General features: G+C 52.3%; 43 protein-coding genes and 1 other RNA gene. 28 read left to right on the top strand and 16 right to left on the bottom strand.

The genetic code is table 11. From position 1 onward, the window contains the following. Nucleotides 1-364: 364 nt before the first annotated feature. The 7 genes from gmd (at nt 365) to JW499_RS13470 (ending at nt 9,470) form a co-directional block, all read left to right on the top strand. A complete protein-coding gene (gene gmd / locus JW499_RS13440; protein ID WP_205211091.1) occupies nt 365-1,495 on the top strand; it encodes a GDP-mannose 4,6-dehydratase in 1,131 nt (376 codons plus the stop codon). A 783-nt stretch (nt 1,496-2,278) separates the two neighbouring features. Beyond that, nucleotides 2,279-3,238, top strand: coding sequence for a GDP-L-fucose synthase (gene fcl / locus JW499_RS13445; protein WP_205211092.1), 960 nt, complete (start codon nt 2,279-2,281; stop codon nt 3,236-3,238). Nucleotides 3,239-3,492: 254 nt separating this feature from the next. Beyond that, nucleotides 3,493-3,864, top strand: a complete 372-nt coding sequence (locus JW499_RS13450) for a GxxExxY protein (protein ID WP_205211093.1) — start codon at nt 3,493-3,495, stop codon at nt 3,862-3,864. Nucleotides 3,865-4,817: 953 nt separating this feature from the next. Continuing rightward, nucleotides 4,818-5,297, top strand: coding sequence for a GDP-mannose mannosyl hydrolase (locus JW499_RS13455; protein WP_205211094.1), 480 nt, complete (start codon nt 4,818-4,820; stop codon nt 5,295-5,297). Beyond that, the gene (locus JW499_RS13460) at nt 5,294-6,724 is read left to right on the top strand and encodes a mannose-1-phosphate guanylyltransferase/mannose-6-phosphate isomerase (RefSeq protein ID WP_205211095.1); all 1,431 of its coding nucleotides are present in this window, start codon (nt 5,294-5,296) and stop codon (nt 6,722-6,724) included. Before JW499_RS13455 ends, JW499_RS13460 begins: the two co-directional genes overlap by 4 nt. Before the next feature lie 1,499 nt (nt 6,725-8,223). Then, a complete protein-coding gene (locus JW499_RS13465) occupies nt 8,224-8,670 on the top strand; it encodes an REP-associated tyrosine transposase (protein ID WP_091361907.1) in 447 nt (148 codons plus the stop codon). Between the two features lie 353 nt (nt 8,671-9,023). Beyond that, on the top strand, nt 9,024-9,470 hold the full coding sequence (locus JW499_RS13470; RefSeq protein WP_091361907.1) for an REP-associated tyrosine transposase: 447 nt from the start codon (nt 9,024-9,026) through the stop codon (nt 9,468-9,470). 336 nt (nt 9,471-9,806) lie between these two features. Here the strand turns inward: JW499_RS13470 and cysN are convergent, their stop codons facing one another. Next, nucleotides 9,807-11,708, bottom strand: a complete 1,902-nt coding sequence (gene cysN, locus JW499_RS13475; protein WP_205211096.1) for a sulfate adenylyltransferase subunit CysN — start codon at nt 11,706-11,708, stop codon at nt 9,807-9,809. Further along, nucleotides 11,708-12,709 carry a sulfate adenylyltransferase subunit CysD gene (gene cysD, locus JW499_RS23050; RefSeq protein WP_408627314.1) on the bottom strand — a complete coding sequence of 334 codons (1,002 nt, stop codon included), beginning with the start codon at nt 12,707-12,709 and terminating at the stop codon, nt 11,708-11,710. Before cysD ends, cysN begins: the two co-directional genes overlap by 1 nt. A gap of 888 nt (nt 12,710-13,597) precedes the next feature. Between cysD and JW499_RS13485 the strand changes: the two genes are divergently transcribed. From JW499_RS13485 to JW499_RS13500, 4 genes are all read left to right on the top strand, one after another. Beyond that, nucleotides 13,598-15,364 carry an SLC13 family permease gene (locus tag JW499_RS13485; protein WP_205211165.1) on the top strand — a complete coding sequence of 589 codons (1,767 nt, stop codon included), beginning with the start codon at nt 13,598-13,600 and terminating at the stop codon, nt 15,362-15,364. A 107-nt stretch (nt 15,365-15,471) separates the two neighbouring features. Beyond that, nucleotides 15,472-16,251 (top strand): 3'(2'),5'-bisphosphate nucleotidase CysQ, encoded by a 780-nt coding sequence (gene cysQ / locus JW499_RS13490; protein WP_205211097.1) that lies wholly within the window; start codon nt 15,472-15,474, stop codon nt 16,249-16,251. A gap of 284 nt (nt 16,252-16,535) precedes the next feature. Continuing rightward, nucleotides 16,536-17,546: a UDP-glucose 4-epimerase GalE gene (galE, locus tag JW499_RS13495; RefSeq protein WP_205211098.1), complete on the top strand. Its 1,011-nt coding sequence runs from the start codon at nt 16,536-16,538 to the stop codon at nt 17,544-17,546. Between the two features lie 570 nt (nt 17,547-18,116). Then, nucleotides 18,117-18,563 (top strand): REP-associated tyrosine transposase, encoded by a 447-nt coding sequence (locus JW499_RS13500; protein ID WP_205211099.1) that lies wholly within the window; start codon nt 18,117-18,119, stop codon nt 18,561-18,563. A 464-nt stretch (nt 18,564-19,027) separates the two neighbouring features. Here JW499_RS13500 and JW499_RS13505 read toward each other — a convergent pair whose 3' ends face one another. The 10 genes from JW499_RS13505 to JW499_RS13550 form a co-directional block, all read right to left on the bottom strand. After that, entirely contained in the window at nt 19,028-20,398 is a 1,371-nt protein-coding gene (locus tag JW499_RS13505; protein ID WP_205211100.1) for a phosphohexomutase domain-containing protein, read from the bottom strand. Beyond that, nucleotides 20,395-20,772, bottom strand: a complete 378-nt coding sequence (locus JW499_RS13510; RefSeq protein ID WP_205211101.1) for a hypothetical protein — start codon at nt 20,770-20,772, stop codon at nt 20,395-20,397. The genes JW499_RS13505 and JW499_RS13510 overlap by 4 nt, the downstream gene beginning before the upstream one ends. Next, complete coding sequence (locus tag JW499_RS13515) at nt 20,772-22,037, bottom strand: nucleotide sugar dehydrogenase (protein WP_205211102.1); 1,266 nt, start codon at nt 22,035-22,037, stop codon at nt 20,772-20,774. The genes JW499_RS13510 and JW499_RS13515 overlap by 1 nt, the downstream gene beginning before the upstream one ends. Then, on the bottom strand, nt 22,034-23,668 hold the full coding sequence (pgi, locus tag JW499_RS13520) for a glucose-6-phosphate isomerase (protein WP_205211103.1): 1,635 nt from the start codon (nt 23,666-23,668) through the stop codon (nt 22,034-22,036). The genes JW499_RS13515 and pgi overlap by 4 nt, the downstream gene beginning before the upstream one ends. A gap of 4 nt (nt 23,669-23,672) precedes the next feature. Next, nucleotides 23,673-24,557: a UTP--glucose-1-phosphate uridylyltransferase GalU gene (gene galU, locus JW499_RS13525; protein ID WP_205211104.1), complete on the bottom strand. Its 885-nt coding sequence runs from the start codon at nt 24,555-24,557 to the stop codon at nt 23,673-23,675. Nucleotides 24,558-24,627: 70 nt separating this feature from the next. Beyond that, complete coding sequence (locus JW499_RS13530) at nt 24,628-25,257, bottom strand: hypothetical protein (protein ID WP_205211105.1); 630 nt, start codon at nt 25,255-25,257, stop codon at nt 24,628-24,630. Between the two features lie 43 nt (nt 25,258-25,300). Beyond that, the gene (locus JW499_RS13535) at nt 25,301-26,029 is read right to left on the bottom strand and encodes a tyrosine-protein phosphatase (RefSeq protein ID WP_205211106.1); all 729 of its coding nucleotides are present in this window, start codon (nt 26,027-26,029) and stop codon (nt 25,301-25,303) included. Next, on the bottom strand, nt 26,029-28,242 hold the full coding sequence (locus JW499_RS13540; protein WP_205211107.1) for a GumC family protein: 2,214 nt from the start codon (nt 28,240-28,242) through the stop codon (nt 26,029-26,031). Before JW499_RS13540 ends, JW499_RS13535 begins: the two co-directional genes overlap by 1 nt. A 77-nt stretch (nt 28,243-28,319) precedes the next feature. Beyond that, nucleotides 28,320-28,865: a polysaccharide biosynthesis/export family protein gene (locus JW499_RS13545; protein ID WP_232846403.1), complete on the bottom strand. Its 546-nt coding sequence runs from the start codon at nt 28,863-28,865 to the stop codon at nt 28,320-28,322. A gap of 23 nt (nt 28,866-28,888) precedes the next feature. Further along, nucleotides 28,889-30,088: an outer membrane beta-barrel protein gene (locus tag JW499_RS13550; protein ID WP_205211108.1), complete on the bottom strand. Its 1,200-nt coding sequence runs from the start codon at nt 30,086-30,088 to the stop codon at nt 28,889-28,891. A 341-nt stretch (nt 30,089-30,429) separates the two neighbouring features. Between JW499_RS13550 and moaB the strand changes: the two genes are divergently transcribed. The 15 genes from moaB (at nt 30,430) to JW499_RS13625 (ending at nt 41,933) form a co-directional block, all read left to right on the top strand. Continuing rightward, on the top strand, nt 30,430-30,984 hold the full coding sequence (gene moaB / locus JW499_RS13555; RefSeq protein ID WP_205211109.1) for a molybdenum cofactor biosynthesis protein B: 555 nt from the start codon (nt 30,430-30,432) through the stop codon (nt 30,982-30,984). Next, the gene (locus JW499_RS13560; RefSeq protein WP_205211110.1) at nt 30,981-32,222 is read left to right on the top strand and encodes a molybdopterin molybdotransferase MoeA; all 1,242 of its coding nucleotides are present in this window, start codon (nt 30,981-30,983) and stop codon (nt 32,220-32,222) included. The genes moaB and JW499_RS13560 overlap by 4 nt, the downstream gene beginning before the upstream one ends. Nucleotides 32,223-32,276: 54 nt before the next feature. Further along, on the top strand, nt 32,277-32,522 hold the full coding sequence (locus JW499_RS13565) for a MoaD/ThiS family protein (protein ID WP_205211111.1): 246 nt from the start codon (nt 32,277-32,279) through the stop codon (nt 32,520-32,522). Then, the gene (gene mobA / locus JW499_RS13570) at nt 32,522-33,109 is read left to right on the top strand and encodes a molybdenum cofactor guanylyltransferase MobA (RefSeq protein ID WP_205211112.1); all 588 of its coding nucleotides are present in this window, start codon (nt 32,522-32,524) and stop codon (nt 33,107-33,109) included. The genes JW499_RS13565 and mobA overlap by 1 nt, the downstream gene beginning before the upstream one ends. A 65-nt stretch (nt 33,110-33,174) precedes the next feature. Next, nucleotides 33,175-33,756, top strand: coding sequence for a TMEM165/GDT1 family protein (locus tag JW499_RS13575; protein WP_205211113.1), 582 nt, complete (start codon nt 33,175-33,177; stop codon nt 33,754-33,756). 27 nt (nt 33,757-33,783) lie between these two features. Then, the gene (locus tag JW499_RS13580; protein WP_205211114.1) at nt 33,784-34,161 is read left to right on the top strand and encodes a CidA/LrgA family protein; all 378 of its coding nucleotides are present in this window, start codon (nt 33,784-33,786) and stop codon (nt 34,159-34,161) included. Further along, entirely contained in the window at nt 34,161-34,871 is a 711-nt protein-coding gene (locus tag JW499_RS13585) for an LrgB family protein (protein ID WP_205211115.1), read from the top strand. The genes JW499_RS13580 and JW499_RS13585 overlap by 1 nt, the downstream gene beginning before the upstream one ends. A 551-nt stretch (nt 34,872-35,422) precedes the next feature. Then, on the top strand, nt 35,423-36,532 hold the full coding sequence (gene zapE, locus JW499_RS13590; RefSeq protein WP_205211116.1) for a cell division protein ZapE: 1,110 nt from the start codon (nt 35,423-35,425) through the stop codon (nt 36,530-36,532). 478 nt (nt 36,533-37,010) lie between these two features. Further along, nucleotides 37,011-37,439 carry a 50S ribosomal protein L13 gene (rplM, locus tag JW499_RS13595; protein ID WP_091362065.1) on the top strand — a complete coding sequence of 143 codons (429 nt, stop codon included), beginning with the start codon at nt 37,011-37,013 and terminating at the stop codon, nt 37,437-37,439. Between the two features lie 13 nt (nt 37,440-37,452). Beyond that, nucleotides 37,453-37,845 (top strand): 30S ribosomal protein S9, encoded by a 393-nt coding sequence (rpsI, locus tag JW499_RS13600; protein WP_205211117.1) that lies wholly within the window; start codon nt 37,453-37,455, stop codon nt 37,843-37,845. Nucleotides 37,846-38,136: 291 nt separating this feature from the next. Continuing rightward, nucleotides 38,137-38,733, top strand: a complete 597-nt coding sequence (petA, locus tag JW499_RS13605; protein ID WP_205211118.1) for a ubiquinol-cytochrome c reductase iron-sulfur subunit — start codon at nt 38,137-38,139, stop codon at nt 38,731-38,733. Then, complete coding sequence (locus JW499_RS13610) at nt 38,733-39,980, top strand: cytochrome b (protein ID WP_205211119.1); 1,248 nt, start codon at nt 38,733-38,735, stop codon at nt 39,978-39,980. Before petA ends, JW499_RS13610 begins: the two co-directional genes overlap by 1 nt. Beyond that, nucleotides 39,980-40,741: a cytochrome c1 gene (locus JW499_RS13615; RefSeq protein WP_205211120.1), complete on the top strand. Its 762-nt coding sequence runs from the start codon at nt 39,980-39,982 to the stop codon at nt 40,739-40,741. Before JW499_RS13610 ends, JW499_RS13615 begins: the two co-directional genes overlap by 1 nt. Nucleotides 40,742-40,831: 90 nt before the next feature. Then, the gene (gene sspA / locus JW499_RS13620; protein ID WP_205211121.1) at nt 40,832-41,461 is read left to right on the top strand and encodes a stringent starvation protein SspA; all 630 of its coding nucleotides are present in this window, start codon (nt 40,832-40,834) and stop codon (nt 41,459-41,461) included. Nucleotides 41,462-41,525: 64 nt separating this feature from the next. Next, nucleotides 41,526-41,933 (top strand): ClpXP protease specificity-enhancing factor, encoded by a 408-nt coding sequence (locus JW499_RS13625; protein ID WP_205211122.1) that lies wholly within the window; start codon nt 41,526-41,528, stop codon nt 41,931-41,933. A gap of 536 nt (nt 41,934-42,469) precedes the next feature. Here JW499_RS13625 and JW499_RS13630 read toward each other — a convergent pair. The 4 genes from JW499_RS13630 to JW499_RS13645 are packed head-to-tail and all read right to left on the bottom strand — an operon-like array spanning nt 42,470 to nt 45,861. Further along, complete coding sequence (locus JW499_RS13630) at nt 42,470-43,036, bottom strand: BON domain-containing protein (RefSeq protein ID WP_205211123.1); 567 nt, start codon at nt 43,034-43,036, stop codon at nt 42,470-42,472. Between the two features lie 3 nt (nt 43,037-43,039). Further along, the gene (locus JW499_RS13635; RefSeq protein WP_091362077.1) at nt 43,040-43,630 is read right to left on the bottom strand and encodes an SIS domain-containing protein; all 591 of its coding nucleotides are present in this window, start codon (nt 43,628-43,630) and stop codon (nt 43,040-43,042) included. Between the two features lie 11 nt (nt 43,631-43,641). Next, complete coding sequence (locus JW499_RS13640) at nt 43,642-44,025, bottom strand: YraN family protein (RefSeq protein ID WP_205211124.1); 384 nt, start codon at nt 44,023-44,025, stop codon at nt 43,642-43,644. 12 nt (nt 44,026-44,037) lie between these two features. Then, nucleotides 44,038-45,861 carry a penicillin-binding protein activator gene (locus tag JW499_RS13645; protein WP_205211125.1) on the bottom strand — a complete coding sequence of 608 codons (1,824 nt, stop codon included), beginning with the start codon at nt 45,859-45,861 and terminating at the stop codon, nt 44,038-44,040. Between the two features lie 40 nt (nt 45,862-45,901). Here JW499_RS13645 and rsmI point away from each other — a divergent pair, with 40 nt between their 5' ends. Together rsmI and rnpB are read left to right on the top strand one after the other, a co-directional pair. Next, nucleotides 45,902-46,738, top strand: a complete 837-nt coding sequence (gene rsmI, locus JW499_RS13650; protein ID WP_205211126.1) for a 16S rRNA (cytidine(1402)-2'-O)-methyltransferase — start codon at nt 45,902-45,904, stop codon at nt 46,736-46,738. A 61-nt stretch (nt 46,739-46,799) separates the two neighbouring features. Next, an RNA gene (gene rnpB / locus JW499_RS13655) (RNase P RNA component class A) lies at nt 46,800-47,157 on the top strand. Nucleotides 47,158-47,357 lie beyond the last annotated feature (200 nt).

The raw sequence follows: 47,357 nt of genomic DNA on the forward strand, positions 1-47,357 counted from the left end.
CTTTCAGTTTTGATGCTTTTAGCCGCTTCGCGAGCGAAGGCTTCGAGTTGTTTCTTGTCCATGTTGCCTATCCTTAGCCATTACTGGCTCTATGATAGGCAGTTACACAATTCTATGTACAGGGTCTGTGGCGATGCTGAACTTAGCTTTATTTGCATACTTTAGGTTTGTCCATTTTGACTATTGTTAAGTCTTCATCACTATTTTTCCAGTGGTCATCTAGCCTCTAACATGATTTAACTATCTTGCTGATTCTGAGCTATTGGTTTCAATTCTACGAGTTATACGCGAAAATTGAACATATTCTTGGGAAGAACTTTATAGAACTCCCAAGTAGATACTAAAATTTAGTTCAAGGTCAGATATGTCAAATACCAAAAAAGTCGCATTGATCACCGGTGTCACCGGCCAGGATGGCTCTTACCTTGCCGAGTTCCTGCTGGAAAAAGGCTATGAAGTACACGGGATTAAACGCCGGGCGTCCTCATTTAATACCCAGCGTGTTGATCACCTGTATCAGGACCCGCATGAGGCGAATGTTAATTTTCATCTGCACTATGGTGATCTTACCGATACCTCAAACCTGACCCGTATTATTCAGCAGATTCAGCCGGATGAGGTGTATAACCTGGGCGCTCAATCCCATGTAGCGGTGTCGTTTGAATCACCGGAATATACTGCGGATGTGGATGCGATTGGTACTCTGCGTTTGTTAGAGGCGATCCGCTTTTTAGGGCTGGAGAAAAAGACCCGCTTCTATCAGGCATCCACCTCTGAACTGTTTGGTGAGGTGCAGGAGATTCCGCAGAAGGAGACCACGCCCTTCTATCCCCGCTCCCCTTATGCCTGCGCCAAGATGTATGCCTACTGGATCACTGTAAACTACCGTGAATCCTATGGGATGTACGCCTGTAACGGTATTCTGTTTAACCATGAATCCCCTCGCCGGGGTGAAACCTTTGTTACCCGTAAGATTACCCGTGCTGTTGCCAATATCGCGCAGGGCGTTGAGAAATGTCTCTACCTGGGCAACATGGATGCGCTGCGTGACTGGGGCCACGCTAAAGATTACGTGCGGATGCAGTGGATGATGCTGCAACAGGATCAGGCGGAAGACTTTGTTATTGCCACCGGTAAGCAGATCTCGGTGCGTGAGTTTGTGCGTATGTCTGCTGCTGAAGTGGGCATTACCCTTGAGTTTAAAGGGGAAGGCGTTGATGAGTATGCTGAAGTGGTTGCCGTTGAGGGTGGCAATGCACCGGCTGTCAGCGTCGGGGATGTGATTGTACGGGTTGATCCTAAATACTTCCGCCCTGCAGAGGTGGAAACCCTGCTGGGTGATCCTACGAAAGCGAAACAGAAACTGGGCTGGACACCGGAAATCACCGTTGAAGAGATGTGCGCCGAGATGGTTCAGAATGACCTGACCAACGCCAAGCAACACGCCCTGCTGAAAAAGCATGGTTATGATGTAAGCGTTGCTCTGGAGGGTTAAGGGCTTTTCGTAAGAGCGTTTCACCACAGAGGACACAGAGGTCCACAGAGAAGGGCTTTTGTGTAAGAGCGGTTTTACCACAGTACCCAAAGGGCATGCTAAGGACACAGAGGAACACAGAGAAGGGCTTTTGGTAAGAGCGGTTTTACCACAGTACCCAAAGGGCATGCTAAGGACACAGATGGCACTGAGAAGGGCTGTTGGTAAGAGCGTTTTACCACAGTACCCAAAGGGCATGCTAAGGGCACAGAGTTCCACAGAGAAAGGCTTTTGTGTAAGAGCGGTTTTACCACAGAGGACACAGAGGAACACAGAGAAGGGCTTTTGTTAGAGTTATCTTTTCCTCGGTGCTCTCTGTGTTCTCGGTGGTGAAAAATCCTTTAAGAATGGTTGGTTTACCACAGTACCCAAAGGGCATGCTAAGGGCATAGAGATTCACAGAGAAGGGCTTTTGTTAGAGATATCTTTTCCTCGGTGCTCTCTGTGTTCTCGGTGGTGATAAATCTTTTAAGAATGGTTGGTTTTACCACAGTACCCAAAGGGCATGCTAAGGACACAGAGACACACAGAGAAGGGCTTTTGTTAGAGATATCTTTTCCTCGGTGCTCTCTGTGTTCTCGGTGGTGATAAATCTTTTAAGAATGGTTGGTTTACCACAGTACCCAAAGGGCATGCTAAGGGCACAGAGATTCACAGGGAAGGGCTTTTGTTAGAGATATCTTTTCTGTTCTCTGTGGTGAACCTTTTCGGTCTATGCATTTATGGTTTTGTTAGGAGTTTTTAATGACTAAAGTTTTTGTAGCGGGCCATAACGGTATGGTGGGTTCTGCTATCTGCCGTCAGTTGGCGGCTGATGCTTCGGTTGAGGTGATAACCGCCGGCCGGCAGGAGTTGGATCTGTTGTCTCAGAGCGATGTTGCCCGTTTCTTTGATGAGCATAAATTTGATCAGGTGTATCTGGCTGCGGCTAAAGTTGGTGGTATCTGGGCGAACAATGAGTATCCGGCTGAGTTTATCTACCAGAATCTGACCATACAGAACAATGTTATCCACTCAGCGTATCAGTCAGGTGTTAAGAAGCTGTTGTTTCTTGGCTCGTCCTGTATCTATCCAAAACTGGCACAACAGCCGATGCAGGAGAGTGCTTTGCTGACCGGTGTACTTGAGCCCACCAATGAGCCCTATGCCATTGCCAAGATTGCCGGTATTAAGATGTGTGAATCCTATAATCGCCAGTATGGTGTGGATTACCGCAGTGTGATGCCCACTAACCTCTATGGTGAGAACGATAACTTCCACCCGGAAAACTCCCATGTTATCCCCGCACTGATGCGCCGTTTTCATGAAGCGAAGCTTGCCGGTGATGCGGAAGTGGTTGTCTGGGGCACCGGTAAACCGATGCGTGAGTTTTTGCATGTGGATGATATGGCCGCGGCGTCTGTATTCGTGATGAATGCGGATGTTGAGACTTATAAAGCCAACACCGAAACCATGCTGTCCCATCTGAATGTAGGCACTGGAGAGGATTGCACCATCGCTGAGATGGCACTGACCATGGCTGAGGTGGTTGGCTTTGATGGAGAGGTTGTGTTTGATGCAACCAAGCCGGACGGCACCCCCCGTAAACTGATGGATGTCAGTAAACTCAATGCTCTGGGATGGAAGCATTCAATCAGCCTGAAACAGGGCCTGACGATGACCTACGAGTGGTTCCTCGCTAATCAGGATAGCTTTAGGGCTTAAAGGCTAAGAGCGGTTCACCACAGAGGGCACAGAGGAACACAGAGAAGGGCTTTTGTGTAAAAGCAATTTACCACAGAGGGCATTCTAAGGGCACAGAAGTTCACAGAGAAGGGCTTTTGTTAGAGATATCTTTTCCTCGGTGCTCTCTGTGTTCTCGGTGGTGAAAAATCTTTTAAGAATGGTTGGTTTGCCTTTGTGTACTCGGTGGTGAGTAGTGTTTTTATTAATTTGAAGTTAGTTCGACAGGATGTCGTATGGATACGGATTATCTGACAGAGAAGGTTATTGGTTGTGCTATAGAGGTTCATCGACAGTTGGGACCAGGGTTACTTGAGTCGAGTTATGAACAATGTCTGATGTTTGAACTGGCCCAGGCCGGAATTAATGCTCAAGCCCAGATTGCGTTGCCGATTGCTTATAAAGGAATGATGATAGAGGCGGGTTATCGAGTTGATATTCTGATTCCTGGGCGACTAGTACTGGAGTTGAAGTCTGTTGATAAGCTGATGCCAATACATACGGCTCAGATGCTTACATATCTGAAATTGTCAGGAGTTCGAAAAGGCCTTTTGATTAACTTTAATGTTAATAAGTTGACGAACGGTTTGAAACGGATAGTTCTGTAAGCGCTTTTGTGTAAAAGCAATTTACCACAGAGGGCATGCTAAGGGCACAGAGGTCCACAGAGAAGGGCTTTTGGTAAGAGCGTTTTACCACAGAGGACACAGAGACACACAGAGAAGAGCTTTTGTTAGAGATATCTTTTCCTCGGTGCTCTCTGTGTCCTCTGTGGTGAGAAATCTTTTAAGAATGGTTGGTTTACCACAGTACCCAAAGGGCATGCTAAGGGCATAGAGGTCCACAGAGGAGGGCTTTTGTTAGAGATACTTTTTCCTCGGTGCTCTCTGTGTTCTCGGTGGTGGAAAATCTTTTAAGAATGGTTGGTTTACCACAGTACCCAAAGGGTATGCTAAGGGCACAGAGTTCCACAGAGAAAGGCTTTTGTTAGAGATATCTTTTCCTCGGTGCTCTCTGTGTTCTCGGTGGTGAAAAATCTTTTAAGAATGGTTGGTTTACCACAGTACCCAAAGGGCATGCCAAGGGCACAGTGACACACAGAGAAGGGCTTTTGTTAGAGATATCTTTTCCTCGGTGCTCTCTGTGTTCTCGGTGGTGAAAAATCTTTCAAGAATGGTTGGTTTTACCACAGTACCCAAAGGGCATGCTAAGGGCATAGAGGTCCACAGAGGAGGGCTTTTGTTAGAGATACCTTTTCCTCGGTGCTCTCTGTGTTCTCGGTGGTGATAAATCTTTTGGGGCGGTTTTATCACGGTACCCAGAGGGTATGCTAAGGACACAGGGGGCCACAGAGAAGAGCTTTTGTTAGAGATATCTTTTCCTCGGTGCTCTCTGTGTTCTCGGTGGTGATAAATCTTTTAAGAATGGTTGGTTTACCACAGTACCCAAAGGGCATGCTAAGGGCACAGAGATTTACAGAGAAGGGCTTTTGTTAGAGATATCTTTCCCTCGTTGATCTCTGTGTCTTCTTTGGTGAGAAAGATTTTAAAGATGAGTGATAATGGGTAATAACTTTTTAGCGCCTGAAGCGTTCAGGCTGGTGGTGGATTCTACCCCGCTGATCTCTATCGATCTGGTGGTTAAATCGCCCGATGGAAGGGTGCTGTTGGGTAAAAGGCTGAATAAACCGGCTAAAGATTACTGGTTTGTACCGGGTGGTCGGGTGTTGAAGAATGAAACCCTGGCGGATGCGTTTCTGCGCCTGACTGAGACAGAGCTTGGCATTAAGGTGCCGATTCAGAGCGCCCGATATCTGGGGTTGTATGAACATTTTTATGATGACAGTGCTTTGAGTGATGCGGTGTCGACACATTACGTTGTTAACGCATTTGTAATAGAATTGAGCGAGTCTGTATCAGCGCTGCCTGTTGAACAGCACAGTGATTATCAATGGTTAAGCGAAACCGAACTTTTAGGTGCTGATGATGTACATATGCATTCAAAGTGGTATTTCATGAACGAAAAAGGATATTCCGTATGATCCCTGTAATTATGGCCGGTGGTTCCGGTACCCGCCTGTGGCCCCTCTCCCGTACTCAGTATCCTAAGCAGTTTCTACAGCTGAACAGCAAGCTTTCAATGTTGCAGGAGACGGTTAAGCGTCTGGGTGCGGTTGATCAGGTGAGCCTGATCTGTAATGAGGAGCACCGTTTTCTGGCTGCAGAGCAGATGCGGGTGATGAACCAGCCCTGTTCCGTTTTTCTCGAACCGGTTGGCCGCAATACCGCCCCGGCGATTGCCCTGGCGGCCATTGAGGCGGTGAATAAAGGCCAGGGGCGTAAATGCCTTCTGGTGTTGGCGGCGGATCATGTGATTGAGGACGAACAGACTTTTCAGACAATGATCGCGAAGGCTCAGCCTCTGGCTCAGGAAGGGTGTCTGGTGACTTTTGGGATTGTGCCAACCCATCCTGAAACCGGTTATGGGTATATCAAAGCCGAGGTTAATCAGCCGATGCCTGCGGGCGGGGAAGGGCAGGATGTATTATCTGAGGCTTTCCCTGTATCAGAGTTTGTTGAGAAGCCTGATCTGGCAACGGCTGAGTCTTATCTGGCTGAGGGTGGCTATTACTGGAACAGCGGTATGTTTATGTTCCGGGCCGACCGTTATCTGGAAGAACTGGGTAAGTTCCGTCCCGATATTCTTGAAGCCTGTCAAAAGGCGATGGCTGATACGTCTGCGGATATGGATTTTGTCCGGGTAAATACAGCGGCCTTTGAAGCCTGTCCCGATGAGTCTGTGGATTATGCGGTGATGGAGAAGACCGACCGTGCCGTAGTATTGCCGCTGGATGCTGGCTGGAGCGATGTCGGTAGCTGGGCTGCGCTATGGGAGATCAAGGCTAAAGACTGCAATGGTAATGTGCTGGATGGGGATGTTATCGCTCAGGACACCAGCGACTCTTTTGTTATGTCTTCAAACCGTCTGGTAACCACCCTTGGTGTGGATAACCTGATTGTTGTTGATACCCCCGACGCGCTGCTGGTGGCGGATAAAAACAAGATTCAGGATGTGAAGAAGATCGTTGCTGAGATTAAGGGCGCTGGTCGTAATGAAACCTTCCAGCACCGCGAAGTGTACCGCCCCTGGGGCAAGTATGATTCGATCGATCTGGGTGACCGCTATCAGGTGAAGCGTATCACGGTTAAGCCGGGTGCGCGTTTATCTGTGCAGAAGCATCATCACCGAGCCGAACACTGGATTGTGGTGAGTGGTACAGCCAGGGTCACCAAAGGGGAGGAAACCTTCCTGGTGACTGAAAACCAGTCCACCTACATCCCGTTAGGTGAGATCCACTGCCTGGAAAACCCGGGCAAAGTCGAGCTTGAGCTGATTGAGATTCAGTCTGGTTCCTATCTGGGAGAGGATGATATCGTGCGCCTGGAAGATCAGTATGGGAGGGCTTAGTTGATTATTAAAGCTGGTGCCAACTGATAGTTTTATCGCGACGGGGGCGTCGCTCCCACAGGTGTTGTTGTAGCATGGTGCTGTTGTGGGAGGGGTGCTGGTATGCCCTTTGGGTACCTCGCGGCGATTGTTGAAGCTGGTGCCATCTGATGCTTTTATCGCGACGGGGGCGTCGCTCCCACAGGTGGTGCGGTAGGATGATGTGATTGTGGGAGGTGCGCCCTCGCGGCGATTATTGAAGCTGGTGCCATCTGATAGTTCTATCGCGACGGGGGCGTCGCTCCCACAGGTGGTGCGGTAGGATGATGTGATTGTGGGAGGTGCGCTCTTGCGGCGATTATTGAAGCTGGTGCCAACTTATAGTTTTATCGCGACGGGGGCGTCGCTCCCACGGGTGTTGCTATAGCATGGTGCTGTTGTGGGAGGGGTGCTGGTATGCCCTTTGGGTACCTCGCGGCGATTATTGAAGCTGGTGCCATCTGATGGTTTTATCGCGACGGGGGCGTCGCTCCCACAGGTGTAGTGGTAGCAATATGCTTTTGTAGGAGGCGCGCTGGTATGCCCTTTGGGTACCTCGCGGCGATTATTGAAGTTGGTGCCATCTGATGGTTTTATCGCGACGGGGGCGTCGCTCCCACAGGTGGTCCGGTAAGATGATGTGATTGTGGGAGGTGCGCCCTCGCGGCGATTGTTGAAGCTGGTGCCATCTGATAGTTTTATCGCGACGGGGGCGTCGCTCCCACAGGTGGTGCGGTAAGATGATGTGATTGTGGGAGGTGCGCTGGTATGCCCTTTGGGTACCTCGCGGCGATTGTTGAATCTGGTGCCATCTGATGGTTTTATCGCGACGGGGGCGTCGCTCCCACGGGTGGTGCGGTAGGATGATGTGATTGTGGGAGGTGCGCCCTCGCGGCGATTGTTGAAGCTGGTGCCATCTGATAGTTCTATCGCGACGGGGGCGTCGCTCCCACGGGTGGTGCGGTAGGATGATGTGATTGTGGGAGGTGCGCCCTCGCGGCGATTGTTGAATCTGGTGCCATCTGATGGTTTTATCGCGACGGGGGCGTCGCTCCCACGGGTGTAGTGGTAGCAATATGCTTTTGTAGGAGGCGCGCTGGTATGCCCTTTGGGTACCTCGCGGCGATTGTTGAAGTTGGTGCCATCTGATAGTTTTATCGCGACGGGGGCGTCGCTCCCACGGGTGTTGCTATAGCATGGTGCTGTTGTGGGAGGTGCGCCTTCGCGGCGATTGTTGAAGCTGCTGCCATCTGATGCTTTTATCGCGACGGGGGCGTCGCTCCCACAGGTGGTGCGGCAGGATGATGTGATTGTGGGAGGTGCGCCTTCGCGGCGATTGTTGAAGCTGGTGCCAACTTATAGTTTTATCGCGACGGGGGCGTCGCTCCCACAGGTGGTGCGGTAAGATGATGTGATTGTGGGAGGTGCGCTGGTATGCCATTTGGGTACCTCGCGGCGATTAATTCAAAAAGGAGAATTTGATGAAAGGGAATTCATCTGCTTTGCGTAAAGGCCGGTTTTCGGAAGCCGGTCAAATCTATCTGGTTACTTTTGTAACACTTCAGCGAAAGCCTGTTTTCAAAGACTTTGAGCTGGGCAGGCTTTTTGTTGATGTCCTCCGGCGTGAGTCAGAGCATTCTGAAACGCTGGCATTTGTAGTAATGCCTGATCATGTGCATTGGCTGGTGCAGTTAAAATCTAAACTGCTAAGCCGCACGGTGCAGTCGGTTAAGTCTGTTTCTTCCCGCAAGATAAAATCACAGATAATTTCAAATGGGCCGGTCTGGCAGGATGGTTTTCATGATCATGCCGTCAGAAATGGGGATGATCTGGCCAGCATTGCCCGATATCTTGTGATGAACCCGGTCAGGGCGGGGTTGGTGAGCAGTGTAAAGGAATATCCACTCTGGGATGCTGTTTGGGTTTAGCTATAGCATGGTGCCATCTGATGGTTTTATCGCGACGGGGGCGTCGCTCCCACAGGTGGTGCGGTAAGATGATGTGATTGTGGGAGGTGCGCCCTCGCGGCGATTGTTGAAGCTGGTGCCATCTGATGGTTTTATTGCGACGGGGGCGTCGCTCCCACGGGTGGTGCGGTAGGATGATGTGATTGTGGGAGGTGCGCCCTCGCGGCGATTGTTGAATCTGGTGCCATCTGATGGTTTTATCGCGACGGGGGCGTCGCTCCCACAGGTGGTGCGGTAAGATGATGTGATTGTGGGAGGTGCGCTGGTATGCCCTTTGGGTACCTCGCGGCGATTAATTCAAAAAGGAGAATTTGATGAAAGGGAATTCATCTGCTTTGCGTAAAGGCCGGTTTTCGGAAGCCGGTCAAATCTATCTGGTTACTTTTGTAACACTTCAGCGAAAGCCTGTTTTCAAAGACTTTGAGCTGGGCAGGCTTTTTGTTGATGTCCTCCGGCGTGAGTCAGAGCATTCTGAAACGCTGGCATTTGTAGTAATGCCTGATCATGTGCATTGGCTGGTGCAGTTAAAATCAAAACTGCTAAGCCGCACGGTGCAGTCGGTTAAGTCTGTTTCTTCCCGCAAGATAAAATCACAGATAATTTCAAATGGGCCGGTCTGGCAGGATGGTTTTCATGATCATGCCGTCAGAAATGGGGATGATCTGGCCAGCATTGCCCGATATCTTGTGATGAACCCGGTCAGGGCGGGGTTGGTGAGCAGTGTAAAGGAATATCCACTCTGGGATGCTGTTTGGGTTTAGCTATAGCATGGTGCCATCTGATGGTTTTATCGCGACGGGGGCGTCGCTCCCACAGGTGTTGCTATAGCATGGTGCTGTTGTGGGAGGGGTGCTGGTATGCCCTTTGGGTACCTCGCGGCGATTATTGAAGTTGGTGCCAACTTATAGTTTATCGCGACGGGGGCGTCGCTCTCACGGGTGGTGCGGTAGGATGATGTGATTGTGGGAGGTGCGCCCTCGCGGCGATTATTGAAGTTGGTGTCAACTTATAGTTTTATTGCGACGGGGGCGTCGCTCCCACAGGTGTTGCTATAGCATGGTGTTGTTGTGGGAGGCGCGCCCTCGCGGCGATAAGTGCTAAATCATCTGCTTCTGTTTAAGCAATTCGATGACTTTATCGGCAGCCTCTTCAGGTGTCATCTCAACTGTTTTCAGGTCGAGTTCTGGCTGTTGTGGCGCTTCGTATGGAGAGTCGATGCCGGTGAAGTTTTTCAGTTCTCCCCGACGGGCTTTCTTGTAAAGGCCCTTAACATCACGGTCTTCTGCAACTTCCAGCGGCGTGTTGACGTAGATCTCGATAAACTCGCCCTCTTCCAGCATGTCTCTGGCCATCTTTCTTTCTGCACGGAAAGGTGAGATGAACGAGGACAAGACGATCAGGCCTGCATCAACCATCAGTTTGGCGACTTCAGCAATACGGCGGATGTTTTCCACCCGGTCCTGATCGGTGAAGCCCAGGTCTTTATTGAGACCATGACGCACGTTATCCCCATCCAGCAGGTAGGTGTGGTGACCAGCGGCCAGCAGTTTCTGTTCCACCAGATCGGCGATGGTGGATTTGCCGGAACCGGATAAGCCTGTCAGCCAGATAACGCACGGTTTCTGGGTTTTCAGCGCGGCGCGGACCTCTTTGTTTACTTCGGTATGCTGCACGGTGATGTTGGTGCTGCGGCGAAGGGCAAAGTTGATCAGACCTGCACCGACGGTGTTGTTGGTCATCCGGTCGATGAGGATAAAGCTGCCGGTATCGCGGTTGGCTTTATAGGGGTCAAAGGCGATATCCCGGTCCAGACTGATATTACACTCGCCGATACCGTTGAGTTCCAGTTTTTTGGCCGCCAGGTGTTCCATGGTATTGACGTTTACCTGGTGTTTGATACCGGTGACAGAGGCGGTAACGGTTTTGGTGCCGATCTGCATCAGATAGGTACGGCCCGGCATCAGTGGCTCTTCATGCATCCAGATCACAGTGGTTTCAAACTGTTTTCCGATGGAGGCAGGTTCTTCCGCCGAGGTGATCATATCGCCCCGGGATATGTCGATCTCATCATTCAGTGTCAGAGTGATGGACTGGCCTGCCACGGCCCGCTCCAGATTGCCATCATAGGTGGAGATAGTGGCAATGGTGCTCTCTTTACCCGATGGCAGGGCACGGATGCGGTCTCCAGGCTTCACGATACCGCTGGCCAGCTGGCCTGAGAAACCACGGAAGTCGAGGTTGGGCCGGTTAACCCACTGGACTGCCATACGGAAGGGGGCTTTCTGCATCAGCTCATCATCGACCTGAACTGTTTCCAGATACCCCATCAGGGTTGTACCGTGATACCAGGGCATGTTGTTGCTGGGTTCGGTAATGTTGTCACCGGCCAGTGCTGACATCGGGATAAAGGTGGTTTCTTCAATACCGATCTGTTTGGCAAATGCGGTGTAGTCATCCATGATCTGGTTGTAGGTTTTTTCGGAGTAATCCACCAGATCCATTTTGTTGATCGCGACCACAATGTGAGGAATACCGATCAGCGATGCCAGGTAGGTGTGACGACGGGTCTGGGTGAGGATGCCGCGACGGGCGTCGACCATCAGAATAGCCACATCGGCCGTGGATGCGCCGGTGACCATGTTGCGGGTGTATTGCTCATGCCCGGGAGTGTCAGCCACGATAAATTTGCGCTTGTCGGTGGAGAAAAAGCGGTAAGCGACATCGATGGTGATGCCCTGTTCCCGTTCTGCTGCCAGGCCATCAACCAGCAGGGCGAAGTCGATGTTATCGCCCTGGGTGCCGAACTTTTTGGACTCAGCTTCAACCGCTGCCAACTGGTCTTCAAACAGCAGCTTTGATTCATACAGCAGGCGACCGATCAGGGTGCTTTTGCCATCGTCTACACTACCGCAGGTGATAAAACGCAGCAGGCTTTTCTGTTCGTGATCTTTGAGGTATTGAACGATATCCTCGGATATCATGTCTGATGAATGTGCCATTAGAAGTAGCCCTCCTGCTTTTTCTTCTCCATTGATGCGGCGGAATCGTGGTCGATCATGCGGCCCTGACGTTCAGATGTTTTGGTCAGCAGCATCTCCTGGATGATCGCTGGCAGGGTGTCAGCTTCAGACTCAACAGCACCGGTCAGTGGGTAACAGCCGAGCGTTCTGAAACGGACTTTCTTCATCATCGGGACTTCATTGGGTTGTAGCGGCATGCGCTCATCATCCACCATAATCAGCGTGCCATCCCGTTCTACTACCGGGCGTTCGGCGGACAGGTAGAGCGGCACAATTGGAATCTGTTCCAGATAGATGTATTGCCAGATATCCAGCTCGGTCCAGTTTGACAGTGGGAACACCCGGATCGACTCGCCGGGACGCTTATTGGCGTTATAGTTTTTCCACAGTTCCGGGCGCTGATTTTTCGGGTCCCAGCGGTGGTCTGCGGTGCGGAAAGAGAAGATACGCTCTTTAGCGCGGGACTTCTCTTCATCGCGGCGTGCACCGCCAAAGGCCACATCAAATTTGAATTTATTCAGGGCCTGTTTGAGACCTTCGGTTTTCATAATGTCGGTATGCAGTGCTGACCCGTGGGTAAACGGGTTGATACCTTTTTCAACCCCTTCCGGGTTCATATAGGTGATCAGCTCGACCCCCAGCTTTTTCACCAGCTCATCCCGGAAGGTGTACATATCGCGGAACTTCCAGCCGGTATCTACATGCAGCAGAGGAAACGGTGGCTTGGATGGGTGGAAGGCTTTCATCGCCAGATGCAGCATCACAGCGCTGTCCTTACCGATGGAATATAGCATGACCGGGTTGTCGGCTTTGGAAACCACTTCGCGCATTATTTGAATGCTTTCTGCTTCCAGTCTCTCTAGGTGTGTTAATGCCATCGTGTTCCTCACATATGACTGAGTGTGTTCGTGTTTATCAGCGGCTGGCGTTGCGGCCGGTTTAGCGCTGCGCGGTGATGTTGCATACGTTAACAGGGTGATCTGTGACTGGCTTGCCAGCCATTGCTGGATATCTTGGTATCGTGTCAGTGGTGCACTGTGAAACGAAACGATCATCTCTTGCTTCAGTTGTGCACTGAGGCGCTCCAGGAAGTGGATGATTGAGCGGCTGTCTGGTTTGCCAGCGTTTGCCAGCCAGTATAGTTTGCCTCTGAAATCCTGCACATAGATCGCATAACCGCAAATGCCTGAGACGTTTTCAGTATCAGTGATTTTCAGGGAGGCGATACCGCCTTTCAGTATTTTCCGCTTTTTTATCTGGGCGTCGGATTCTGCCGGAGAGCCGACAAAATCAGGGTGGTGCTGAACCAGCCATTCACTTGCAGATTCAGTGGTTTCCGTCGAAGGGGGAGGGGCAATTCCCCACTCTTTAAGATAACGGCTGATGGTTTTCGTCGATAACGGATGCTGGCGATTACCAAACCACTCCTGCACGGCTTGTGTGGTCCATAATCCGCCATCTTCCGGCAGACCTGCCAGCATATATTTGAGACATTCGTCTGCCGTCCCCGGGCCGGATGTCCCACTGCGGGGTCTGCCCCGTTTACCGATATTGATCGCTTCCCAACCGCCCGCTATAAAACGTTTATGGGCTGAAATTATGGTTGGGTGAGACAGGCCTGTCTTCTGCCTGATGACGGCAAGTGTCGCTCCGCTGAGACGCAACTGTACCGCTTCTTTTCTCAGTTTGTTCAGCGCTGTAGCAGAGAGTTTCTTGCCATTCATTATGAATATCCCGTGTAAGAATTGTGATCATACAAAATTGGCGGTATGCTGACAAACATTCTTGTTAAACATTAAGTGTCTTAATCATATTTTTGCGGCAATTGTTGCAATTGGCATGAGATGGCACGAACTAAAAGTCAGAATATGGATTTTTCAGCCGGGTTAACCCTCTTTCTTCTTGTAACAGTGCTTTTGTTGCTGGTTTTTAGTCATATAGCTGCCGATATGATTCTGATGGCAGCAATGGGTGTGCTGATTGTCTCAAAAGTGCTGACGCCGACTGAAGCCCTGGCAGGTTTTTCAAACCCTGGCGTTATCACTATCGCGGCGTTCTACGTCATCGCCGCCGGCCTTAAAGAGACCGGAGCGGTTCGCTGGATTGGTCAGCTGTTGCTGGGTTCGCCTGAAAGTGAAAAGCGGGCGCTCTCCCGGGTGATTCTGCCCTCTGCGCTGTTAAGTGCATTTATGAACAATACAGCGGTTGTGGCGATGTTTATTCCGGCGGTGCAGGACTGGGCACGCCGGATCAGAATTCCGGTTTCAAAGCTGCTGTTACCCTTAAGTTATGCTGCGATTCTTGGTGGCACCTGTACGCTGATCGGTACCAGTACGAACCTGGTGGTCGATGGTCTGTTGCAGGCGAAAACCGGTGTCGCGCTGGGGATGTTTGATCTGGCCTGGGTAGGCGTGCCGGTGTTGCTGATTGCCGGCGGACTGATTGTAGTGCTGGCACCTCTGGTGCTGCCAGATCGCAAAGGGGTGGTTGAGCAGTTGGAGTCTGCCCGGGAATATGTCGTTGAATTGCTGGTTAGCCCTGGCGGACCGATTGTCGGGAAGACTGTTGCTCAGGCCGGTCTGCGGCAACTGACCTATGGCTATCTTGTGGATATCAAACGCAGGGGACAGTTGTTAACAGCAGTGTCACCCGATGTCGAGCTGGAAGCCAATGATGTGCTGGTGTTTATTGGTGCCCCGGAAAGTGCGCATGAGCTGCGTGGTGTTCGCGGGCTGGTGCCGCCCCATGGTGATCTTGGCAAGCTGGATATTGCCGTGCAGGAACGTTGCCTGGTGGAAGCGGTGGTCGGCCCTGAGTTTTTTGGTCTTGACCAGACCATTCGCGAATCGCGGTTTCGCAGTCGTTTCCGGGCGGCGATTCTGTCGGTGTGCCGTCAGGGGCACCGGCTGGATGGTAAGATCGGTGATATCCGTTTGCAGATGGGGGATACCCTGTTGATGGAAGCCAGCGATGACTTTGTCAGCCAATACCGTTCGCGTCGGGATTTTCTGCTGGTCAGTGCGCTGAATGAGTCTACACCGCCGGACTTTGATAAGGCTCCGGTAGCAATCGGGACGCTGTTGTTGATGGTTCTGGCCAGTGCTGCGGGCCTTGTGTCTATCCTTGAAGCATCGATTATCGCTGCGGGAATGATGCTGGCCAGTCGGTGTGTCTCGGTTTCCCGGGCGCGCCGTAACGTTGATCTGTCGGTGCTGATTGTGATCGCTTCATCCTTTGCCCTGGGGGCTGCCATGGTGAAAACCGGCAATGCCCGCCTGATTGCTGAGGGGTTGCTGTTCAGTGATGCAATCACACCCTGGCAGGCACTGATTCTGATGTATCTGATTACGGTTCTGGTCACCGAGCTGATCACCAACAATGCGGCAGCGGTGCTGATGTTTCCGGTGGCGATGTCTTTGGCAGAGCAACTGGGGGTGAGCTATATGCCCTTTGTTATTGCTATAATGTTTGCCGCTTCTGCCAGCTTTATCACCCCATTGGGTTATCAGACAAATCTGATGGTCTACGGTCCGGGGGGGTATCGCTTTACCGATTACGCCCGTCTGGGGATACCTTTGAGTATTACCGCCGGGGTCGTATCGCTGATTTTGATTCCGCTGATCTGGCCGTTTTGAAGTGTTTATTTAAGGCCGGTTTATTTAATGTATTTTTATACGAAGGCCTGGCGATTTAACAGTATAGCTGTTTCGTCGCTTCATTATCTTAAAGTGAGAAGGATGCCATGTTTAACAACCAAGATATTATCGCGCTGGCAAAGAGTGCTGGTGCCGCCATTATGGAGATCTATCAGCGGGATTTTGCGATCTCTGAAAAGAGTGACGAAAGCCCGTTAACCGAAGCGGATCTGGCATCTCATCACTGTATCGTTGATGGATTGAAAACCCTGACACCAGAGATACCGGTGTTGTCGGAGGAGTCCGGTGGCAGTGAACATCAGGACCGGATTGCATGGCAGAAATACTGGCTGATCGATCCGCTGGACGGTACCAAAGAGTTTATTAAGAAAAACGGTGAGTTTACGGTCAATATCGCCCTGATCGATCAGGGTAAAGCGGTGTTTGGTGTGGTTTATGCCCCGGCTCTGGGGGTGACCTACTGGGGTGATGCCGATGGCGCATTCAAAGAGAGTAATGGGCAGGTGACACCGATCCAGGTATCAGAGATCCCCGTTGAAGGCGCTGTATGGCGTGTTGTTGGCAGTCGTTCCCATCAGTCTGATGAGTTTAAAGCGTTTGTTAAGGGGCTTCCGGAAACCGAAGTAGTGTCGATGGGCAGCTCACTGAAGCTCTGCCTGGTGGCTGAGGGGGCGGCTGATATTTATCCCCGTCTGGGCTTAACCAGCGAGTGGGACACTGCTGCAGCGCATGCGGTGGTTAGCGCTGCAGGAGGGCAGGTGCTGCAATATCCAGAACTGACGCCGCTGTTATACAACACTAGGCCTGAGACACTGCTAAACCCGTTCTTCATCGTCTGTGCCGATAAGTCGGATAAGTGGGCTTAAAATAAGCTAATTGCGGCGATTACTGGGGTCTTGTGTCACCTGATGGTTTTATTGCCCCGGGTACCCAGAGAGCATGCTAGCGTCCCTCCCACAGGTGGTGCGGTAGGATGATGTGGTTGTAGGAGCCCCTTCCAGGGGCGATAGGTTATTAGTTTTGTTGGTTTTTATCGCGACGGGACATCCTGAGAGCATGCTAGCGTCTCTCCCAGAGGTGGAGCGGTAGCAATATGCTTTTGTGTTAGGCGTGCAGGCATGGACCTCACGCGAGGAGAAAGGAGTTTTATATGGCCATTCTGGTCACTGGCGGAGCCGGTTATATCGGTTCGCATACCGTAGTGATGTTGCTTGAGGCGGGTTATGAGGTGGTGGCGCTGGATAACCTCTGCAATAGCCACCCTGAGGTGTTCAATCGAATTGAGACCATTACCGGTAAACGACCTGCGTTTGTTAAGGGCGATATCCGGGACCGGGCCTGTCTGGATGCCCTATTTGCTGATTATACGGTTGATTCGGTTATCCATTTTGCCGGCTTGAAGGCGGTGGGGGAGTCGGTTGCCAAACCGCTTGAGTATTATCAGAACAATGTTCATGGTTCTGTTGTCCTGTGTGAAGCAATGGCTGCGGCGGGGGTTAAGCGGTTGGTGTTCAGCTCCTCTGCGACGGTTTATGGTGAAGATGCCCCGGTGCCCTATATTGAGACTATGCCAAGGGGCAAAACCTCTAATCCCTATGGCACCTCCAAAGCGATGGTAGAGCAGATTCTGACTGATCTGACACTTTCCGATCCGCAGTGGTCGGTTGCTCTGTTGCGCTATTTTAACCCTATCGGTGCCCATTCCAGTGGCCTGATCGGTGAAGACCCTCAGGGCATTCCCAATAATCTGATGCCGTTTATCAGCCAGGTGGCAGTCGGTAAACGAGAGCAGCTATCTATTTTTGGTAACGATTATGATACCGCTGACGGCACCTGTGTGCGTGATTATCTGCATGTGATGGATCTGGCGGAAGGGCATCTCAAATCGTTGAGCTGTCTGGATAAGCCGGGTACCCATATCTATAACCTGGGCACTGGTAACGGGCTGTCTGTACTGGAGATGGTTAACAGTTTTGTTGCGGTAACCGGGGTGGATATTCCCTATCAGTTTGCGCCAAGACGTGATGGCGATCTGCCTGCCTTCTGGGCCGATGCCGGTAAAGCTGAACGAGAGCTGGGCTGGAGCACCCGCTATTCGCTAGCGGATATGATGCAGGATACCTGGAAGTGGCAATCGCAGAATCCGGAGGGGTATAGATAACCCTCGCTCTTGTAGGAGCGGCATCCTGCCGCGATGGTTTATCGCCCCTGGAAGGGGCTCCTACAGGGGGATGTATTGTAGGAGTGGCTTCCAGCCGCGATGTTTTATCGCCCCGGGACGGGGCTCCTACGGGTAGGATGTTTTGTAGGAGCGGCATCCTGCCGCGATGGTTTATCGCCCCTGGAAGGGGCTCCTACGGGGTGGGATGTATTGTAGGAGCGGCGTCCCGCCGCGATGGTTTATCGCCCCGGGACGGGGTTCCTACGGGGTGTGATGTTTTGTAGGAGCGGCGTCCCGCCGCGAGGTTTTATCGCCCCTGGAAGGGGCTCCTACGGGGTGGGATGTATTGTAGTTGTAGGAGCGGCTTCCAGCCGCGATGGTTTATCGCCCCGGGTACCCAGAGGGCATGCTAACGGGGCTCCTACGGGGTAGGATGTTTTGTAGGAGTGGCGTCCCGCCGCGAGGTTTTATCGCCCTGGAAGGGGCTCCTACAGGGGGATGTATTGTAGTTGTAGGAGTGGCTTCCAGCCGCGATGTCCATGGCGATTAATCCAAAAATAGGTAAATACGATGAAAGGGAATTCATCTGCTTTGCGAAAAGGCCGGTTTTCTGAATCTGGCCGAATCTATCTGGTTACATTTGTAACCTATCAGCGAACCCCAATCTTTCATGACTTCGGTTGTGGCCGGATTGTTGTGTCTTCAATGCGCTTTTTGACGACATTATCAGATACCCTGGCATATGTAATTATGCCGGATCATGTTCATTGGTTGGTGGAACTGCGTGATGGTTCTCTTGAGCGTTCAGTCCATTCCCTCAAATCATTCTCAGCGAAAGAGATCAATAAAAAGCTCGGGTGGTCGGGGCATATTTGGCAAAAAGGTTTTCATGATCATGCTATCAGGGATGAAGAGGATTTAACGGAGATCGCACGTTATATTGTTATGAATCCCATTCGGGCAGGGTTGGTGAAAAGTTGCAGAGAGTATGCGTTGTGGGATGCGGTTTGGGTGTAGGAGTGGCGTCCCGCCGCGAGGTTTTATCGCCCCGGGTACCCAGAGGGCATGCTAACGGGGCTCCTACGGGTAGGATGTTTTGTAGGAGTGGCGTCCCGCCGCGAGGTTTATCGCCCCGGGACGGGGCTCCTACGGGGTGTAATGTATTGTAGGTGTAGGAGTGGCGTCCCGCCGCGATGGTTTATCGCCCCGGGTACCCAGAGGGCATGCTAACGGGGCTCCTACGGGGTGTAATGTATTGTAGGTGTAGGAGTGGCGTCCCGCCGCGATGTTTTATCGCCCCGGGTACCCAGAGGGCATGCTAACGGGGCTCCTACGGGGTAGGATGTTTTGTAGGAGCGGCATCCTGCCGCGATGGTTTATCGCCCCTGGAAGGGGCTCCTACGGGGTGTGATGTTTTGTAGGAGTGGCTTCCAGTCGCGATGGTTTATCGCCCCTGGAAGGGGCTCCTAGGGGGTTAGTTCTTATGCCCGCAGCAGGGTCAGAAGCTCATCTGTTTTGGTTTTCATCAGTGCTTCATCACCACGGGTTTCGACATTCAGGCGGACCACTGGTTCGGTGTTGGATGAGCGCAGGTTGAAGCGCCATTCGCCCATATCCAGGCTGATACCGTCGGTGTAGTCGATGGATACTGCCGCGTCTTTGTATTTTTCAAGCACTCGGTCGATAGCCGCTTTCGGGTCTTCCAGTTTGCTGTTGATTTCGCCTGGCGAAGGAAATTTAGTTATCCGGTCGTCGACCAGTTGTGACAATGACAGGCCTTTGTTGCTGATCAGCTCGGCAACCAGCAGCCAGGGCACCATGCCGCTATCGCAGTAGAAGAAATCGCGGAAGTAGTGGTGGGCGCTCATCTCACCGCCGTAGACTGCATCTTCTTCACGCATTCTTTCCTTGATAAAGGCATGCCCGGTTTTGCTCTGAATCGCTTTTCCGCCGCTGGCTTCAACGATATCCAGAGTGTTCCAGGTCAGACGTGGATCGTGGATAATAGCAGCGCCGGGGTTTTTTGCCAGAAACGCTTCAGCCAGCAGGCCAACGATATAGTAGCCTTCAATAAAGCGGCCGTTTTCGTCAAACAGGAAGCAGCGGTCGAAATCGCCATCCCAGGCGATCCCCATATCGGCTTTATGTTCCAGCACGGCCGCGATGGTGTCGGCGCGATTCTCTTCAAGAATCGGGTTGGGGATGCCGTTGGGAAAGGTGCCGTCGGGCTGGTGGTGAACTTTAATAAACTCGACCGGCACGGCTGCCGCTTTAAACTGGGCCTCCAGGGCGTCAATCACATGTCCGGCAACACCATTGCCGGCGTTTACAACCAGTTTCATTGGTTTCAGGGCCTGCAGATCGATATAGCCTTCCAGGTGTTCGATATAGGCTGCCAGGGTATCTACTTTTTCGTAGCTGCCGCGCTGGGCTGCATCGACAGGCGCAAAATTATTTTCGCGTGCCAGCTGCTCAATATCATTCAGCCCGGTATCGCCGCTGATCGGGCGGGAGCCCTGTTTAACCAGCTTCATTCCGTTGTAATCTTCGGGGTTGTGACTGGCGGTGACCACGATGCCGCCATCCGTTTTCAGGTGAGCGGTGGCGAAATAGATCTCTTCAGTACCGCACAGGCCGATGTCCAGAACGTTGACGCCCGAGTCTCTGAGGCCGTTGGCCAGGGCGAGTTTTAGCGCTTCGGTGGACAGGCGCATATCGCCGCCAACCACAACGGTTTCAGGTTTCAGAAACTCTGCATAGGCGCGGCCAATGCGATAGGTAAGATCTTCATCCAGCTGAGTGCCCAGCTGGCCGCGAATATCATAGGCTTTGAAACAGGCGAGTTTGCTCATTGGTGCTTCTCTGACGTTTGTAAATTTGATGGGGCTAAAAAAAAATGTCGGGCGGCACGCCAGCCGAGCCAGGGCAGCAGGATGATGGCGATACCGGTCAGGTTGGCGTACATGTCGTATAGTGAAAAGTGCCGGTGAGGCAGCAGCCACTGCTGGATATACTCGGCACTGCAGGCCAGTGCGATCAGACCGGCGATAAATAGCGGGACATGTTTACGGGACAGCGCCCAGATGCCTGCGAAGGTTACCACAGCAAATCCGCTCAGGTGGCCGAATTTGTCAGACTGATCAAAGAGCTGTGGCGGCGGTGTCTGACGAAACAGTCCGTAGAGCAGCGCCGCGCCACAGAGACTGAGCAGGATATTTCTCAGCATCAGCGTCCAACACCCATATAGGTGAAGCCATACATCTCCAGCGCTTCGCGGTCGAAGATGTTCCGGCCATCGATAATCAGCGGCATGCGCATCTGTTGTAACAGTCGCTCATAATCCGGCGACCAGTATTCCGGCCACTCGGTCACCAGCAGCAGAGCATCGCTCTCGGTAATCGCATCATAGGGGTCGTTACAAAAAGCTATGTCGTGGTGATCATCATAATGCTGCTGCAGATTGCCCAGGGCTTCCGGGTCATGCACTCTGACATGAACCCCTTGCGCCAGCAGAGCATCGATAACCTTAAGGCTGGGGGCATTATCGATACTGGCAGTGCCGGGCTTAAATGATGCACCCCAGACGGAGACGGTTTTATGAGCCAGATCACACTGGTAGTGCTGCCATAACTTTTTGAATAGCAACTCTTTCTGTATTTCATTCTCAGAAATAACGGTTTTCAGCAGCGAGTTCTGTCCCCGCTTTTCAAAAATTTCGGAGAAGCGGGAGATGTTCTGATTGAAGTTTTGTCCACCAAAACCACAGCCGGGCGACAGATAGTGGTTGCCGATCCGTGGATCGGCTCCCATGCCTTCGCGGATAGTATCGATATCGACATCCATCTGATCAGCAAGGTTGGCCAGCTCATTGATATAGCCAATGCGGATCGCCAGCATGCCGGTGATTGCCAGCTTGGTGAATTCGGCTTCCCGGCTGCTCATCAACAGCAGGTGCTCGATATTTTGCAAAAACGGCCTGATCAGTGAGCGGGTCATGGTGATCGCCCAGCTATTCTCGCTGCCGATGGTGATTCTTTTGGGCTGGCTGAAACCCTGCAGTGCCTTACCTTCCTGGAGGTTGTTGGGGATATATACCACGACCTGGTTAGCTGCTTCATTGAGAAGACTCTGCAACTTATCGGTCGCGCCAACGCCGAAATTGCACTGGTTTACGATCAACAGATTTTCAGTCACGTCGCTCGCCAGTTCTGAGATAATCGACTGGGCTAGGTGAAATTCATTATGTTCCAGAGCCAGCCAATGGATATTGGTCTTACAGTCCTGGGAACTGGTGCGCTTCAGCCGGCCCTCCTGCATCTGCAGTTCTATCTGATACAGCAGTCCGGGCTCATCACGCAGTGCTGAGATCTCCTGAAGCGGTTTTGCCAGCTGCGTGTCAGGGCCCTCTATTAATACATCATTACCCGCTCTTGCCAGCGACGCCGCCGCCACCCAGGCGGTCAGGTCGGCGCCATAGACTTTAACTTTCATGACCTGGCCTCCTGACGTTGCTGCTGGACAAAACGGATCAGCCCCTCGGTTGAACTGTCAGTTGTGGTGGTTGGATTGCTGAACTGGTCCAGTAACGAGGTTGCTACCTGTTTGCCCAGCTCTACACCCCACTGGTCAAATGGGTTGATCTCCCAGATGACTGACTGGACATAGACCTTATGTTCGTACATGGCGATCAGGGCACCAAAGCTTTCCGGCGTGAGCTCATCGATCATAATGGTGGTGCTTGGCTGGTTGCCCCGGTACCGTTTATGCGACGGCGCGTTGGCGGCATCTTCAAGCACGCTGTCTCCAAGTGCCAGTAGCCGTGATTGTGCCAGACAGTTGGCCAGCGCTAACTGATGTTGCGCTTTCAGTTCGTCGCCGTGGCCCTGATAGCGCAGCGCGGGAGCAATAAAGTCACACATCACCGATTCGGTTCCCTGATGCAATAGCTGATAGAACGCATGCTGTGCATTGGGGCCTACTTCACCCCAGAGAATCGGGCAGGTGGCATAGTTCAGTTTTTCCCCTGTCAGGGTGACACACTTACCGTTACTTTCCATCTCCAGCTGTTCAAGGTACGCGGGGAGGTGTTCCAGACGTCCGTCATAGGGGAGAATCGCATGGGCATGAATGTTGAGGAAGTTAATGTTCCAGATGCCCACCATCGCCAGCAATACCGGCAGGTTGCTGGTTAGTGGTGCTGTACGGAAATGGTTGTCCATCAGGTTGGCTCCGGCCAGAAATCGGCGGAAGTTCTGATTGCCGGTTTGCAGCGCGATGGCCATACCGATTGCAGACCACATGGAATAGCGGCCGCCGGTCCAGTCCCAGAAGTGCAGCTGATTCTTTTCGGGAATCCCCCACTCAGTGGCTTTGGCCGGACTGGCGGTAACGCCAATAAAATGGTGCTGACTGATCAGCTCTACCGGGAGCCCACTGGCGTTGACCAGCCACTCCCGGGCGGTATTGGAGTTTGCCAGCGTATCGATGGTGGAAAAGGATTTCGACGACACAATAAACAGGGTTGATGCCGGATCGATCTGGTTAAGCAGGCGAGCCAGTTGGCTGCCATCCATTGAGGAGACAAAATGCAACTCGATATCGCGGATATCATCGGTGGTAAACAGATTTAATGCCCGGCAGGTCATCAAAGGCCCCAGGTCAGAACCGCCAACGCCGATATTCACCACGGTTTTTATCGGACTGCCATCATAACCGCGCCACTGGCCGTTATGGATCTGCTCGACCAGTGCTTCCATCCGCTCCAGTGAGCAGTGGATCTCCTTGGAGATGTCTACGCCCTGTAATACCAGCGGTGTCTCTTTGGGCTGACGCAATGCGGTATGCAGAGCAGGGCGGTTTTCCGAGGTGTTGACATGTTCGCCGGTGAAAAGCGCCTCAATTTTTTGCGGTAGCTGTTGCTGTTCTGCCAGCCCGATAAGCAGTTGCAGTGTGTCATCGGTAATACGCTGTTTGGAAAAATCTGCCAGGCAGTGAGCCGCACTGAAGCTGAGTTTTGCAAAGCGTTGTGGATCTTCGGCAAACATCTCTTTCAGGTGTCTGTTGCTTACGCTTTCCGCGTGGCTCTTCAGTGCCTGCCAGGCCGGTGATTGGTCAACCGTCATAATTTCAGTCCTGTTGTGCGAGGAACTGCTTAAATCCTTCAGCGGTTTCCGGGTGTTGCAGTCCGTAGGCAACATTGGCCTGCAGGAAGCCTAGCTTGTTGCCACAATCGTATGTTTTTCCTGTCATTCGATAGGCTTCGACGGTTTGCTCTTTAAGTAGTTCATCGAGGGCATCGGTCAGCTGAATCTCGCCGCCGGCACCGGGTTTGGTATCCGCCAGAAGTTCCATTACGCGTGCAGGCAGCACATAGCGGCCTACAACGGCCAGGTCGGAAGGGGCATCTTCGGCTTTGGGTTTTTCGACCATGGCGCAGATCGGTGTTGATTCTCCGGCAGCGGGTTTAATCCCTTTGCAGTCAGTCACACCGTAGAGATGTACCTTGTCCTGAGGAACGGACTCAACCATGATCTGAGCCGCATTATTGTCATCGAATGCGCGCACCATCTTCTGCAGATCGTTCTCTTGCTGTTGATAGTTGTTTACCAGTACATCGGGCAGAATCACCACGAAGGGTTCATTATTTACCGCTCTTGCTGCGCAATAGACTGCGTGCCCCAGCCCTTTAGCTTCGGGCTGGCGGACTGAAATAATAGTGACATCGCCGGGGATTATTTTGCTGACTGAATTGAGAATTTCAGTCTTATTTTTCATATCGAGCTGGTGTTCCAGTTCGTAATGGCTGTCAAAATGGTCTTCAATGGCCGACTTGCCACTGCGGGTTACCAGGATGATCTCTTTAATGCCTGCTTTCACCGCTTCTTCAACAACATGCTGGATAACCGGCTTATCGACTACCGGCATCATCTCTTTCGGAATAGCTTTACTGGCGGGAAGTACCCGTGTTCCGAGACCCGCAACCGGGATTACAGCTTTACGTACAGTGGTCATAAATTCTCCAGACTGGTTCATCGTCCTGATGTTGTCCCAATTAAACCAAAATATGGCTTTAATGTATCGCTCAAAAGCCGCAAAATTGTTTGCGGTCGATGCTGGCTTGCAGATTGATGCAGGCGATCGTGAGCTTGTTGATCGCGCCGAGCCTCTGTTTTAAGGCTTTTTTGTTACGTTTAATGCCACGCTCAATATTTTTGATCACCGCCATCTGTGTTGTCTGGTCCAGATGGGGCCAGCCGAGCAGTCCTGCTTCGGCTACGCTGGTATTCACTGCATTCTCCCAGGGGCCCAGTTCGGTTGCCCTTTGCAGTGCGTGCAGATATTCCTGATCAAATTGTTGGATTGCGGCTTTCATCAACGCAAGATTTGCCCAGCTGTATGGCCAGTTAGGGCGTTTCAGGGTTGCCTGGCGATAATGATCGATAGCCTGCCGGGTGGTGGCGGTAAAGCCTGACTGATCCTGACGCTGATACTGTGTCACGGCCTGATAATAGAGCAGTAGTGCCTGCATATCACTATACTCTGCGTTATCGGGTTGCCAGCGGCGGGCTGTTTCGATATTACCAAGCGCCTGGGTTAACTGCGTCTCAGAAGGTGATTTTCCCGTGTTTTGCCAGTGTTCCAGATGTTGTCTGGGAAAGTAGGCGTACAGGTCTGCCACTCCGGCACTGATGGCGGCGATACTGGCTGCCAATAGTAGGATCAGGAGCGGTGCGACGAAGAGGAGTCTGCGTCGGTTAAGTGTGGTCATTGCCGGAGATAATGTATTCAGGAATGGAGGAGACCAGTGCTCTGGCGGCTTGTTCGCCGATGATCTCCGCTGCTGCTTGCATCCCTTCCGATAGGACTGGCGGGCGGTGCTTGCTGTTGTGTGCGTCACTGGCCAGCAGGGTGACCCAGTCCCGTTGTAACAGAATCTCGGCTGTGTTGCGTGCGGCATCACCAAAGCGGCCTGCCACTGACATTGCGGTCACTTGCAGCAGGCAGCCTTGTTCGACAAACGGATTGATTTTGTCGACGTTGCCAGCCACCTCTTTGTTGCGTTCGGGGTGAGCAATCATCGGTTGAATGTTTTGTGCCTTCAGCCAGGTGATAAGCTTGTCGGTACCCGGAGGTATATGGCTGTGCGGCAGTTCCAGAAGGAGTACCTTTTTACCCTGCCAGTGCCCCAAAAACGGAATTTTACCGGACGGTATCATGCTGATCATCTCTGCAGAGATACGCAGTTCTGCGCCCATGCTCAGGGTCAGGGGCAGACCGGCTGTTGTGATCGCCTGCCGGAGTGTTTCGAGCACCGGCGTGATGGTGGCAATCTGGTTTTCGTAGCGGCCGGGATGGATGTGGGGGGTGACGACAATGTGCCGTATACCATCTGCAACCGCTATCTGCGCCAGCTCCAGCGACTCTTCCAGAGTCGCCGGACCATCATCAATGCCGGGCAGTATATGGTTATGCAGATCGTACATCAGGCGGTCTGTTCCTCTGCGGTATAGCCATAGGTGTCGTAGTAACCGCTGTAGTCGTCGCCATATTTGGCGGCTTTCTTCATATCGACCTGATTCAGCACCACGCCGATCAGCGGGGCTTTAACCTCTTTCAGCCGTTTCAGACCATTCCTTGCCAACTGGTGGTTGGTTGAGTCTGCTTTAACCACATAGATCATGGCACCGACATGGGGGGCCAGCACCAGAGCATCACTGACCGCCTGTGTCGGCGCGGTATCGATAACGATACGGTCATATTTGGTTTCGAGAATCTCCAGCACCTTGGCAAAGCGTCGAGAGGACAGCAGTTCCAGTGGGTTGGGCGGAATAATGCCCGAGGGCAGTACGTCGATTCCGGAGTTCTCGTCATGATGGATCGAGTCTTCCAGCTTCGCTGTACCGGCAACAAGATTGGACAACCCGGCGGCTTTACCGGAGAGCCCGAATGCCCGTGCGATAGAGGGACGGCGCATGTCGGCGTCGATCAGCAGTACCCGCTCCATCTGGCCCAGAGAGAAGGCCAGGTTGAGTGCCAGCGAGGTTTTCCCCTCACCAGGTATCGAAGAGGTACAGCAGAGCACTTTATGGGGGCTGTCCAGTGCTGAAAGAACGATGCCGGTGCGGATTGTTCGGACCGATTCAGCAAAGGCGGACTGTTGCTCCTGCAGATAGGCGGTATAGCTCTGGTGGTGATTTTTGCCTTTGTTTGCTAGTTTTGGCAGTAATCCCAGCATGGTTGCATCAAGCTTATTCTCGACATCCTGAGCACTCTTCAATGTGTTGTTCAGGGCTTCCAGCAGGAACGAGAACATCACACCAAACATAATGCTGACGACAAAAGCGAGGGCCATAATCAGGCCTTTTTTAGGCTTGGCGGGTTTCTGGGGAGGTTGTGCCGGGTCGGAAACCCGGGCATTGGCTGATTGCAGATCACCGGTAGCATTGGTTTCACTCAGACGGGTGAAGAAGGTGTCATACAGCTGCCGGTTGGCGTCGACCTCTTTTTCCAGCTCTTTCAGACGGTAGTCTTTGCGGTTGATCGATTGCAGGTCTTGCTTGGTCTTGTTAACCGCTGCCTGCAGCGAGCGTTCTGCTGACAGGGCCAGCTTATATTCGTTTTCGATTCCGTTGACGACAGACAGGATCTGCGTATTCAGGCTGCGACGTGCATTTTCCAGTTCTGACTGGGCTGCCTGCATCTTCGGATGCTTAGGGCCATAGCGCTTGGCCAGCTCCGACTTTTTCAGTTCAACCTGAAGCACAGAGCCTTTCAGGCTCTGCACCAGCGGGTGCTGCAACACTGCTGGGATTAGTTCGAAGTTTTCAGGGTTACTTTTATCGAGTCGTTTAATCTGGTTATTCAGACTTTCCAGGGCCATTCTCTCGCGACGGGCTTCTACCAGTTTAGAAGAGACCAGATCCAGTTCGCTGTTGGCGATATCGAAACCTCCGTCACTGCCAACAATCTGTTCCTGTTCCCGGTATTCCTGTAACCGCTGCTCAGAGTTTTTGAGTTTATCTCTCAGGCCACTCAGACGTTCCATGAGCCACTCAGAGGCCTTGGAGGTCAGTTGTAGCCTGGCTTCCAGGTTGTTTTCGATATAGGCATCGCCAATAGCGTTGGCGATCTGCGCTGAAAGCAGTGGGTCGAAAGAGTCGTAACTGATTTTAACCAGCTGAGTCTTGCGGATTGGGGAGATTGTCAGGTTCTCAATCAGTTGGCTGGTGACTTGCTGCAGCTTTATCCGCGCCTGTTCTTCCTCGCTAACCTCGGGCTGGACCCCTAATGGGAGCAGCGCTTTGACCGAGCTGAGGGTGGAAGCGATCACACCTGGTGGCTGATTAAACTCAGGATTATCGATCAGATTCAGCTTCTCGATAACCCGTTCCGCCAGCTGTCTGGACTTGAGAATTTCGAACTGGGTGAGAAAATACTCGCTGTTGCCCGCATCGAGGCCGTAGACCTCCTCGATCGATACCACATTGGCATTTTTCGATTCGATCAGCAGTGTCGCTTCGGCCCGGTAAACCGGTTTCATTGAGAATACCACCAGAGTCGTCAGCATGGTGATGACGGTGGCGAAGCCAAAAATGCCCCATTTATGCCGGTTGATGGTGTTCCAGTATTGGCGCAGGTCGATAACGTCGTCGCTTATCAGGCGGGACGTGGTTTCCTGAGATTTATTCGTATCCATACTTTCCGGTCTGTCTCTGTCAATGTGTATACTGAGCGGGTTTGCTTACTGTGGGTGGCGACGTGTGCTTCGGTTGCTCAGAAGAAGCTCTGTTCAATGGTAATGATATCGCCGGGGCGGATCTGGGTATTCAGGTCAGCCAGACGGGGATCGCTGGTCTCGCCATCGTGAGCGATGAATAACTTGCTCTTGGATGCCCGTTCTGTAAATCCTCCGGCCAGTGCCACCGCTTTTTGCAGGGTCAGCCCCGGTTGATAGGGGTAGCCACCAGGCTCTTTGATCTCGCCGTTGATAAAGAATTGTCGGTACTCTTTCACGGTAATACTGACGTGGGGGTCGAGCAGGTAACCATCCGCCAGGCCCTCTTCGATCATTGTACTGAGGTGACCTATGGTCATATTCAGCACCCGCAGCTCTCCCAGGAATGGATAAGCGATGGTGCCTGCGTCACTCAGGCGGATCTCCATGCTCAGGTCCTCTTCGCCAAATACCTGAATGCTAAGCAGATCTCCCGAACCAAGCCGGTAATCAGACAGGGTGGTTGATTCTGCTGAGACCGCTGAACAGAAGAAAATCATAATCGCGGTCAGCGCTACTCTGATTGATTGTGAACCGAAAATCATATCGTTCTCTCGAATTATCTGGCTTAGAGCGATGCGTTGACGGTCAGCATAACGATGTTTTTGCTGTAGTCAGTATTTGCCAGATTTGAATCAGTGTCACTGTACTGATAGTTCAGGGCAAACGTCAGCCAGCGACGCATATCGTAATTCAGCCCAAGGTTCAGAGTTGTTGTGTCATCTTTCCGGCCATCTGCTGCGCCTTCATAGGTTTCATTAATGAGACCTATGCCCGCGTCTGTACTGACAATATCGGTCCAGGCGTGGTTCCAGTTGATGTTGTAACTCTTGGTGTCGATGAAGTCGCCGTTGCCGTTGGCTTCAGCAGCGTTCCGGCTGGTGCTGACGTCAACCACAGAGTAGGTGCGGGGTGCCCAGCGTATGGCAGCCTCCCAGCTACCGCCAGTGAAATCTTTACGACTGGCGGAGTCAAAGTCTTTTTCGGTGATACCCAGCTTGATGGTGCCGGTGGTTTTCGCTGTGCCTTCCCAGGTGGCACCCACCAGGTATTTCCAGGCGTTACTATCAAGCGAGTTAGCCGGATCGACATCGTAGTCGATATCCTTGTTGCGGGCTTCGAACAGGAGTGAAGTCTTGGGCATCACCTGATAATAGAAGACCGCCCCAAGGGTGACTTCGGTATCGTCCCGCCCCTCAGTGATTGAACGGAAGTTCTGATATTCGCGATCCAGATGCTCGCCATAGAACTGCAGTCGTCCGGTTGCATCCTGGGCGCCGTACACATAGTTAAAGCTGAGGACCTGGGTATCGTATTCCAGTGGTGCGTCGATGCTGGTGGCTATACCGCCGGTTGCGCTCAGGCCGGTACCCCGGGCTTCGTGGCCCTTGTTGTATGCCGCCTTGAGGTCGAGGATGCTGCGCTGACTGAATTCCAGGTGGGCATCGGCTGATAGCGCATGATCGGTATAGTTGTCAGCTGAACTGTTCTGGTGAATACCATGGTTTATCTGGTAGGCCAGGCGGTATGCGTTCAGGCCATCTTCAGCAATCAGCTGAACTGACGGTGACAGAACCGTAATCGTCTCATCTTGCTCGTTTGCTGAGGTACTGAAAAAGTTATCATCATAGCCGGTTTGCACTGTCACCATCGGGACAATGCTGATAGCGCCTGCGTCTATGCCGGCAGGCTCAATAGCAGCGAATGCAGGCGTAGAAAGAATCAGCGCAGAAGGGGTAAGTATGCTTGCCAAAGTCCGGTTTTTCATCGGCGGATATCCTTATATGTGTCCATGCATTGCCATTGTCGTTCAGTGCCTGCGTACTAGCAGGCAGAAAATGAACAGGAGCTTTTCAAAGCGTCAATGTTAGCATGGCTTTTTTTTCAGTGGTACCAGTGAATGCAGCCAAACAGCGACATTTTGCTATTTATTTGTTGCAGTGCGAAATAAAGTGCGCAGCAACCGGGTTTGACGCTTATAGGTCATATACAGTTGAATTGGGTTTATTCTGCGTCAGTTTCAGTGTGCGGAATCTATTATGCTTGGTTTTTCGTTACAGAGTTGTGTAAAAAGAACGAGTGATTAAAACGTTTTAGTTGGGAAATTCTATGGCTCACGCAAAAAAAAATGTAGCTTTTCAGTCGTTACAGATCGCGGTGCTGACCGTTTCTGATACCCGCACCCCGGAGACCGATACCTCGGGGGATGCGCTGGTCGCGGGGTTAACTGACGCCGGGCATCGGTTGGCGGAGCGGGTAATCTGCAAAGATGATGTGTATCAGTTGCGGGCGGTAGTCTCTAAATGGATCGCTGATGAGGGGGTCCAGGCGATTCTGGTGACCGGCGGGACGGGTTTTACCCTGCGGGATACCACACCTGAAGCACTCACCCCGCTGTTTGATAAAGCGATCGAGGGCTATGGTGAGTTGTTTCGTCAACTTTCCTATGAAGAGATCGGTACTTCAACCGTTCAGTCCCGGGCGTTTGCCGGTGTTGCAAACCGGACGGTGATCTTCTGTATGCCGGGCTCAACCGGCGCCTGTAAAACCGCCTGGAACGGTATTATCCGTGAACAGCTGGATGCCCGTCATCGCCCCTGTAATTTTGTTGAGATGGTGATGACCGCCAGGCCGGTAGATACCGCGTGTGGGCCGCGCGGATGAGTGTTGGGAGTAAGGGGTGTGACGCACCCGCACAAACCCTGATGCCGGTTGCTGAAGCGCTGCAAAAGTTGCTGGCAGAGGCGGCTGTAACGGTGACGGTTGAAACGGTCGGTATTGCCGATGCGCTGGGTCGGGTGCTGGCTGAAGATCAGCGCTCAGTTGTTGATGTCCCCCCCAGAGACAACAGCGCGATGGATGGTTATGCACTGAAGCGTTCTGATCTTGCCGGAAGTTCGCGGCTGATAGTTTCGCAGCGGATACCGGCGGGGACTGCGCCGGTGCCGTTGCTGTCGGGTACGGCTGCCCGTATCTTTACCGGTGCTGAGATTCCGCCAGGCGCTGACGCTGTGGTGATGCAGGAAAATACCACCGCAGGGGAAGGTGATGGTCAGTCCTGGGTTGAGGTTCATGAGGTCCCTGCTGCGGGTAATAACATCCGGCCACAGGGGCAGGATATTCAAACCGGTCAGGTGGTGATGCCTGCGGGTACGCGGCTTCAGGCTGCCCATATCGGTGTGCTGGCCTCGGTGGGTATTGCCTCCGTTAAGGTTTACCGTCGTTTGAAAGTGGCTGTACTGGCAACGGGAGATGAGCTGGTAACTCCCGGTAACCCGCTGCAGCCGGGACAGATCTATAATTCAAACCTCTATACTCTTCACGGATTGTTACAGGCGCTGGGGTGCGACATTATTGATCTGGGGATTGTTGAAGATACTTTGGAGGGGACAAAGGCGGCACTGAAGCAGGCGTCTGAACAGGCGGATTGCATCATCAGTAGTGGCGGCGTTTCGGTGGGTGAAGAGGACCATGTTAAAGCTGCCGTTGAATCGCAGGGCGAGCTCAGACTCTGGAAAATGGCGATCAAACCCGGGAAGCCGATGGCTTTTGGCTATGTTAATGGCAAACCTATACTGGGGTTGCCGGGTAATCCGGCGGCCGTTCTGGTGACATTCTGTATACTGGCGCGGCCATTTTTGCTGCGGTTGATGGGGGTTGCCTCAGTGACACCTATAAGTTTTCCTGTAGCGGCCGGTTTCAACCGGGCAAGGCCCATCGGTCGTCAGGAGTATCTGCGGGTTCAGCTAAGTGATGGCAGGGCTGTGCTGGGGTCTAGTCAAAGCTCCGGTGTGTTAAGCTCCTCTGTAACAGCGGCCGGTTATCTTGTGGTGCCGCCCGGTACGGTTGTTGTTGAAGGTGATTATCTGATCTTTATTCCCTTTAGTGACGTTATGAATTAACCCTGAGTGACGGCGTTTGAGTTGCTCAGGTTGGTGTGTGTGCAGGTATTTTAAATGGTAAATGTGCTTTTTTTTGCGTCCCTGCGTGAAACGCTGGGCGTTGCTCAGCTGAGTCATCCGCTGGACACGAGAGTGACTGCAGGAGAGCTTCTTGAGCAGTTGAAGGGCCAGGATGCTGAGTGGCAAAAGGCGCTGGATGGTCAGTTGCTCTGCTCAATTAATCAGGACATTGTGCCGTTAGACACGATTGTTTCTGATGGCGATGAGGTCGCTTTTTTCCCACCTGTGACCGGCGGTTGATGCTGTTGGATGTTGTGATTCTGGCAGGCGGCGAAGGTCGCCGTATGGGTGGGCGTGATAAGGGGCTGGTGCCGTTTCAGTCGCAACCACTGGTGGCGTTTGCCGTTCAGTTGGTGCGGCCGGTTGCGGACAGGGTGGTGATCAGCTGTAACCGGCACCTGCCTGAATATGCGGCGCTCGCTGATCAGGTGGTGGAAGACTCGCTGGAGGGTTTTCAGGGGCCTTTAGCGGGAATTCTGGCGGGGCTCAGGGTGAGTCACTCGGATCAGGTGCTGGTGCTGCCCTGTGATACCCCGTTGCTGGAGGCGGCGTTGATAAAGCGTCTGTTGACGGCTGCAGCGGCCTCTCCTGAATCAATTATCGTATTGTCTGAAGGTGATAAGCTGCACCCGTTGCATGCGGTGATCCCCAGGAGGCTTGCAGATGATCTTGAGCGCTGGCTGACCGCTGGGCAGCGGGCGGTGCAGCGCTGGATGCGTAATCATCCGTTGCAGCTAATCGATATTTCCGATCTGTCTGAGCAGTTATGTAATCTCAATACCATTCAGGAGCTTAAATCTCTTGAGGCGTTAAAGTCGGTACGATAAGCGGGCGATTTTCTGTCTGAACGCTGTATAATCGCCGGCATTTTGATAATTAAGGGGTTAACTGGATGGATCAGTTGGTAAGCATGGCCGGGGCTTTTTTGCTGGTGTTTCTGGCTGAATTTGGTGATAAGAGTCAACTGGTCTGTATGACACTGGCGACCCGTTATCGCGCTTTACCTGTGCTGCTTGCGGCTGTTGTTGCCTTTGCTGTTCTGAATCTGCTGGCTGTACTGGTCGGTTCAGTGGCTGCAACCTGGTTGCCTCGTCCGCTTGTTTTGGCGGTGGTTGCGCTGTTGTTTCTCTGGTTTGGTATTCAGTCGTTCAGAAACGGCGAGGATGACGAGGATGGCAGTGTTTCAGTCTCTGTTAAGAGCGTTTTTATATCGGTGCTGCTGATGCTGTTTTTGGCAGAGCTGGGTGATAAAACGCAGCTGGCGGTGATGGGGCTGGCCAGTGCTGAGCCTGCTCTGCCGGTCTGGGCCGGTGCGACCCTGGCGCTGGTATCGACTTCTGCGCTGGGGATTCTGGCGGGTAGAGCGCTGATGCGTTATGTCTCGATCACCTGGCTGCACCGGGCATCGGGGGGATTGTTTGTGGTGTTTGCCCTGTATGCTGGTACGGAAGCTGTATTGTTGGTGGCAGGATAGGGCGGAGCGGTCTGCTCGGGGTTTGAGATGTTAATTGGTTTTCTGATTTTACTGTTGTTTCAGTTTGCCGGAGAGCTTATTGTAGTTGTCTCCGGCTTGCCTGTGCCCGGGCCTGTGGTGGGGATGGTACTGTTGCTGGCAGGATTGATAGCCAAAGGTGATGTGCCTGACTATTTGCGGATTCCCAGTGAGGCGCTGTTGAAACATCTTGCACTGCTGTTTGTGCCAGCGGGGGTGGGGCTGATGACCCATTTGGGCTTGCTGCAGCAGGACTGGCTGGCGATTCTGGCTGCCCTGATTATCAGTACTGCGCTGACAATCGTTGTCACCGCGCTGATTCTTAATCCTTCGGCCAGAAAGCTGCAGGCACTGAGTCAGAGTGAACCTGGCGAGGGTGATTGCTAATGGAGTTCTGGACCTTCTTTGCGGCCAGGCCGCTGATGTGGCTGATCGTGACGATTACCACCTTTATCGCCACCTCCTGGCTCAACCGTCGCCTCGGAGGCACGCCATTGCTGCATCCGGTGCTGGTGTCGCTATTCCTGATTATTGTGTTTCTGCTGCTCACCGGGACCTCCTATGAAACCTACTTTGAGGGGGCACAGTTTATCCACTTTTTGCTGGGGCCTGCGACAGTGGCGCTGGCAGTGCCGCTGTTTGATCATTTTGAGCGGGTGAAAAAGCTGCTGCTGCCGTTAATGCTGGCGTGTATGGCAGGTGCTGTGACCGCAGCAGTCTCTGCGCTGCTGGTAGCTCAGGCGCTTGATGCCTCGCTTGGCACTTTGCTGTCTATTGCGCCTAAGTCGGTTACCTCTGCCATTGCCATTGGCGTGGCGGAAAAGTTGGGAGGGTATCCATCACTGGCGTCGGGGCTGGTGCTGATTACCGGAGCGTTGGGATGTATGCTGGCACCGCCGATCTATCGCATTCTCAATATTACTGATGAGGCGGTTAAGGGGTTTACCCTGGGGGTGTCGGCGCACGGGATGGGCACCGCCTTTGCCTTTGAGTACGGCTTGATGGCGGGGGCTTTTGGTGGGCTGGCCATGGGGATGACCGGCGCATTTACGGCGTTTATGCTACCCCTGCTGGTGTCGTTGCTGGGGATAGGGTAAAGGCGCTCGGACAACGGGCTCCTGCTTTACAGGTTTATCGCCTCTGGTGCCCAAAGGGCATGCTAAAGGGGCTCCTACGAGGCGGAATGTATGGTAGGAGCGGCATCTTGCCGCGATAAAATCATCAGCGGGCAGCGTGGCAGATCGCTTGCCACGAGGGCGCGCCTCCTACGAGGGCAGTTTTTTCGGACTGCGGATAAGCGCAGTGCTCGGACAGCGGACTTCGGCTCTTTAGGCTTATCGCCCCGGGACGGGGCTCCTACGGGGCGAAATGGATTGTAGGGGCGGCATTACTATGCCCTTTGGATACCTGCCGCGATAAAATCATCAGCAAGCACCGGGTAAATCGATCGCCGCGAGGGTGCGCCTCCTGCAATGGCTGCTTTTTCGGGCGTCGAACAAGCGAAGCGTTCGGACACGCGAAGCAACCGGACTTCAGACCTCGGCTCTTATCCCTTTGTTGCGTTGCAAAACCCGTGGGCTGGGAGTAAAGTGCCCAACCTTCTTTTACCTCTTTAAATCAGAACTAGTTTGAATGGTACGGTTTCGGTATGACCCCTATTGATCGTTATAAAAAAGATCTTGAACGTGAAGATTTCTCCTATGATGCGGCTCAGGAACTGGCGGTAAAGCATCTGCAACGTCTTTATGATGATCTGGTGGCTAAGCAGGTTCAGCCAAAACCGAAGGGGTTGATGGGGCGGTTATCCACTAAGCTGAAAAAAACGCAGGTTGAGCCGGTAAAGGGATTGTATTTCTGGGGTGGCGTTGGGCGGGGTAAAACCTATCTGATGGATACCTTTTATGACAGCCTGCCGTTTGAGAATAAAGAGCGGACCCATTTTCACCGTTTTATGCAGCGGGTGCATAAAGAGTTAAAACTGCTGGATGGTACATCCAACCCGCTGGTGGCCATCGGTAAGAAGTATGCCAGTGAGTTTCAGATTATCTGCTTCGATGAGTTCTTTGTTACCGATATTACCGATGCAATGATTCTCGGTGGCTTGCTGGAGGAGTTGTTTAAGAACGGTGTGTCCCTGGTGGCCACTTCGAATATTGTACCTGACGGGCTGTACGAGAACGGCCTGCAGCGCGCACGTTTTCTGCCAGCAATCGATATGCTGAATAAGTATACCGAGGTGGTGAATGTTGATAGCGGTGTTGATTACCGCCTGCGTACTCTGGAACAGGCGGAGCTCTACCACTATCCGCTTGATACAGCTGCTGATCTGAGTCTGAACTCAAGTTTCGAGAGCCTGGCGCCGGACCTTCAGGAGGTTGTGGAGGGTTGTACACTGGAGATTAATGGTCGTGATATCAAAGCGCGCCGCTGTTGTGAAGATGTGGTCTGGTTTGATTTTAAAGAGTTGTGTGAAGGGCCGCGCAGCCAGAATGACTATATCGAGCTGGGTAAGATCTTTCATGCGGTGCTGATCAGTAATGTGCCTCAGCTGGGGCGTAGTAATGATGATGCCGCCCGCCGTTTCGTCAATCTGGTGGATGAGTTTTATGACAGTGGGGTTAAGCTGATCCTCTCGGCGGAAAAATCGATCCATGAGATCTACAGTGAAGGCCGGCTTGAGTTTGAAATACAGCGTACTCAGAGTCGACTGCTAGAGATGCAATCTCACGAATATCTGGCGAAAGAGCACCGGGCTTAAGAGTAGTTGTCAGACGCGGCTTCGCCGCTTGCTAGTGGTTAGACGTCGCTGCGCGACTTGTTAGATAAGAAAAGTCACCGTTGGTGGCTTTTTTGTAGGAGTGGCATCTGGCCGTGATTGGGAATGGGGCTTCTGCGGTGTTGAATGAATGTGTAGGAGGTGTGCCCTCACGCCGATGGGGTGTTCGAGGTTTAATCGCGGCGAGGTACTCAGAGGGGGTGCTAGCGTCGCTCTCACGTGAAGTGCAGGTTTTGTTGCTTTTGCTTTTTCTAGCAAGCGACGAAGTCGCGTTCTAACAACTAACAACTATTTTTTATTGGCATCTTTTTTAACTTGCAGTATAATCCGCGCTCCTTCGGATAGGTCCGGGGATTTTTGACGTTGCAGACTGTGGTTTGCAACCAATAATTATAAGGTCGTCGATCACCGTTAACGCTTTGTTATAGCGGGATCAGACTGATGTATAGGTAAATTTATCATGACTACATTTAGCGCCAAGCCTGCAGAGGTTAAACGCGACTGGTATGTTATCGACGCTGAGGGTAAAACTCTGGGTCGTATGGCTACTGAAATCGCTCGTCGCCTGCGTGGCAAGCATAAAGCAGAATACACTCCTCACGTTGATACTGGTGATTACATCATCGTTATCAATGCTGAAAAAGTTAACGTAACCGGTAATAAGCGTAAGGACAAAATGTACTATCGCCACACTGGTTACCCGGGTGGTCTGCGTGAAACTTCTTTCGAGAAGATGGTTGAAACTCATCCAACACGCACCATCGAACTGGCCGTTAAAGGTATGCTACCTAAAGGTCCCCTGGGTCGTGCTATGTACACTAAGATGAAAGTGTACGCTGGTGCAGAACATCCGCATGCGGCTCAACAGCCACAAGAACTGAACGTCTAAGGGGCAGGTCAATATGTCTTCAACTCAGTATTACGGCACAGGCCGTCGTAAGTCCTCAACTGCACGCGTATTCCTGCGTCCAGGTACAGGTAAAATTACCGTTAACCAGCGTGAACTTGATGTTTACTTCGGTCGCGAAACTGCTCGCATGATCGTTCGTCAGCCTCTGGAGCTGACAGGTAACACTGAAAAGTTCGATGTTTACATTACCGTTAAAGGCGGTGGTGGCTTCGGTCAGGCTGGTGCGATCCGTCACGGTATTACCCGTGCGCTGATGGAGTATGATGAAACTCTGCGTCCAGAACTGCGTGCTGCTGGTTTTGTTACCCGCGATGCCCGTGAAGTTGAGCGTAAGAAAGTGGGTCTGCGTAAAGCACGTAAGAAGCCACAGTTCTCCAAGCGTTAATTCGCTGCGATACAGTATCTGTATCGCCCAGAGAAACGCCCGTGCCAGAAATGGTCCGGGCGTTTTTTTTGCTTTCCTTTGTGCTGCTGTGGGATGAGGTCAAGAGTCGGTCGACTATAGGCGTAAAAAGGCGGTTTTGGCTGGAATTAGCCTTGTAAGAAGGGGTGAATTTCATTACTATTTGTGCCATTTTAAAAATCCGTTAATTCGGTATTCATTACTGAGCAACCGGAAAATTGTTGCGCTGCAATAGCGCAGGGGTCAAAGGTTGAGTGAGGGGAGATAATCTTAATGAGTAATGACGGCGTGAATAAGGGGCGGCGACGTCTCCTGATCGGTGCCACCTCTGCTGTTGGGGCAGTGGGTGCCGTAGGAGCTGCAGTTCCGTTCGTGGCTTCATGGAATCCGAGTGCAAAGGCGAAAACCGCTGGCGCTCCGGTTAAAGCTGATATCAGCAAGCTGGAAGATGGTCAGCAGATGATCGTCAAGTGGCGCGGCAAGCCAGTATGGATTGTCCGTCGTGGTCCGGAAGCTCTGGCTAACCTGGCTAAGCTGGATGGCAAGCTGGCTGATCCTAAGTCCGAAGTACCGCAGCAACCTGACTATATACCACACACCGATGCTCGTGCTCTGCGCGATGATATCGCTGTCATGGTTGGTATCTGTACCCATCTGGGGTGCTCTCCGACTTACCGTCCTGAAATTGCTCCGGAAGATCTGGGTGAAGACTGGGTTGGTGGTTTCTACTGCCCATGTCACGGTTCCCGTTTTGACCTGTCTGGTCGTGTAATGAAGGGTGTTCCGGCACCTAAGAACCTGGTGATTCCGCCTCATTATTATGAGAGCGACAATGTGATCATCGTTGGTGTGGATCAGGAGACTGCATAATGGCTGGCGCACGTAATAAAGGAAATCCAGGCTTCATGGGCTGGATCGATGATCGTTTCCCGCTGACGGCGATGTGGGATGATCACTTAGCAAAATACTATGCTCCGAAGAACTTTAACTTCTGGTATTTCTTCGGTTCACTGGCACTGTTGGTTCTGGTTAACCAGCTGCTGACCGGTATCTGGCTGACAATGAGCTATAACCCAACGGCAGAAGGCGCTTTTGCTTCTGTTGAATATATCATGCGGGATGTGGATTACGGCTGGTTGCTGCGCTATATGCACTCTACCGGCGCTTCTGCTTTCTTTGCGGTTGTTTACCTGCATATGTTCCGTGGTCTGCTGTACGGTTCTTACCGTAAGCCTCGCGAGCTGGTATGGATCTTCGGTATGACGATCTACCTGGCATTGATGGCTGAAGCCTTCATGGGCTACCTGCTGCCATGGGGACAGATGTCTTACTGGGGGGCTCAGGTAATCGTATCTCTGTTCTCTGCAGTACCTGTTATTGGCCCTGATCTGGCTGAGTGGATTCGTGGTGACTACCTGATCTCTGGTATTACCCTGAACCGTTTCTTCTCGCTGCACGTTGTGGCACTGCCAATCGTCCTGCTGGGACTGGTTGTGATGCACATTATTGCGCTGCACGAAGTGGGGTCAAACAACCCGGACGGCATCGAAATTAAAGAGAAGAAGGATGAGAACGGCGTGCCGCTGGACGGTATCCCATTCCACCCTTACTACACCGTTAAAGATATTGTCGGTGTTGTGGTCTTCCTGTTCGTATTCTGCCTGATCATCTTCTTCTTCCCGGAGATGGGCGGCTACTTTATCGAACAGCCGAACTTTGAGCCTGCTAACCCGCTGAAGACTCCGCCGCATATTGCTCCGGTATGGTACTTCACGCCGTTTTACGCCATGTTGCGTGCGATTCCGCCAATTGCGGCATCTCAGTTCCCGGGCGTTGTGGTGATGGGTGGTGCGATTGCTATCCTGTTTGTTCTGCCATGGCTGGATCGTAGTCCGGTTAAATCCATGCGTTACAAAGGCTGGATGAGCAAGGTGATGCTGGTTATCTTTGCGATCAGCTTCGTGATTCTGGGTTATCTGGGGGTTGTTCCATCTTCTCCGGGCCGTACTCTGGTCGCGCAGATCTGTACTGCACTGTATTTCGCATACTTCTTCCTGATGCCGTTCTACACCAGAATGGAAAGCACTAAACCGGTACCGGAAAGGGTGACAGGCTAATGAAAAAGTTTTTTATCGCAATCATGTTGGTGCTGGTGCCTGTAGTTGCCAGTGCGAATACCGGTGGGGTTCACCTGGACAAGATGTCTCCAGACCCAACCAATAAAGAGTCACTGCAGCGTGGTATGAAGACCTTTGTCAACTACTGCATGGGTTGTCACTCTGCTAACTATCAGCGTTATGAGCGTGCAGCAACCGATCTGGGTATTCCAAATGAGCTGGTTCAGGAGAACCTGATCTTTGGTGACTCCAAGGTCGGTGAGCAGATGACTATCGCTATGCCAAAGGCTGATGCGGCTGCCTGGTTTGGTAACCCACCACCAGATCTGACGCTGGAAACGCGTCTGCGTGGTGAGGACTGGGTTTATACCTATCTGCGTAGCTTCTACAAGGATCCTGCACGTCCCTGGGGTGTCAACAACGTTGTCTTCCCGGATGTAGGTATGCCGAACATTCTTGAGGGTCTTCAGGGGCTGCAGGTAAATCACTGCACTAAAGAGGAGATGGCTCATCACGAGAAGACTATCGATCCTCTGACCGGGCTGGAGATGGGTGGTTGTCTGAGCGTAGCTGAGAAAGGCTCCCTTTCTGAAGAAGAGTTCGACAAAACGATCTATGATCTGGTGAACTTCATGTCTTATATGGGTAACCCTGTTAAGCTGGAGTCTCAGGCCATTGGTTATAAAGTACTGATCTTCCTGTTTATCTTCTTCTTCTTTGCTTACGCGCTGAAGAAAGAGTACTGGAAAGACGTGCACTAAACGTCTGCCGGTCAGTAATACCGATACGCGGTCCAATAAAGTTGGTCCGCGTATATTTTTTTTATGCAACATGTGAAACGGGGTGATTTAATGGGTGTAGTGGCCAAGCGTTCTTCTATGACTTTTTACTCCGATGGTAATGATCATTACAGCCATCGGGTACGTATCGTTCTGGCAGAAAAAGGTGTTGCAGTTGAGATAAACGATTGTGATCCTAACAATTTGCCTGAGGATCTGGCGTCACTGAATCCGTACAATAACCTGCCGACCCTTCTGGATCGTGAGCTGGTATTGTATGAGCCAAATGTGATGATGGAATATCTGGATGAGCGTTTTCCTCATCCACCACTACTGCCTGTTTATCCTGTTGCGCGTGCTGAAAGTCGTCTGTATATGTACCGTATTCAGCGCGACTGGTGCTCGCTGGCGGATGTGATTCTGACTGCTGAAGATGCAGATGAGGCTGATGAGGCCCGTAAAGCACTGCGTGATAGTCTGGTTGCAGTGTCGCCTATCTTTGGTGAAAAAGACTATTTCATGAGCGAAGAGTTTACTCTGGTAGACTGCTGTATCGCTCCTTTGCTGTGGCGTCTGGAAATTCTCGGTGTTGAGTTACCGGAAGCGCAGTGTAAAGATCTGATTAAGTATATGAATCGTCTGTTCGAACGCGAGGCATTCCAGATCAGTCTGTCCGAAGAAGAGCGCGAAATGCGCGACTGATTTTCTGTCGCGAATAATGACTAAAGGATGAGTTGTTACTCATCCTTTTTTTTGGGAGTGTGAAATGCAATCAAGTCGTGGATATCTTCTTCGTGCGTTGAATGAGTGGATTCTGGATAGTGGCTGGACGCCGCATCTGGTGGTTGATGCTGAGATTCAGGGGGTGATGGTTCCTCAGCAGTTTATCAGTGATGGTCAGATCGTTCTCAATATCGCTCCAGGCGCTGTGCAGGGGTTGTTGATTGAGAATGATGCTGTCAGTTTCAATGCCCGTTTTGGCGGAGTGCCCATGAATGTGTTTGCCCCGATGGCCGCTGTTATGGCGATCTATGCTCGTGAAAACGGACAGGGGATGGGATTTGGTGCTGAGCCAGGCGTAGAGGCCCTGCACGACAATGAACCTGATAATGACCCCACACCGCCGGAATCACCTACGCCGAATAAGCGGCCTGCGTTGAAGGTGGTTAAGTAAGAGTCGGGGTCTGAAATCCGAACACTGCGCTTGTTTATCGCCCCGGGTCCCCGGAGGGCATGCTAACGGGGTTCCTACGGGATGGAATGTATTGTAGGAGCGGCTTCCAGCCGCGATAGATTTTATCGCCCCGGATACCCAGAGGGCATGCTAACGGGACTCCTACGAGGTGGAAAGTATTGTAGGAGCGGCTTCCAGCCGCGATAGATTATATCGCCCCGGGTCCCCGGAGGGCATGCTAACGGGGGTTCCTACGAGGTGGAATGTATTGTAGGAGCGGCTTCCAGCCGCGATAGATTTTTATCGCCCCGGATACCCAGAGGGCATGCTAACGGGACTCCTACGAGGTGGAAAGTATTGTAGGAGCGGCTTCCAGCCGCGATAGATTATATCGCCCCGGGTACCCAGAGGGCATGCTAACGGGACTCCTACGAGGTGGAATGTATTGTAGGAGCGGCTTCCAGCCGCGATAGACTTTATCGCCCCGGGTACCCAGAGGGTATGCTAACGGGGCTCCTACAAGAGGGCATCTGCCCTTAATCGATATACTCAAATATTTTAACGATTTTCTGAATGCCGTTAACACTGCGTACAACCTGGATTGCTCTGTCTGCCTGGGCACGGGTTACCAGACCCATCAGATAGACGACGCCGTTCTCGGTGACAACCTTGATCTGGGTAGCATCAACCTGTTTATCGCCGATCATATTGGCTTTGATTTTGGCGGTAATCCAGGTGTCGCTGGCGCGGGTCAGAGTCGAGGTTGGGCTGGTAACGGTCAGTTCGTTGTGGATACGGCGGATTTTGCGCACCTGGCTGACTATCTGTTCAGCTTCCATGCGGCTTTCTTCGGTGGCGACCTGTCCGGTAAGAAGAACGATGCCGTTAAAACTGGTAACGTTGACATGGCTGCTGCTGAGCTCTACAGAGCCTTTGCTGATATTGACGTTGGATTTAATCTCAATCAGCTCATCATCGACAAAGCTGCCGGTGGTGCGGTCGGTGGGATCCTCTTTTATAGGTTCCTCTTTGAAGCTGCTGACAACCGTAGAGCAGCCGCTGCTTAGAAGGCCTGCCAGGATCAGTATTGCTATCCGTTTCATCAATTATTCTCCGCCAAAAAGTTGATAATCTATCAGGTCGCACAGGGCGTGCAGAATGAGTGTCTGGGCGCCAAATATAAGCGCCGGGTCATCCGCAGGGACGCAAAATTCGACCTCGTCCGGGAGTAATAGAGAGTGAATGCTGTTATTAGTTCCCCCGGTCAGTGCAATGACCAGCATATCACGATCATGGGCAGCCTGAATGGCCTGTACCAGATTTGCTGCGCGGCCGTCATTTGACAGGATCAATAGCAGGTCGCCAGGCTGGCCGAGTGCACGGATCTGTTTCGAGAAGATCTCATTGAACTGACCATCGTGTGCGATACCGGTCAGCGCTGAGCCGTCGGCGCTGAGGGATATGGCGGGGAGGCCAGGGCGCTCATGGCGAAACTGGTTCATCAGCAGGCTGCTGAAGTGCTGCGACAGTGCGGCACTGCCGCCATTGCCGCAGCAGAGGATCTTATTTTCAGACATCAGACAGCTGAGCAACAGCTCTCCGGCATGAGAGATCAGTGGTGTGTATTCTTCGATGGTTTGGGCATTAACCTCCATGCTGTGATGGAACAGGCTAATAACGCGGTCTTGAAGTACCATCGGTGCTCCTGTCAGAAAGTGGCTTCAGGTCTGAAGGCGTCTTTATACCATATGGGGCAGGAATCTCCACTCCCGTTATCCCGATTGGCTTCAAATGCTATCACATCAAAGCGGCATACGGGCAGGTTACCGCTTTTCTGCTGGCTGAGATAGTAACTGGCTGTTTTTATTAATTTCTTTTGTTTGCGAAAATCAACAGAGAGTCCGGCACCGCCCCAGTTGCTGTGACGCCGGCTGCGAACCTCAATAAATACCAGTTGCTTACGGTCCAGCATAATCAGATCGATCTCGCCGAAGCGGCAGTGATAGTTTCTGTTGATCAGTTTCAGGCCGTTTTTCCTGAGAAAGTCGAGTGCTCTTTGTTCGGCGTCCCTGCCGATCTGTTGTCTGTCCATTGTTAACTCGGTTTAGTTGCTTCCGTTGATCGGCTGCGCGACGCCCTGCTGGAAGGTGACCCAGTTCAGGGTGCGGACAATCTGATTGTTTTCGCCTATGGAAAGCGTCCCTGTTTCGCCCTCGATAATGGCGGATGATGACACCGACAGTTGAGCCAGGTAGGGGAACAGGTTAAACGCGTCTATGCCCAGTGCATACAGGCGACCAAAGCGGCTGTTGGTGTTGTCGCGCAGCTGTGCCAACTGCAGGTGTTCTGAGGAGGGGGGCGCGCTTAACCAGGGGGTTGCGACAAAACGGATGCCGTTCAGGTCCTGGTCTTCAATGGGGGCCTCTGAGCCTGAGTAGATCTGAGAAGTGGCATAAACTGGTATGTTGCCGGCGTAGTGAAATGCCAGGGTGGGTTTGATCTGACGTGCGGTCTGTGGCAGTGCTGACAGGAATATGGCATCGACATCCTGGCGTCTGCGACTCTCAAATTCGGGGCGTTCTCCGATGATCCGGGTTAGCTGGTTATCCCGTTCGATGCTTTTTTCTGTACCCAGAAGTGTTGCAATCTGTTCCGAATAGTTGGCATTGTTGCCGTAGGTATAGCTATCAAGAACGGTGCCGCCCAGGGCCATAAACTGCTGTTTGAAGGCGATGGCGGCGCGTTCCCCCCAGTCGGTATCGGGGGTGTAGATCAGTACCTGCTTTTTCTGGTCCTGCCAGGCCTGGTTGGCGGCCTGGATGGCTTCATCTTCAATGGCAAGGCCAAACTGATATATATTCGGTTGCTGGCTGCCGGGCACGGTGTTAAGTGTCAGTGTCGGAATGGGGGCTGAGCCGTAATTGAGCAGACTTTCAACCATCTCTTTCTCCAGGGGGCCGATAATCAGGTCGACACCTTTCTCTGAGGCTACCTGGTAAAGTTGTTCGGGGGAGGTGATTCTGGTGGAATCGAGCAGGGTTATTCTGGCGTGGGTTCTGCCGGCTTTTACCGCATTGTAGTAGGCGGTCATGAAGCCTGTGGAGATCGCTTCAGCAGGTTTTTCCAGGCTGCCACTCATGGGTAGATAGAGGGCAATATGTTCGGCGCTGAGGGTGTCGGTTGCGGTAACCGCCAGAAGCGCTTCCGGTGGCGTCTGTTGGGCCGGATGTGATTGCCACAGAATCTCCCATTGCTGCATCTGTTTGTTCTGTTGACTCAGATCCTGCGCGGTCATGGCACTCAGGGCAAGTTCATACCAACCCTGTTGATAATAGCTGTTGTCTGGACGCTGGCTCAGTTGTTTGAGTTGCTCTGTTGGTATCTGGGTAAGCAGGGTCCAGATCCGGTTATGCAGGGTCTGGGCTTTATCGGCGGGACTGTAGCTGCTGAGCTGTATCAGTTGCTGAAGTTCGCTGAGGGTGTTTTGCTGATAATGGTAAGCGTCAGCCTGCATTTCACCTATCTGATATTGCTGTTCAGGAGGCAGGTTCCTGGTGGTTTCGGGAGGTAGTTGTTGCAAATAACGCAGAGCGCTCTGGCCATCCTGCTGCGCCAGTGCTGTGCGTGCTTTCAGCTCAGATATCTCGAACTGCAGGGCGGGGGTCAGGATTGACATGTCGATCTCATCCAGCAGGCGAGAAGCCTCCTCTTGTCGCTCCTGCATGATAAGAATACGGGCGGCCTCCGCTTTGAGTTGGGCACTTTTTACCGGAGCTGCGGTTTCCGCTTGCTGGATCAGTTCAGCAACCTGCTGCATCGGGTCGCCCGATATCTGTGTTGGAATATTGCCCTGTTGGGAACCGCAGCCGTGCAGAAAAAGTACCATGCTGGCGGTCAGCACCAGAGACAGGCGGCTTGGAAACGTCATATACTTTCACATCCTGAATTAATAAATGGCTCGAATACCGATGTCCGAAGCAGTTTTGTATGTAGTCGCAACGCCGATTGGCAATTTAGAAGATATGACGCCGCGCGCGCTCCGTATACTGGAGTCGGTTGCATTAATTGCGGCTGAAGATACCCGCCATAGTGGTCGTTTGCTGTCACATTTTAATATCAAAACGCCGATGATAGCAGTTCATGACCACAATGAACGCCAGCAGCAGCAAAAAATTATAGAAAAGTTGCAGCAGGGGAGTGATATCGCGCTGATTTCTGATGCCGGGACGCCGCTGATATCGGATCCGGGCTTTATTCTGGTACGTGAGGTTCGGGCCGCTGGATTCAGTGTTGTGCCGTTGCCGGGGTGTTGTGCCCTGATTGCGGCGTTGTGTGCCTCAGGTGTGCCGTCTGACCGTTTTATTTTCGAGGGCTTTCCGCCAGCTAAGTCGCAGCAGCGGCTGAATTTTTTTACTGCACTGGCGGGCGAGAACCGGACCCTGGTGTTTTACGAATCACCCCACCGGATTGTCGATAGTCTGAAGGATATCGTGGCGGCTTTTGGGGCCGGTCGTCCTGTGGTGATCGCCAGGGAGCTGACGAAGACGTTTGAGACCTTTATCAGCGGCTCTGCGGCGGAGGTTCTGGCGCAGGTGGAGGCCGATCCGAATCAGCGCAAAGGTGAGTTTGTGGTCATGGTGGAGGGGGCGCCGCAGCAGGATGCGGGTCTGCTTGATCCTCGTAGCAGCGAGGTGCTGGATATTCTGCTTGAAGAGTTGTCTCTTAAGCAGGCGGCGGCCCTTGCCGCAAAAATTACCGGAGTCAAAAAGAAAGTGTTGTATCAGGCTGCGCTGGATCGAAAATAATACTCTCCGGGGTTATGGTTCTGCTTGCTTATGATGGGCTTGCTGGTATCCTGTGCGCCGTAGAGTTCGCCAGACAATCGCTGCTCCCGTATGGGAGGGGAGGAAAGTCCGGGCTCCATAGGGCAGGGTGCCAGGTAATGCCTGGGGGGCGTAAGCCTACGGCTAGTGCAGCAGAGAGAAGACCGCCTACGCTTCCTGTTTACAGGAAGCCGGTAAGGGTGAAAGGGTGCGGTAAGAGCGCACCGCGTACGTGGTAACACGTTACGGCAAGGTAAACCCCACCTGGAGCAAGACCAAATAGGAATCCTTGAGGCATGGCCCATGCTGGATTCGGGTAGGTCGCTTGAGGCCTGTGGCGACGCAGGTCCTAGATGAATGATTGTCCACGACAAAACCCGGCTTATCGGCGAACTCTACAATTTTTTCATGGATGAATGATTGTCCACGACAACTCTCAAGAAAAGCTCAGGGCTTATCGGCGAGTTCTGCATTTTTTCATGGATGAATGATTGTCCACGACAACTCTCAAGAAAAGCTCAGGGCTTATCGGCGAGTTCTGCATTTTTTCATGGATGAATGATTGTCCACGACAACTCTCAAGAAAAGCTCAGGGCTTATA

This window comes from Amphritea pacifica, from assembly GCF_016924145.1.
Lineage (GTDB): Bacteria > Pseudomonadota > Gammaproteobacteria > Pseudomonadales > Balneatricaceae > Amphritea > Amphritea pacifica.

What these genes read in the sequence shown, in the direction of transcription:
- gmd (WP_205211091.1), top strand. Translation starts at nt 365, where the DNA reads ATGTCAAATACCAAAAAAGTCGCATTGATCACCGGTGTCACCGGCCAG.
- fcl (WP_205211092.1), top strand. Translation starts at nt 2,279, where the DNA reads ATGACTAAAGTTTTTGTAGCGGGCCATAACGGTATGGTGGGTTCTGCT.
- JW499_RS13450 (WP_205211093.1), top strand. Translation starts at nt 3,493, where the DNA reads ATGGATACGGATTATCTGACAGAGAAGGTTATTGGTTGTGCTATAGAG.
- JW499_RS13455 (WP_205211094.1), top strand. Translation starts at nt 4,818, where the DNA reads ATGGGTAATAACTTTTTAGCGCCTGAAGCGTTCAGGCTGGTGGTGGAT.
- JW499_RS13460 (WP_205211095.1), top strand. Translation starts at nt 5,294, where the DNA reads ATGATCCCTGTAATTATGGCCGGTGGTTCCGGTACCCGCCTGTGGCCC.
- JW499_RS13465 (WP_091361907.1), top strand. Translation starts at nt 8,224, where the DNA reads ATGAAAGGGAATTCATCTGCTTTGCGTAAAGGCCGGTTTTCGGAAGCC.
- JW499_RS13470 (WP_091361907.1), top strand. Translation starts at nt 9,024, where the DNA reads ATGAAAGGGAATTCATCTGCTTTGCGTAAAGGCCGGTTTTCGGAAGCC.
- cysN (WP_205211096.1), bottom strand. Translation starts at nt 11,708, where the DNA reads ATGGCACATTCATCAGACATGATATCCGAGGATATCGTTCAATACCTC.
- JW499_RS13485 (WP_205211165.1), top strand. Translation starts at nt 13,598, where the DNA reads ATGGATTTTTCAGCCGGGTTAACCCTCTTTCTTCTTGTAACAGTGCTT.
- cysQ (WP_205211097.1), top strand. Translation starts at nt 15,472, where the DNA reads ATGTTTAACAACCAAGATATTATCGCGCTGGCAAAGAGTGCTGGTGCC.
- galE (WP_205211098.1), top strand. Translation starts at nt 16,536, where the DNA reads ATGGCCATTCTGGTCACTGGCGGAGCCGGTTATATCGGTTCGCATACC.
- JW499_RS13500 (WP_205211099.1), top strand. Translation starts at nt 18,117, where the DNA reads ATGAAAGGGAATTCATCTGCTTTGCGAAAAGGCCGGTTTTCTGAATCT.
- JW499_RS13505 (WP_205211100.1), bottom strand. Translation starts at nt 20,398, where the DNA reads ATGAGCAAACTCGCCTGTTTCAAAGCCTATGATATTCGCGGCCAGCTG.
- JW499_RS13510 (WP_205211101.1), bottom strand. Translation starts at nt 20,772, where the DNA reads ATGCTGAGAAATATCCTGCTCAGTCTCTGTGGCGCGGCGCTGCTCTAC.
- JW499_RS13515 (WP_205211102.1), bottom strand. Translation starts at nt 22,037, where the DNA reads ATGAAAGTTAAAGTCTATGGCGCCGACCTGACCGCCTGGGTGGCGGCG.
- pgi (WP_205211103.1), bottom strand. Translation starts at nt 23,668, where the DNA reads ATGACGGTTGACCAATCACCGGCCTGGCAGGCACTGAAGAGCCACGCG.
- galU (WP_205211104.1), bottom strand. Translation starts at nt 24,557, where the DNA reads ATGACCACTGTACGTAAAGCTGTAATCCCGGTTGCGGGTCTCGGAACA.
- JW499_RS13535 (WP_205211106.1), bottom strand. Translation starts at nt 26,029, where the DNA reads ATGTACGATCTGCATAACCATATACTGCCCGGCATTGATGATGGTCCG.
- JW499_RS13540 (WP_205211107.1), bottom strand. Translation starts at nt 28,242, where the DNA reads ATGGATACGAATAAATCTCAGGAAACCACGTCCCGCCTGATAAGCGAC.
- JW499_RS13545 (WP_232846403.1), bottom strand. Translation starts at nt 28,865, where the DNA reads ATGATTTTCGGTTCACAATCAATCAGAGTAGCGCTGACCGCGATTATG.
- JW499_RS13550 (WP_205211108.1), bottom strand. Translation starts at nt 30,088, where the DNA reads ATGAAAAACCGGACTTTGGCAAGCATACTTACCCCTTCTGCGCTGATT.
- moaB (WP_205211109.1), top strand. Translation starts at nt 30,430, where the DNA reads ATGGCTCACGCAAAAAAAAATGTAGCTTTTCAGTCGTTACAGATCGCG.
- JW499_RS13560 (WP_205211110.1), top strand. Translation starts at nt 30,981, where the DNA reads ATGAGTGTTGGGAGTAAGGGGTGTGACGCACCCGCACAAACCCTGATG.
- JW499_RS13565 (WP_205211111.1), top strand. Translation starts at nt 32,277, where the DNA reads ATGGTAAATGTGCTTTTTTTTGCGTCCCTGCGTGAAACGCTGGGCGTT.
- mobA (WP_205211112.1), top strand. Translation starts at nt 32,522, where the DNA reads ATGCTGTTGGATGTTGTGATTCTGGCAGGCGGCGAAGGTCGCCGTATG.
- JW499_RS13575 (WP_205211113.1), top strand. Translation starts at nt 33,175, where the DNA reads ATGGATCAGTTGGTAAGCATGGCCGGGGCTTTTTTGCTGGTGTTTCTG.
- JW499_RS13580 (WP_205211114.1), top strand. Translation starts at nt 33,784, where the DNA reads ATGTTAATTGGTTTTCTGATTTTACTGTTGTTTCAGTTTGCCGGAGAG.
- JW499_RS13585 (WP_205211115.1), top strand. Translation starts at nt 34,161, where the DNA reads ATGGAGTTCTGGACCTTCTTTGCGGCCAGGCCGCTGATGTGGCTGATC.
- zapE (WP_205211116.1), top strand. Translation starts at nt 35,423, where the DNA reads ATGACCCCTATTGATCGTTATAAAAAAGATCTTGAACGTGAAGATTTC.
- rplM (WP_091362065.1), top strand. Translation starts at nt 37,011, where the DNA reads ATGACTACATTTAGCGCCAAGCCTGCAGAGGTTAAACGCGACTGGTAT.
- rpsI (WP_205211117.1), top strand. Translation starts at nt 37,453, where the DNA reads ATGTCTTCAACTCAGTATTACGGCACAGGCCGTCGTAAGTCCTCAACT.
- petA (WP_205211118.1), top strand. Translation starts at nt 38,137, where the DNA reads ATGAGTAATGACGGCGTGAATAAGGGGCGGCGACGTCTCCTGATCGGT.
- JW499_RS13610 (WP_205211119.1), top strand. Translation starts at nt 38,733, where the DNA reads ATGGCTGGCGCACGTAATAAAGGAAATCCAGGCTTCATGGGCTGGATC.
- JW499_RS13615 (WP_205211120.1), top strand. Translation starts at nt 39,980, where the DNA reads ATGAAAAAGTTTTTTATCGCAATCATGTTGGTGCTGGTGCCTGTAGTT.
- sspA (WP_205211121.1), top strand. Translation starts at nt 40,832, where the DNA reads ATGGGTGTAGTGGCCAAGCGTTCTTCTATGACTTTTTACTCCGATGGT.
- JW499_RS13625 (WP_205211122.1), top strand. Translation starts at nt 41,526, where the DNA reads ATGCAATCAAGTCGTGGATATCTTCTTCGTGCGTTGAATGAGTGGATT.
- JW499_RS13630 (WP_205211123.1), bottom strand. Translation starts at nt 43,036, where the DNA reads ATGAAACGGATAGCAATACTGATCCTGGCAGGCCTTCTAAGCAGCGGC.
- JW499_RS13635 (WP_091362077.1), bottom strand. Translation starts at nt 43,630, where the DNA reads ATGGTACTTCAAGACCGCGTTATTAGCCTGTTCCATCACAGCATGGAG.
- JW499_RS13640 (WP_205211124.1), bottom strand. Translation starts at nt 44,025, where the DNA reads ATGGACAGACAACAGATCGGCAGGGACGCCGAACAAAGAGCACTCGAC.
- JW499_RS13645 (WP_205211125.1), bottom strand. Translation starts at nt 45,861, where the DNA reads ATGACGTTTCCAAGCCGCCTGTCTCTGGTGCTGACCGCCAGCATGGTA.
- rsmI (WP_205211126.1), top strand. Translation starts at nt 45,902, where the DNA reads ATGTCCGAAGCAGTTTTGTATGTAGTCGCAACGCCGATTGGCAATTTA.